We start from the raw sequence: 41518 nt of genomic DNA on the forward strand, positions 1-41518 counted from the left end.
GGGACGGAACGCCCGGATCGCCCACATATGGCGGGTCCGGCACCGGGGTATTTGTTCCGGCGGATGCGGATTTTGCCGGTTGTCTTGAGATCCTGAAGGTCAACACAACGCAGCAATTGCGTTACATGGGGCAGACGCCGATCCTGCCCGGTTGCTATTTGCAGATCAAAGCCCGGGTCAAGGCGATCAGTGGACCGTTGCCGTCGGTGCGCATCGCAGCTTGGGCCGGTGGCGCGGGCGATGCGCATGTGGCCGGTGTTGTGGAGCAGGGTCCGGCCACCCAGCTGTCGGGCTATGGCACGGTTCACGAGATCACCGCGATTGTCGGAACCGGCCAGCGCCCGGGCGTGGACATGCCCTGGGGGCTGGCTGCCCTTTACGGGCATTTCGGCCTGGATATCGAAGGGGCCAACGGCGCGCTGGTGCGTGTCGATGATCTTGAGATCACCGATGTCACCGGGGTTTTTCTGCGCGAGATGATCAGCCTGGTCGATGTGCGCGACTTTGGTGCCGTTGGTGACGGTGTGACGGATGACTCGGTTGCGTTTGAGGCGGCGGATCAGGCTGCCGGTGGCCGCCGGGTCTTTGTTCCGCAAGGCAGCTATCACCTTGCGGAAAACACCAGCATCGATGCGGAGATTGAATTCGAAGGCACCGTCACAATGCCGGATGACAAAATGCTTTTGCTGACCAAGGATTTCCATCTGCCCGCATATATCGAGGCGTTCGGAGATGAGGAGCTGGCCTTCAAGAAGGCGTTTCAGGCTCTGCTGAACAATTCGGATCATGACTCGCTGGATCTGGGCGGGCGCAAGATTTCCGTTTCCACGCCGATCGACATGGCCGCTGCGGTTCCCAACAAGCAAAGCGGCTTTTCCACGCGCCGCGTGATCCGTAACGGGCAGTTCGATGTCAAAAGCGGTACCGCCTGGGACACCGAAACCTTCACCTCTGTCGCCACCTATGACCCGTCGGACAAGACACGCCTGACCAATGTCGCCAATGTGGCCAATATTCCGGTAGGATCGCTGGTTGAGGGCAGTGGTGTCGGGCGTGAGGTTTATGTGCGCTCGAAGAACATAGGTGCCGGTGAGATAACCCTGAGTGCGCCCATCTATGACGCCGCCGGTACCCAGACCTTTACCTTTCAGTCGTTCAAATACCTGCTGGATTTCAGCGGTTTCGATACGTTGCGGAAATTCGGCATGGAACAGATCGAGTTTCAGTGCAACAGCCGGTGCAGCGGCATTCGTCTGGCGGCCTCGGGCAGCACATTTTCGTTGAAGGACTGTTTTATCAGTCGCCCGAAGGATCGGGGACTGACCTCGACCGCGACGGGGTGCAAGGGGCTGCTGATCGACAATTGCCAGTTCTTGTCCTCAGAAGAAGCGCTTGACGTGACGGACCGGAATTCCATCGGGCTGAACACCAACTCGAACGACGTGAAGCTGCGTCACAATCGGGCGGTGCGGTTCAAGCATTTTGCCGTTCTGGGCGGCGGTACCAACTTGGTTCTGGGCAACCATTTCTTTCAGGGCGACGGCATCCCGCAAGGGGTCCGTACCGCGGGGCTGATCATGATCGGCACCTACAACACCTCGACCATTGCCGAGAACTATGTCGACAACTGCTTTATCGAATGGACCAATGAACGCGATGCGGCACCCACCTATACCAGCGGGTTCTCGTTCAGTTCGATGAGCATCACGGACAATATCTTTTTCTCGAGCGATGCACCGGCCTGGTTCAGCTATATCATCATCCGCCCCTATGGCGCTGGCCATTACCTGAATGGTGTGACGGTGACCGGGAACAAGTTCCGCGCCACCAGCGGTTCGATCGACCGGGCGGAACGGGTCGATACGTCTTTTGCCGATCTGGACAATAACAGGCATTCGAACGTGACCTACGAGAACAATACCTATCACGGGATTGGCAAGAGATCCTCGAACCCGCTGCGCATCCGCAGCCAGCAGAACTCGGTCGCGAATGTCTGGACTGTTTCGGCAAACGGCGAATTGCCGTTTGGCGGCAAGGCGCGCGGTTGCGACGGGGTCACTGCCATCGGGTCGCTGACCGGGGTGTTCAACAACCTTGTCTATTCGGCCCCTCATGTTCTGACGGAACAGGGGGTCAGTGGCGACAGTCTTATTCTGCGCTGGCCGGATCACCTGAAAGGCGAGGTCTCGGTCACGATGCGCATGGAGCGTTGAAACAGCGGCTGGCCGCCCATACCGGGTTGCCAGCCGCCTGATAAACGGGCGCAGAAAAGCGCGGATTGGCGCAGCGGTAAGGAAATAGGCGACGTTTCAATCTGATGTGCTAGGCTTGGGGAAAGAAATGGAGAATCCCGATGCCGAAAATCGCCAAAAACGCCAGTGTTCAGACAGTTATCACCACGTTTGAAATGACGCCCGGCACCTGTCAGGACCTTTTGGAAGCGCTGACCGACGCCTATTCCGAGTTCATTTCGAAGCAGCCCGGCTTTGTTTCTGCGGGGCTTCATGTGAATGATGCGCAAACCCGGATTGCCAACTATTCGCAATGGCAACGTCGCGAGGATTTCCTGGCCATGCTGCGGACCCCCGAGATGCGCGACCGCAACCGCAAGATCAACGAGCTGTGCAAGAGCTTTGAGCCGGTCATGTATGACGTTGCAGAGACATTTGGCTCTACCTGACCTGAATCAAAGCCTGCGGTGCATGTCTGTTTCAAAGTAAGTCTGCAAAACGGAGGCGCATGCTATGTATCACAACATTCTCGTTCCGATTTCTTTCGATGCTGAAAGAGACACGTCCGGGCCGTTGAAACTGGCCCGGGTTCTGGCCACACCGGACGCGCAGGTCACATTGCTGCATGTGGTTGAGCATATTCCGAATTATGCAATCTCGTACATGCCGGCGGAATATCTGTCCGAGGCCCGAAAGGCGATTCAGTCAGAGCTTGATACGCTGGCGTCGCAATTGCCGAATGCCACGGGCGTGGTGGTCGAAGGGCATTCCGGCCGGACCATTCTGGATTGGGCCGAGGCGCATCACCCGGACCTGATCATCGTGGCCTCGCACCGGCCGGGGATGCAGGATCTGCTGCTGGGGTCAACCGCGTCCCATATCGTACGCCACGCCCCTTGCGCGGTGCATGTGGTCCGGTAACGGTCGGACATCACTGGCAGTAAGCAAAATTGTGCCTGTGCGGGCGGTGGTTTCGGGCCGGGCCAGATTTTTTGAACCCGGTGGAACTGTGTTGCCTCGGCTTTGCCACATATTGCCCTTATGGGTCGGGGCATGTTGTTCAAGAAACCCTCGCAGGAAGCACCTGATCTGAACCCGCGCTCGGCCAGACGACACCAGCGCGCCGAGGCGGCGCGGCGGCAGGCGCTGTCCCCGCTGCGGATCCTGATCATGGTTCTGCTGCTGCCGCTGACGACCGTGCTGATTGCCACGGGCGTCTTTCTGCGCACCTCGGGCTATGAGCGGGACGAGGCGGTGATCCACCTGATCGCGCTGGCGGGGTGTGATGCGACACAGGCCATGGGGATCGGTCCATTCCGCGCAGGGCAGCCGGGATATCATGAGCGCAACGACCCGGATGGTGACGGGGTGGCCTGCGGGTATGCCGAGCTGGAGCTGCCACGCGCGACCACCGTGCAGGCGCAGGACCAGCCAAAGCCGCGCGAACGGTCGGTGGGAAGCGCCAAGTTCGTGCGCCCCTGATTTTCGGGGGGCGGGAAGGGGCTAGCCTTTCATCGCCTGTAGCAATTCCAACAACCCTTTGCGATCGTCGTCACTGGCATAATCGCCGGTGGCCAGCCGTTCGGCGATACGCAGGCGCAGGCGTTCCTGTTGAGTGCGGACCTCTTCCCCGGCGGTTTCGGCCAGCGTCTTCATGATCACCGCCACGGCCTGTTGGCGCTTGGTGGTGGGGTTGGCGATATAATCGACAAGGCTCTGCTGGCCGGAATCGAGGATGTTTTCGGCCAGTTCGCGCAGTTGGTCGCCATTGGGCAGCAGCGGGGTGGGTGCATCCTCGGGCGGCAGGATTTCCGGCAGGTTGCGTGGAACCTCGGCCAGAGCGTTCGCGCCATCGACAAAGGCTTCGGTGATCATCCGCGTGATCTTGATCGCGCGCGGGTCCTTGAACAGGGCCGAGGCGATGGCCACGCCGTAATCGGTATAGACCCACGGATTGACCCGCCGCCCGCCGCGGCCTTTGGGTTTTGAAATCACATTCTGTGATTGCAAATCGGCAACCTCGGCATCGGTCAGCTGAAAGCGGTAGCCTTCGAACAGGTCGGTGTTGCGCGACACCGCCTGATTAAACGCACTGACGGATTTTCCGTAGAACTGCGCCAGATCCTCGGCCAGCACCACGCGGGTGCCGCGCACCCTGTGAATTGCGCTTTGCACCTCATGCGCGCTGGGCAGGTTTTTCGGGTTCGTCATGGCAGCCGTTTGGAATCACAATTTGTGATTTCAAACGTGGAGGAGGGTGGGGCGGGGTGCAAGTTTGAAATGCCGGGGTTTGCCGCGTCCCCGACCGGAGGTTCGGCGTGTTCATTGGGGTATCTTGCGCAGATAAGCAAAGCGATAGGCAAGCGCGACGCCGCCTGCGCCGCCGACAATATTGCCGATCGTGACCCAGAACAGGTTGCCCATGGCCGCGCCCAAACCGAAATCGGCACCGGCAAGCGCGCCCTGCGGCAGCAGGTACATGTTGGCGACCGAATGTTCGAGCCCCAAGAGGACAAACGCCGCTATGGGCCAGAGTACCGCCATGATCTTGCCCGCCGCTGTTCTGGCCGCGAAGCTCAGCCAGACGGCAAGGCAGACCAACGCGTTGCACAGAATGCCGCGCGCAAACGCCTGGGTGGCAGAGAGGTCGGCCTTGCCATTTGCGATTGCTGATGCGGTGGCCCCCATGGGCCCGTCCAGCAAACCGGTTGCAGCGAAGGCCAGAGCCAGCGCGATAGACCCGACCAAGTTCCCAAGGTACACGAGGCCCCAGTTGCGCAGCAGGGCGCGCGGCGAGATTTTCCTGTCCACCGCCGCGATGGTCATCAGGGCGTTACCGGTGAACAGCTCGGCTCCGCCGACGATCACAAGGATCAGGCCCAGCGAGAACACGACGCCACCCAGAAACCGGGCCGGTCCGAATCCGGGGTCAACGCCGGTCATGACCATGGTGAAGGCGGCCCCGCCGAAGCCGATGAACACGCCCGCGTGTATCGCCAGAGTCAGCGTCTGACCGACCGTGAGATGTGCCTTGGCAACGCCAGCGGTTTCAACCACTTCGGCGATCTGGGCGGGTTTGTAGGCGTCAATTCCGGTTGGGTTCTGTGTTTGCATGGGACCCACTTTGCCGACGCATTCGTGGTGCGGCATTGATAGGGATCAAGCATCCATCGGTGCAAAAACAACCGCACTGGGGGCGAGGCTGCAACCCTGAAGGGACAGCCACCCGGATGCAGTGCGGTGTATGGTTGAAAATCGGCGCAAATCGCCGGTATCAATGCGAGATTTCGGACTGCCGTGCTAGAGTACGCGCGGCGGGGCCGTTCCGGCCGTGTTACATGGCAATTTCGCCAGACGACGGAGGATAGTGATGTTTGCACGAATTACCCAATACAAAATGAAGCCCGGTACGCGCGAGGCGGCGACGGCGAAGATGAATGAATTGAAATCCGACATCATGGGTATGCCCGGCATGCACAGCTTTACCAACGTGATGAACGAGGATGGTTCGGGCTATGTGATCTCGGTGGTCGAAAGCGAGGCGACCTCGAACGCAAACGCACCCAAAGTGGCCGAGCTGTGGGGCCATTTCGCCGAATTCATGGAAGGCCCACCGACGCCGGTTGGGTACGACGTGATTGCCCATTGGGATAAGGGGTAGCGGTTAGGGCGGGGATAGACCCGCCCTTTCTTTTATTTGGAGAGAACAGCGATTTGGACCTCATGTGGTCTGGCCAGGGTGTTCGGGTTCGTCATGGCAACCGCTTGGAAACACAATTTGTGAATTCAAACGTGGAGGAGTGCGCGCTGGGCTGCAAGGGTGGAGTGTGGGATGTGACTTACCTACTCAGGCAAACGCTCATAACTCTTTCCTTAGTATCACCGCCGTAACGGGTGTTGGACGGCAGTGCGATCCAGTCTCTGTGCCGATAACTCCAAAGAAACGGCCAATTCTCGCTGTTACACGCGACGCCATGTGGGGACTGGTAACCGTCGGAGCGATCTCGAATGGACTTGAACAAAGACGAACGTTCTATGATGCGTAACTCGGATGCTTTCGCGTATCTTTTCATTTGCCATTGCACTTGCAGGTTTTGCAACGCGACCGGACCTATCACTGTAAGCATTGCGCCAACAATAATAGTCGGTATTTTTGCCTTGCCCGGCATGATCGCAGCGGCTGCGGCCACCAAAAACAGTAAAATCAACGCCGCAAAGAAAAAAACAAAAAGTCTCGCGGTTAAAGCATCTCCCAGTAAAAATAGGATTGAGGCGGGCCATACAGCTAGCGCCAGCATTCGTAAGCCGCTAAAGCTCGAATCTACTCCAAGTCCCCAGATGATCATCAAAAGGAGCACGAACCATAGCATTGATATACTTCTGCCGGGCGACGCTTCGCGCCATCCTGCGAGCACACTTACCCATACCCAAACCATTGCTAGGAGTGAAATTGTTCCGAGCAGTCCAACTGCAATAAGAAGCGTGATCAAAAAACTTTCCTAAACCGATTGTCTAAGAAGATAGATTTCCTGCTTTGAGGCAAATTGCAACCGTCAGTTGCGTTTTAACCTACCGCTTCCTTCTCTTCACATTCCCACCCCGTTGCCCGGGTCGTCCAGCCGTTGACCGTCCGCGCGATTTCACTGCCTCCTCCGAGGCTTTCTCGACCGCCCATTGGCGGGCCATGGGGTCGTCGGCGATGGCCAGATCGACCGCTTCCAGGCGTTTGATCTCATCCCGGATGTTGGCGGCCTCTTCGAATTCCAGGTTCTCGGCGGCTTTGCGCATCTGGTCGCGCAGCCCGTTCAGGTGCGCCTCGAGGTTGGCGCCGTGCATCGGTTTGTCGATGGTCGCGGTGACGCGGTTCATGTCGACGTCGCCCTCGTACAGCCCGGCCAGAACATCCTCGACATTCTTTTTCACGGTCGCGGGCGTGATACCGTGTTCTTCGTTATAGGCCATCTGCTTGGCGCGGCGGCGGTCGGTTTCGGCCAGCGCACGTTCCATCGAACCGGTGATCTTGTCGGCATACATGATCACCCGGCCCTCGGCGTTGCGCGCGGCGCGGCCGATGGTCTGAACCAGCGAGGTCTCGGACCGCAAAAAGCCCTCCTTGTCGGCATCCAGAATGGCGACCAGCCCGCATTCGGGAATGTCGAGCCCTTCACGCAACAGGTTGATGCCGACCAGCACGTCGAAGGCGCCCAGACGCAGGTCGCGCAGAATCTCGATCCGTTCCAGCGTGTCGATATCGGAATGCATGTAGCGCACCTTGATACCCTGTTCGTGCAGGTATTCGGTCAGATCCTCGGCCATGCGTTTGGTCAGCGTCGTGACCAATGTGCGGTAGCCATCGGCGGCGACCTTGCGCACCTCGTCCAGCAGGTCGTCGACCTGCATCGACACGGGGCGGATTTCGACCTGCGGGTCCAGCAGGCCGGTGGGGCGGATCACCTGTTCGGTGAAGACGCCGCCGGTCTGGTCCAGCTCCCACGCGGCGGGGGTGGCCGAGACGAAGACGGATTGCGGGCGCATGGCATCCCATTCCTCGAACTTCAAAGGCCGGTTGTCCATGCAGGACGGCAGGCGGAACCCGTGTTCGGCCAGCGTGAACTTGCGCCGGTAGTCGCCCCGGTACATGCCGCCGATCTGCGGCACGCTGACATGGGATTCGTCGGCAAAGACGATGGCGTTGTCGGGGATGAATTCGAACAGGGTTGGTGGCGGTTCGCCCGGAGCGCGGCCGGTCAGATAGCGCGAATAGTTCTCGATCCCGTTGCAGACGCCGGTGGCCTCGAGCATTTCCAGATCGAAATTGGTGCGCTGTTCCAGCCGCTGCGCCTCGAGCAGTTTGCCTTCGCCGACCAGCTGGTCGAGGCGCATCCGCAGTTCTTTTTTGATCCCGATGATGGCCTGCTGCATCGTCGGTTTCGGCGTCACGTAGTGGGAGTTCGCATAGACCCGGATATGGTCCATCGTGTCGGTTTTTTCGCCGGTCAGCGGGTCGAATTCGGTGACCTGTTCCAGTTCCTCGCCGAAGAAGGACAGTTTCCAGGCGCGGTCTTCAAGGTGGGCGGGCCAGATTTCCAGACTGTCGCCCCGCACCCGGAACGAGCCGCGCTGAAACCCCTGATCGTTGCGGCGGTATTGCTGGGCCACCAGATCGGCCATCACCTGCCGCTGGTCGTATTCGTGACCGACCTTCAGATCCTGCGTCATCGCCCCGTAGGTTTCGACCGAACCGATACCGTAGATGCACGACACCGAGGCGACGATGATCACGTCATCGCGTTCCAGCAGCGCCCGCGTGGCCGAGTGGCGCATCCGGTCGATCTGTTCGTTGATCTGGGATTCTTTTTCTATGTAGGTGTCAGAGCGCGGCACATAGGCTTCGGGTTGGTAATAGTCGTAATAGGACACGAAATATTCCACCGAGTTTTCGGGGAAGAAGCCCTTGAATTCACCGTATAACTGCGCCGCCAGCGTCTTGTTGGGGGCCAGGATGATGGCGGGGCGCTGGGTTTCCTCGATCACCTTGGCCATGGTGAAGGTCTTGCCCGTTCCGGTCGCGCCCAGCAGCACCTGATCGCGTTCCCCGTCCAGCACGCCGCCCGCCAGTTCCTTGATCGCCGTGGGCTGATCGCCCGCCGGATTGAATTCGGTATGCATCACGAATTGCTTGCCGCCTTCCAGTTTCAGGCGCGCGCGCACGTCTTCGGCGGTCAGTTGGGTCTTGTCGGAATGGGCGTAAGGCATTGGCAGGCTCCGGGCGTCAGGCCCTTACATTTGTTCTTATTTTGTCCAACTGCAAGGGCCGATCCGGATTCATTGCCCGCTATGCGGTCTGAGGCCGTGCGACGGGTGAGACGGTGTGATGTTCTTGCGTTTGTTTGGCGAGACCCTATTCCGACCTGATGACAGTTTCTGGCATGAGTTCGCAGGCGGAGCCGCGACAATTGCAATCTTGCCCCCGGGCGCGCTCTGAAGCATAAACGGGCTCAGCCAAGTGAGTACGGAGAGGCGACATGCGCGCACGGATCTACCAGCCCGCAAGAAATGCGATGACCTCGGGGATGGCCAAGACCCGCAAATGGGTTCTGGAATACGCCCCGGCCTCGGCGCGCGAGGTTGATCCGCTGATGGGCTGGACGTCGTCCAGCGACACGCAGGCTCAGGTGCGCCTGAAGTTCGACACGCGGGAAGAGGCGCTGGATTATGCCAAGGCCCACGGTATCGATGCCGAGGTCAGCGAGCCGCACAAGCGCAAACCCAATCTGCGCGCGCGGGGCTATGGCGAGAATTTCGCAACCGACCGGCGCGGCCCCTGGACGCACTGAATGATCGAAATCCGAAAGGCTGACCCGACATCGGACGTATTGCGCCCGATTGTCGATGCGCATTTTGCCCATGGTGAAACTGCGGGACCTGCGGAAAGCAACCACACGATGGACGCTGAAGCCTTGGCTGGGCCGGGGGTGCGGTTCTGGGCCATTTTTGACGGACAGGAGCCATTGGGATGCGGTGCGCTGAAAGCGCTGCCCGATGGAACCGCCGAAGTAAAATCAGTGCATATTCTGGCGCAGGCAAGAGGGCGCGGGCTGGCGCGCGTGCTGATGGTGCATCTGGCTGAACAGGCTGGCGCAGAGGGGTGCGAGGCTTTGGTTCTTGAGACCGGGGCGAGCCATCTTCGCGAATATGATGCCGCCCGTAAGCTGTATGAGTCGCTGGGATATTCCTATTGCGGGCCTATCTTTGGGTATGTTGACGATCCCAACAGCGCATTCATGCGCTTGCCTCTTGAACCCCGCGGGTAAAAACCGCAAGAAGGGCGCAGCGGTCCCTTAGCTCAACTGGATAGAGCAGCTGACTTCTAATCAGCAGGTTGAGGGTTCGAGTCCTTCAGGGATCGCCATTTGCAAACCAGATCAATACCGGACATGCGCCTGCTTTGGTCGGCGCGTCGTGATCTTGTGGCTTTTTGGTGTGGTATGAGGGGCTGGACGAGGGGGTCATGCCAGCCCCTCTAAGGGGGTCACAGAGTGGTAGTACGTGTTCCTTAAGTACAATCTAACGTGATTCACCGTGCGGCGATATTGGGGGATTCCCGTAGGCTGGTATTTGCGCGGAAATATGCATGTCAGGCAGTGCAATCCTGTTGAGATCAGACCGGTTTTTTGCGCGGTATTCGTGTTGAGGCTGCGGGAACCGCTGGCAAAACCGGGGGCGATGCAAAAAATATATTGCAACCGGTTGCAAAGAAAATCATTGTTACGCACAACAACAAGATTCGGGAGAGCTGCATGTTGAGGGTCGGATTGCTGGGTGCCGGACGTATCGGGCGCGTTCATGCGCAGGCCATATCTTCCCATCCGGGAAGCAGGCTGTGTGCGGTATCCGATGCGCTGCCCGAGGCGGCGAACAACCTCGCGGATGAATATGGGGCCGAGGCGCGCAGGTCAGAAGAAATTATCGCTGATCCCGAGATTGACGCGGTTCTGATTGCAACGCCGACGGATACGCATTCCGACCTGATCGAGGCGGCCACGGGCGCTGGCAAAGCCGTTCTGTGCGAAAAGCCCGTCGATCTGAGCCTTCAGAGGGCACAGGATTGTCTGAAAGCGGTCGCGGGGCGCGGCAAACCTGTCATGATCGGGTTTAACCGGCGGTTCGATCCCAATTTTGCAGCTTTGAAGGCCGGGCTGGACGCGGGTGAAATCGGCAAGGCCGAACTGTTGTCGATCACGTCATTTGACCCGGCCCCGCCACCGGTCAGCTACGTAAAAGTGTCCGGAGGACTGTTTCGGGACATGATGATCCACGATTTCGACATGGCGAACTTTCTGATGGGGGATGTGCCCCAGACCGTCACAGCGGTGGGATCGTCGCTTGTGGATGCAGAGATCGGCGCAGCAGGCGATGTGGACACGGCCGTGGTCACAATGACTTACGCAGACGGCCGGATTGCGGTCATCAAGAACTCGCGCCGGGCGGCCTATGGCTATGATCAGCGGGTCGAGGTGCTGGGTTCGGAAGGGTTGTTGCAGGCGCATAACATGCTGGAAAACACCGTCGTGAAATCGACGGCAGATGGCGTTGTGGGCGCAAAGCCGACTTATTTCTTTCTGGAACGCTACATGCCGGCCTATCGCGTGGAATGGGCCGCATTTGTTGATGCCGTCAGCGGCGGTTCCAACGTTCCCGTCACGTTGCAGGATGGTGTGGCGGCGCTGGCGATGGCCGAGGCCGCGACCCTGTCAGCGCAGACGGGAATGCCCGTCCGGATGGAGGAAATTTTGAAACCGGTTGCAAAATGACCAAAATTCTTCAAACTAACGACAGCTCGGCCCTGAGCCGCAGCCACTGAGATTCGGCACAGCCGGATGATTGGGGCCGGTACCCCAACAGAAGATCAGACTGAACCAATGGGAGGAAACTGAAATGAAGAAATTCGTTAAAGGTGCACTTGCCGCAGGGGCACTGGCCCTGGCGACGCCCGCTCTTGCGCAGGACATCGTGGTCGTATCGCATGGCCAGGCCAATGACGCATTCTGGAACGTCGTGAAGAACGGTGTTGAACAGGCTGGCAAGGATGTCGGAGTGAATGTGGAATACCGCGCTCCGGAAACTTTCGACATGGTGGCCATGTCGCAGCTGATCGACGCTGCCGTGAACCAGGAGCCCGATGGCCTGATCGTTTCGATCCCGGATGCGGATGCGCTTGGCCCGTCGATCGAACGCGCCGTTGCCGCAGGCATCCCGGTGATCTCGATCAACTCGGGGTCGGATGTGTCGAAACAGCTGGGTGCGTTGCTGCACGTGGGTCAGGACGAGTTTGACGCCGGGAAAGCTGCGGGCGAACAACTGGCTTCGATGGGGGGCAAAACCGCGATCTGTGTGAACCACGAAGTGGGCAACGTTGCGCTGGACCTGCGTTGTGCAGGTTTCGCGGAAGGCTTTGGCGGTAATGTCGAAGTTCTGCCGACCTCGAACGATCCGTCGGAAATCGAGTCGAAAGTCTCGGCTGCTCTGGCTGCTAACGAAGCCGTCGATACGGTTATGGCGCTGGGTGCAAGCTCGGCCGGAGAGCCGACTGTTGCCGCTGTCAAAGCATCGGGCCGTGACGTGAATGTTGCGTCCTTCGACCTGTCGGCCAACTTCCTGCAATCGATTGCGGATGGCGACGCGGCCTTTGCCATTGATCAGCAGCAGTATCTGCAAGGGTATCTGTCGGTGAACTTCATGGGCCTGCACGCCAAATACGGCCTGATGCCCGGTGGTAATGTTCCTTCGGGTCCGAACCTGATCACTCAGGACAAGGCCGCGCAGGTGATCGAGCTGTCCGCGCAGGGCATCCGCTGATCCATACCGCAACCTGAACAAAACGGGGCGGCGCGGTGGCGCCGTTCCCACCCAAGTGGGAGGAAACGATGAGTGACTCAGCACAAATCGCCGGGGACGAAAGGGTCAAGAAAGAACCTTTCATGACCAAGCTCATGAAACGGCCCGAACTCGGTGCGATGGCGGGCGTCGTTCTGGTGGTCATCTTCTTTGCCATCACAGCAGACGATTCGATGTTTACCCTGGCCGGGGTCATGAACTTCATGACACCTGCGGCACAGCTGGGCATTCTGGCAATCGGTGCGGCCCTTTTGATGATCGGTGGCGAGTTTGATTTGTCCATCGGTTCAATGGTGGCGTTCGCGGGCTTGTTTTTCGGCGTCTGTGTGGTGACATGGCAGTTGCCACTGATCGTTGCGATCCCCATGACATTTGTATTCGCGGCATTCGTCGGGGCGGTGAACGGCAATATCGTCATAAGATCCGGTCTGCCGTCCTTTATCGTGACGCTGGCTTTCCTGTTCATTCTGCGTGGCTTGTCCCTTGTTGGCCTCAAAGCGGCGACCGGAGGGTCGACCCAGTTGCGCGGTGTGCGTGACGTGGTTGAAAACGACTGGCTGGCGCCGTTCTTTTCGGGCGAAGCCTTTGGCAGCCTGTTTGCCTGGCTGGCGGCCAATGGCATGATCGACACCTTCAAAAGCGGAGCACCCAAGGTGCCCGGCGTTCCGGTCGAAATCCTGTGGTTCATCGTGCTGGCATTGGCCGCCACCTATGTGTTGCTGCGAACCCCGGCGGGGAACTGGATTTTCGCGGCGGGCGGTGACAGCACTGCGGCATCGAATTCCGGTGTTCCCGTGAGCAAGATCAAGGTGTCTCTGTTCATGCTGACCGCCTGTTGCGCTGCATTGGTGGCCATCATTACGGTGATCGACGCGGGCTCGACCGACGCACGGCGTGGTTTCCAGAAAGAATTCGAGGCGATCATCGCTGCCGTGATCGGGGGCTGTCTGCTGACGGGCGGATATGGCTCGGCCATCGGGGCGTTCTTTGGTTCGATCATCTTTGGCATGGTTGTCATCGGACTGACCTATACGGATTTCGATCAGGACTGGTTCCAGGTGTTCCTGGGCGCGATGCTGCTGATTGCCGTTCTGTTCAACAACGCGATCCGCAAACGCGTAACCGGGGAGCGCTGATATGACCGAAGATACCAAGTTCCACCATGGCGATGCGGCAGGCGATCAGGCCCCCATCGTGGAAATGAAGGATATCGAGAAGCACTTTGGCAACATCATCGCATTGGCGGGCGTCAGTTTCGACGTCAAACCGGGTGAATGCCACTGCCTGCTGGGCGATAACGGCGCGGGCAAGTCGACCTTCATCAAGACCATGTCCGGGGTACATAAACCCACCAAGGGCGAGATCTTTTTCGAGGGCAAACCGCTGCATTTTGACACTCCGCGGGATGCGATGGAGGCAGGCATTGCGACCGTGTTTCAGGATCTGGCGATGATCCCGCTGATGAGCGTCACGCGCAACTTTTTCATGGGGCGCGAGCCGACCAAGGGTAAGGGTCTGCTGAAACGGTTCGATGTTGAACACGCGAATGAGGTCTGCATGGAAGAGATGCGCAAGATGGGCATCAACCTGCGCGGGCCGGATCAGGCTGTTGGCACCTTGTCTGGGGGGGAACGGCAGACCGTTGCCATTGCCCGCGCCGTGTATTTTGGTGCCAAGATCCTGATCTTGGACGAGCCGACCTCGGCCCTTGGTGTGCGCCAGACTTCGAACGTTCTGGCCACCATCGACAAGGTGCGCAGTCAGGACGTCGGCGTGGTTTTCATCAGCCACAACGTGCGTCACGCGCTGGCGGTGGGTGACAGGTTCACCGTTTTGAACCGGGGCAAGACGCTGGGCACAGCAACGCGTGGCGAGATCACGCCAGAGCAGTTGCAGGACCTGATGGCAGGCGGTCAGGAAATGGCCGAGCTAGAAGGATCGCTGGGCGGTACGGTTTAAAGTACAGAACTTGGATGCCCCAATGGGGCATCCATCGGGCCGTGGCACGTGACGCCCCACTTTTTTCAGGCTTTGATACAAAAGCTGGCACCTTCGCAAATGAGAAAACCCGCAGGCCGCCAAAGGCGGAGCTGAGTTGAAAGGGATCATGATGAGCAAGAAAGTCCGACTGACCGCGGCGCAGGCTCTGGTGCGCTATCTGGGCGCGCAGATGAACGAGGGCGGAGAGCCCTTTATCGCAGGTGTCTGGGCGATTTTCGGCCATGGCAACGTGGCCGGTCTGGGCGAGGCGTTGCACGGTGTGAAAGACAGCCTGCCCACCTATCGCGGTCATAATGAGCAGACCATGGCGCATTGCGCGATTGCCTATGCCAAGCAGTTGGGGCGCAGGCGGGCGATGGCGGTCACTTCGTCCATCGGGCCGGGGGCCACCAACATGGTTACCGCTGCGGCGCTGGCCCATGTGAACCGCCTGCCGGTTTTGTTGCTGCCCGGTGACGTGTTCGCCACGCGTGGCCCTGACCCGGTTTTGCAGCAACCCGAAGTGTTCTCGGACGGAACTATTAGTGCAAATGACTGTTTCAGACCGGTCAGCCGCTATTTCGACCGCATCACCCGGCCGGAGCACCTGTTGACGGCGCTGCCGCGTGCCTTCCGCACCATGACGGACCCGGCGGATTGCGGACCCGTGACGCTGGCCTTTTGTCAGGACGTGCAGGCCGAGGCTTATGACTATCCCGTTAGCTTTTTTGAGCCGCGCGTCTGGTATCAGCGCCGCATTCGCCCGGATGAGGGTGAGCTGACGCGTGCTGTGGCCGCAATCAAGGCAGCCAAGCGCCCTGTGATCGTGGCCGGGGGTGGTGTGCATTATTCGGATGCGACCGCCGCGTTGCAGCGCTTTGCCGAAGCGCACAACGTGCCGGTGGCCGAGACGCAGGCCGGTAAATCCGCGCTGGCCTGGGATCACCCCCTGAACCTTGGTCCGATTGGCGTCACAGGCGGTGAGCCTGCCAATGATATCTGCGCCGAGGCTGATCTGGTGCTGGGCGTCGGCACCCGCTTTCAGGATTTCACCACCGGGTCCTGGGGATTGTTCGCAAACCCCGAGCGGGAGTTGATCAGCCTGAACACAGCCGCCTATGACGCGGCAAAGCACGGCGCGATGCCGCTGCAGGCTGACGCCCGCGTTGGGCTGGGTGACCTGAGCGACGCGTTGGGCGGTTACCGCGCGCCTGATATGCCCGCGACGCTGAAGTCGGAGTGGTTTGCCAAGGTCGACGCGTTGACCGACGCGCCAGCGGACAGCAATGCGCTGCCCACGGATATGCAGGTGATTGGCGCCGTGCAGCGGGCGGCCAATGAAAACACCGTTGCCATGTGTGCCGCGGGCACAATGCCGGGTGAGCTGCACAAGCTGTGGAAGGCACCGCGCCCCGGTGCTTATCATATGGAATATGGCTTCAGCTGCATGGGGTATGAGATCGCCGGTGCCATGGGCATCAAGATGGCCCAGCCCGACCGCGACGTGATCTGCTTTACCGGCGACGGTACTTACATGATGGCGAATTCCGAAATGGCGACGGCGGCGATGATGGGGATTTCGTTCACCGTTGTGGTCACCGACAATCGCGGCTTTGGCTGCATCAACCGTTTGCAGATGGGAACCGGCGGGGCCGAGTTTAACAACCTGCTGGATCACGCAATTGGCGGCGAAAATTCGGTGATCGACTTTGCCAAACATGCCGAAGCAATGGGGGCGACCGCGGTCAAGGTCAGCTCGATCGCCGAGCTTGAGGAGGCACTGGCCAAACGCGCCGAGGTCAGAGGCCCTTATGTGGTGGTGATCGACACCGATCCTTATCCTTCGACCGAATATGGCGGAACGTGGTGGGAAGTGGCGGTGCCCGAGGTCAGCATCCGCCCGGAAGTTAATGAAAAACGTGCGGCCTATGAGGTCGCCATCAAGGAAAGAAACACCAAATGAGCGTGAAGATCGGTATTTCTCCGATTGCCTGGCAGAATGATGATCTGCCGGACCTGACCGCAGCCTACACGATGGAGCAGGCGCTGAAAGAAGCGCGCGAGATCGGCTATACCGGTGTTGAACGGGGTCAGCGGATGCCGGGCGACACCGAAGGGTTGCGCGCCTATCTGGAGGCCAATGACATCGCGTTGTGTGGCGGCTGGTGCTCGGGTAGTACTCTGGTCAATGACCTGGACGCCGAAATCGCTGTCGTGCGTGAACAGGTCGAACAATTTGTTGCGCTGAACAGCCCCTGCATCGTTTACGCCGAGTGTTCCAATACTGTTCAGGGGCAGATCGGAACGCCGGTCAATGACCGCCCGAAGCTGTCCAAAGACGAGGTTCTGGCCTATGCGGCCAAGCTGACCGAGCTTGCCAAATGGATGGCAGATCAGGGTATGCCGATGGCCTATCACCATCACATGGGCACGATCATCGAAAGCGAAGATGAGGTGAACTGGCTGATGCAGGGTTCCGGCCCCGAGCTGAAGCTGTGTTTCGATACGGGCCATCTGCTGTTTGGTGGCGGCGATGTGATGGCCACGCTGAACCGTTGGGGCGACCGGGTGCACCATGTCCACTTCAAGGATATCCGCCCTGACATCGTGCAGGACACGCGCGAGAACAATCGCAGCTTTCTGGATGCCGTAATTGCCGGCGCATTCACCGTGCCGGGTGATGGGTGCATCGACTTTCAGGCCGTAGCCAACGCGTTGAAAGCAATGGATTACGCGGGCTGGATCGTGGTCGAGGCAGAGCAGGACCCCGCCAAGGCGCCGCCCTATGAGTACTCCAAATTGGGCTATGACCACATCGTCGAGGTTTGCGGCAAGGCAGGGTTGGAGATCACCGTTTAATCACCGCCCCACGGGGCAACACCGAAGCCATGAAAGAGGAGTTTGTCATGGTATATCAAGACCTTGGATATGTCGGCTATTTTGACCGGGAATCCTGCGATCTGGATGAATTCAAGGTGTTGACCTCGCAAAACCTGACAGCCGGTGCGGTGCCTCATGCCGCATCGGTGCAAAAGAACGTTCCGATCTATGATATGCGTGCGCTGCGCCCAGCGCTGGAGAAGGCAGATCAAAGAAAAGCGCTGCTGGCGGAATGGGCGTATGTGCTGGACAAATCTGCGGGTGTGATCGTTCTAAGAGGCGCATTTGCGGATACGTCTGTGATCGACCGGGCGACCGCTGTGTTCCATCAGATTATCGAGGAAGAACGTCAGGGCGGGGCGGGGGAAGGTGACCACTTCGCGGCCTCGGGTGCGAATGACCGGATATGGAACGCGTTACAGAAACTGTGCTTGCGCGATCCCGAGGGCTTTGCGCTCTATTTCGGGAATGTGGCCATTGCAGCGGCTTGCGAGGCGTGGCTGGGGCCGAACTATCAAATGACCGCGCAAATCAATCAGGTGCGCCCCGGCGGCAAGGCACAGCAGGCGCATCGGGATTATCATCTGGGCTTTCAAACCGCCGACAGCGCCGCCCGGTATCCGGCCCATGCCCATCTGGTGACGGCTTCGCTGACCTTGCAGGGGGCGGTTGCGCATTGTGACATGCCCGTGGAAAGCGGCCCAACCAAACTGCTGCCGTTTTCGCAGCTTTATGCGCCGGGATATCTGGCCTTTCACGATGCGGCACACCGGGCGTTTTTCGAAGAGAACTACATTCAGTTGCCCCTTGAAAAGGGGGATGCCGTTTTCTTCAACCCGGCGCTGTTCCACGCTGCCGGGGAAAACAGCAGTGCGGATATTCAGCGGATGGCGAACCTGTTGCAGGTCTCGTCTGCCTTCGGTCGTGCGATGGAGATGGTTGACCGGCAGTCCATGTCGCAGGCGGTGTTTCCGTCGCTGGTCGCCCTGAAACAACGGGGGGCGCTGAGTGCGGCAGAGCTGAATGCCGCTATTGCCGCAACGGCTGAGGGCTATCCGTTCCCGACCAATCTGGACACCGACCCGCCGATTGGTGGTAACGCGCCTGAAAGCCAGGCCGACATATTGCACCGGGCCGTATCGGAAGGGTGGGCCGAGGCCCGACTGTCCGAGGCGCTTTCGGCCCTGCAAACACGGCAAGCGGCCTGAGGGCGATACAGGCGGGCCGTTTAGGCCCGCCCAATAAGGAGAACAAGAATGGCAGACCTGCTGAAGAAGCCTATTGGAACCCGTGGCAAGGTACATGACATCACCCCGGACAGTGCCGGATGGCGATATGTGGGTTTTGGGCTGTATCATCTGCAAGCGGGCGACAGGGCGGCCGAGGCGACAGGAGACCGCGAGATCATTCTGGTGATGGTCGAAGGCAAGGCACGGATCACCGGGGCCGGTCAGGACTGGGGTGTATTGGGCGACCGGATGAACGTGTTCGAAAAGACACCGCCGCATAGCCTGTATCTGCCCAACGGAACCGAGTGGGAGGCTGTGGCGGAAACCGACTGCGTTGTGGCGGTGTGCTCGGCCCCGGGTAAGGGCGGCCACAAAGCGCGCCGGATCGGGCCGGATGGCATCACGCTGACCGAACGCGGCAAGGGTGTGAATACGCGGTATATCAACAATATCGCGATGGAGAACGAGGATTATGCCGACAGTCTGCTGGTGACTGAGGTCTTTACGCCCAATGGGCACTGGTCCTCTTACCCCAGTCATCGACATGATGAGGACGATTTTCCCCGCATCACCTATCTGGAAGAGACGTATTACCACCGCCTCAACCCGGCCAACGGGTTCGGAATTCAGCGGGTTTATACCGATGATGGCCAGTTGGATGAGACGATGGCTGTCTCCGATGGCGATGTTGTGATCGTTCCGCGTGGCCATCACCCTTGCGGCGCGCCCTATGGGTTTGAGATGTATTACCTGAACGTCATGGCGGGCCCCCTGCGCAAATGGCGGTTTGCCCTGGCCCCCGAGGTCGAATGGATCATGGAGCGTGACGGATGAGCCAAGACTTCGCCAATTACCCTAGCCTTGCGGGCAAAACGGTTATCATCACCGGCGGGGCCGGGGGAATTGGTGCGGAAACCGTTCGCGCCTTTGCCGCGCAAGGGGCGAAGGTCGGGTTTCTGGATATCAATGCGGATGCGGGCCATGCTCTGCTGGCGGACTTGGACGGTGAACACGCCTTTGCGCAATGTGACCTGCGCGATATCGAAGGGACGCGGGCTGCGCTGGAGCAACTGGTCGAGGAGCTGGGCGAGGCGGATGTGCTGGTCAACAACGCCGCCCAGGATGACCGCCACGACTGGCGCGAGGTGACGCCGGACTATTGGGATGAGCGGATGGCGACCAATATCCGCCATATGTTCTTTGCCATTCAGGCTGTGGCCCCGGGTATGATCGCCAAGGGCGCAGGTTCGATCGTCAACATAGGATCGAATTCCTGGTGGGAGGCCGGGGCAGGTTTTCCGGCCTATGCCACCGCCAAATCGGCGGTGCATGGCCTGACCCGCACCATGGCGCGCGAATTGGGCGATCACCGCATTCGTGTGAACACGGTGGTGCCGGGCTGGATCATGACCGAGCGCCAGAAAGACCTGTGGGTCACGCCCGAGGCGCTGGCCAAACAGGTGGACCGTCAATGCCTGCCCGATCCGATAGAGCCTGTCTATGTCGCGCGCATGGTTCTGTTTCTGGCCTCGGACGACGCCGCCATGTGCAGCGCGGGCAACTTCATGGTCGAGGGCGGCTCGATCTGAAGGCGAAAGCGCGCGTTAACGTTGCGGTGGTGCGCCAAAGGCACGGATGACCATGCGCGCGGCGGCTTCGACCGGATCGTGGGTTTCTTTCAGGATCGTGACGCGATCAAACCGATCCGGGTCACGATTGACGGCCTCACGCATGGCATTTCCGAACGCCACACGCAGCTCGGTCCCGATGTTGAACTTGCAGATCGAGGTTTCGCGGGACAGCTTCACGCGCTGATCTATCGGCACGCCCGACCCGCCATGAATGACCAGAGGTACTGTGGTCATGGCGTCGATCTCGGCAATACGGGCTTCGTCCAGACCGCCTTCCTTGTTTTGTTGCAGATGGACGTTGCCGACCGATATCGCCATCGCATCCACACCGCTTTCACGTGCGAACTGGGCCGCTTCTGCCGGGTCGGTGCCGTTCGATCCTTCACCGCCCGAGTACCCGACAAAACCAATCTCGCCCTCGCAGGAAATCCCTGCCGCATGGGCCATCTCGGCAATTGCGGCGGTTTCATCGATGTTTTGCCGCAGGGGTTTGCGCGATCCGTCGAACATCAGCGAGGTGAACCCGCTGTCCAGCGCGATCTTGCAGTCCTCGAAGGTATAGCCGTGGTCCAGATGCGCCACGACGGGCACCGAGGCGTTTTCGGCCAGATACCGGAACATCTTGCCCAGGATCGGCAGTGGCGTGTGCTCGCGGCAGCTGGGTCCGGCTTGCAGGATCACGGGCGCATTCTCGGCCTCGGCCGCGGCTACATAGGCGCGCATGTCTTCCCAGCCGAGTGTGACCAGCCCGCCTACGGCATAGCCCTGTTCATAAGCGGGTTGCAGGACGTCTTTCAGTGTGACGAGGGTCATTTGAATTTCGCAATCATGTCTTTGATGCCAGGAATGGTCTCGATCTGATAGGCATGTGTGGGCTGGAAATACTGCACCAGAGAACGCTGGGTCAGGCCGCCGAGGATGGTGAAATAATACATCTCGTACCCCGGCAAAACGCAGCAGGGGTGATAGCCCTTGTCGATGCAAACGGTCGATCCATCCACGATGTGATAGGCGTCGCCCGGCTGGTTATCTTCGCGCTGCAACATCTGAAGGCCCGAGCCCCAGTTGGGCTTGAACCGGAAATTATAGGTCTCATCGTGGCGGGTCTCGTCCGGCAGGCGGTTGGTGTCATGCTTGTGGCTGGGGAAGCCCGACCAGCCGCCCTGACCGACGGTGAACAGCTCACTCACCAGCAGGCGGCCGACCTTGTCGTGTTGCTTTTGGCCAAGGATGTGTTTGATCTTGCGGTGGGTTTTGGTGTCGTCGCTGCCATATTGCACAAGGTCGTGTTCGCGCACATCGAACGGGTCCAGCACCTTGTCGTATTTCGCACCGGCAATGAACACCTCGGTCGCGTCAGAAACGCAGACCACCTGTACCTTTGCGCCGACGGGCACATAGATGCCCTCGGGCTCGCCATCCCAGACATCTTCGCCCCGGTTGCCCAGACTGGGGAAGGAAACGCCTTCGACATCCACATCGACGCTGCCGGTTGCAGGGACGATGCAGGTCTCGTAGCCCGGCACCTGGTATTCGAACGCCTCGCCTTTTTTCAGTTTGACGATGTTGAAATAGTTCAGCGGAACGGACGGATCACCGGCGTCAACGATGGGCTTGTTCTGATTGTCATAGGGCGCGATATGCATGGGATACTCCTATGTGGTCGGGCCGGGGTGAGAGGCGAGGAACGCGTTCAGTTCGGGGGTCGTCGGCATGGCGGGGGCGCAGCCGGGTTTGGAAACGACAATGGATGCGCAGGCGGAACCGCGCATCACCGAGTCTTTCAGCGAGTGCCCCGCCGCGATCGAAGCCAGAAGCCCTGCCATGAAACTGTCACCAGCCCCGACTGGCTTGATGGCGTCCACTGGGTAGATCCCGGTTCTGATTTCCTGCCCATCCGCCAGCGTCACGGCGCCTTTTTCGCCCATCTTGTAAATGACAACCCGGCCCGGTTTCCTGGCGAGGTCCTGTGCCTTGGCAAAGCCCTTTTCCATGCCGCCGGCCATGAAGCCGAACTCTTCATCATTGCCGACAATCAGGTCACAGGCTTCGCCCGCACGGGACAGAACGTCAGCGGCAATTTCTGGCGATGGCCAGCTGTAGGGGCGGTAATCAACATCGAAAATGATCGGAAGGCCAGCTTTGCGCGCGTTTTCAAACCCTTGGAACGTGGCGCTGCGCGAGGGTTCCGACGCAAAGACGGTACCAGCCGAGATCAGGGCCGAGAAGGATGAATAATCAACCTTGTCGACATCCGCGTCAGTAACCTGAAAATCGACCGCACCGTTGCGGTAGATGACATTCTGAAAGTTATCGGTCCGGCTTTCATACAGGGCCAGAGAGGTGCGATACTCACCCCCCAACACGCGGATATAAGAGGTATCCACCCCGTAATGTTGCAACCGGTTGAGGCAGAACCGACCAATTGCATCGTCCGAGACGGAGGTGATCAAGGATGCCTGACTGCCCAGCTTGACCAGACCAGCGCAGATATTCGCGGACGAGCCGCCAAGATCGGCATGGAACGTATCGGCCTCTTCGCTTTTGACACCGACCGGGTCTGCGTAAAGGTCCATACCCGCACGCCCCAGAACGGCAAAGCGGTTTCCTTTGATACCCTCCATCAAAGCGCTCACGTCATATCCTCCGGCAAAGTGGGGTGGGCAAAGTTTGGACCTTGCGTTGAATCGATTCACACGATACTGATTTTGCAACCGGTTGCAAACACAATGTGCGAGGCCATGGCAGATGCCTGAAATCGGAGTGGGAATCGTGGGTGGCGGTTATATGGGCAAGGCCCATTCCGTTGCCATGTCGGCCGTCGGTGCGGTGTTCAACACGGCGTTGCGCCCCCGGCTTGAGGTCATCTGCGCGTCGAGCCCGGACAGTGCCGAACGCTACCGGGCGGCCTATGGATTTCAGAGAGCGACCGATGACTGGCGCATCTTGGTTGAAGACCCCAGGGTCGAGTCAATCGTGATCGCCTCGCCTCAGTCAACACATCGTCAGATCGCCGAAGCGGCTTTTGCCTTGGGCAAACCGGTTTTGTGTGAGAAACCACTGGGCGCATCGCTTGAAGACAGTCGGGCGATGGTTGCCGCGGCAGAGGCTTCGGGGGCGGTGAACATGGTGGGGTTCAACTATATCCGCACACCCGCCAGCCAATATGCCCGCCAGTTGATTGCCGATGGCGCGATTGGTGACATCACGTGGTTCCGGGGCGAACATACCGAAGATTTCTATGCCGATCCGCAGGCCCCGGCCACCTGGCGCACAACCGGTAGGGCCAATGGCACAATCGGCGATCTTGCCCCGCATATGGTCAACGGCGCATTGGCCCTGATCGGGCCCATTGCGCAGGTGATGGCCGATGTTGAGACCGTTCACAAAACCCGCCCAGGTGGTGAAGTAACAAATGACGACCATGCCCAGATGATGTGTCGGTTTGAAAACGGGGTGATGGGAAACCTGTATTTCAGCCGTGTCGCGACGGGCCGGAAAATGGGCTATGCCTATGAAATATCGGGAACAAAAGGCGCGATCCGGTTCGATCAGGAGGACCAGAACGCGCTGTGGCTGTACAAGCGCGAAGGGCCCGAAGCCGCGCGCGGCTTCACCAAGATCCTGACCGGCCCCGCGCACCCGGATTATGAGCCCTTCTGTCAGGGTCCGGGTCATGGAACCGGCTATCAGGACCAGATCATCATCGAGGCCAAGGACTTTCTACAGGCCATCCACACCGGCGAGGCGATCTGGCCCACGTTCCGCGACGGGCATGAGGTCAACCGCGTGCTGGCCGCTGCGCTGGCCTCGTCCGATCAGCGGCAGTGGCAGGACATCAGCGATTTCTGATCGCTCTACGAGACAATTCCAATGAGAGACAATGACCATGGCTAAGTTGAGATGGGGCATGATCGGGGGTGGTGAAGGCAGCCAGATTGGCCCTGCACACCGCCTTGGGGCGCAGGCGGACGGGTTGTTCGAATTTGCAGCTGGCGCGCTGGATCACCGGCCCGACGTGGGCCGCGAATACGCGCAGCGATTGGGTGTTGCTGCCGATCGTGCCTATGGTGACTGGCAAGAGATGCTGGCGGGTGAAAAAGACCGCGAGGATCGGGTTGATCTGGTAACCATCGCGACGCCCAATTCGACCCATTTCGAGATTACCAAGGCGTATCTTGAGGCAGGCTTTAACGTTTTGTGCGAAAAGCCGATGACCATGACCGTTGAAGAGGGAGAAGAGATTGTTCGCGTGGCCGAAGCCTCGGGCAGGATCTGCGCGGTGAACTACTGTTACTCTGCCTATCCGATGGTGCGTCAGGCCCGCGCGATGGTGCGCGCAGGCGAAATCGGCAAGGTGCGTCTGGTGGTGACCAATTTTAGCCACGGTCATCATGGCGACGCCACAGATGCGGATAACCCGCGCGTACGCTGGCGCTATGACCCTGCGATGGCCGGGGTGTCGGGGCAGTTTGCCGATTGCGGTATCCATGCGTTGCACATGGCCAGTTTCATCTGTGACGATCAGGTGAAAACCCTGTCTGCCGACATGGCCTCGACCATCGCCAGCCGTGAGTTGGAAGATGATGCAATGATCAACTTCCGGATGGAGGGCGGCACGGTTGGACGCCTGTGGACATCTTCGGTGGCGATCGGGCGGCAGCATGGTTTTGACATTCAGGTCTTTGGCGAAACCGGTGGGCTGCGCTGGGCATCCGAACAGCCCAACCAGTTGATCTATACTCCGGTCGGCGGGCGTACTCAGATCATCGAAAAGGGTGAGGGGGGGTTGCATGATGAAGTGCAGCGCCTGTCTCGGGTCGCTATCGCGCACCCCGAAGGGTTCCCGCTGGCGGTCGCCAATATCTATTGCGATCTGGCGGATGCAATCCGCGGAGAAAGGCGCGACGGTCTGCCCGGTGCGGCAGATGGGCTGCGGTCCATTGCGGCCGTTCACGCGGCTGTTGCGTCGGGCAAGGCCGATGGCGCGTGGCGGGATGCGCGGCCGCCGATGTTTCGCTGATCAGGGGCGGGGCCGCAATGTGCCCCGTTCGATCACGCGGCAGGGGAAAATGCGGGCCTCGGGATAGCGCTGAGGCTCTTTCAGCATCTCGACAACCAGATCGACGGATGAGGTGATGATCTGCTTGATCGGCTGGTGGATCGTTGTCAGGTTAACGCTTTCCCAGCGCGACATTTCCATGTCGTTCAGTCCGATAATTCCAATGTCCTGACCGGGTTTCAGCCCGTGATCAGCCAGTGCGGACAATGCGCCTACAGACAGGATGTCATCGCCGCAGAAATACGCTTCGGACGGGGTGTTGGCCAACAGGCGCAACATTTCGGCGCGGCCGGCCTCGAAGGAATAAGCCCCTGCGAAACAATGACTTAATTCGATATCGGGATGATCTGCCAATTCTTCCATGAACCCGCGATACCGGTCGAGTGCCGAGGTTGCATCTTTGGGCCCGCCCAGATAGCCGACACGCCTGTATCCGCGCGCCAAAAGCTCGCGCGCGGCCATGCGCCCGCATTCGACGTTGTCGATTCCCACCACATGCACTTCGGGCGAGGTGGCCGAGCGACCGAACGTGTGCACCACCGGTACGCCCGCATCGTGGAACGCCTTGGCAAAGCTGGGCGGCAGCGTCGAAGAGGCAACGATGGCCGCGTCAACCGAATACTGGCGCAGCATGCGGACCGAGTTTGCGGGCTCGGTCTCGTCCGTCAGGTTCACGATCAAAGGGCGTAGCCCGCGTTCCTGCAAGGCGCGGGTAAACTGATCGAACACCTCAAGAAAAATCGGGTTGTGAAAGTTGTTCGAAATCAACCCGATCAGTTTGGTGCGCCCGGTGGTCAGGGACGAGGCGAGGGCGTTGGGACTGTAGCCAAGCTCTCGCGCGGCCTTTTCGACCTTGCTGCGTGTTTTTGCAGAGACCGAGGCACCTTCGGTAAAGGTGCGCGACACGGCAGATCGCGATACACCAGCCAAAGCGGCGACGTCTTTCAGGGTCACGCTCACGCAGTGCGGCTCCGGTCGTTGATGGTCAGAGATATCAAGGTGTTTTGCATCAGAGATTTATTATGCACCATCGCTACAAACTTGCAACCGGTTGCAATCGGTAACTGGCGGCGGATGCCACGTGTGGTCGTTCGGTATTGTGAAAGGATGGTGGGTGATGAGAGACTCGAACTCCCGACATCTTCGGTGTAAACGAAGCGCTCTACCAACTGAGCTAATCACCCGTGACGCTGCATGTAGCCAAGCCAGCGGGCGGGCGCAAGAGGGTCTGTGAGATTTTTATTCCGCGATGGGTTGCGGATAGAAATGCCGCCCCCAACAACGCCAGCTTCGGTGAGCATGGGCTTATGAGGCAGGTCTGCGTGGGCTTCAGGCGTGTGGTCTGGAAAAGATCAAAGGCGCTTGCAAGCGCCCTATGGCCTCCGATATGCCCGAAGAGACTGCAACTTTCCGGTCGGGAGCACACATGATCCTACCTTTCGCCTGCCGTATCTGGATGGTGGCACTGGTCCTTGGCGCATTTGTGCTGGCTCCGGTCCGGGCCGGGGCAGAAGGGGTTTTGGTTTTCGCCGCGGCCAGCCTCAAGACCGCTTTGGACGAACTCGCAACGGAATACACAGAGCGGACGGGGCAGGATGTCACCGTGTCTTACGCGGCGTCTTCGGTTCTGGCGCGGCAGATTCAGCAGGGTGCGCCTGCGGACATTTTCATCTCGGCCAATGCCGAATGGATGGATTATCTGGAACAGCAGGGCTTGTTGCAGCCAGGGACACGGTCGGATTTGCTGAGCAACAGTCTGGTTCTGATCGGCGCTGCGGGGCGTCCTGATCTGGGTGACATTCGGGTGGTTCATGACCTCAGGGCCGAACTGGGCGAAGGCTTTCTGGCCATGGCGCTGGTCGATGCGGTGCCCGCCGGTATCTACGGCAAAGCGGCTTTGCAGGGGTTGAACCAGTGGGAGGCGGTGCAGGACCGTGTGGCACAAACCGACAATGTGCGCGCTGCGCTGGCCCTTGTGGCAACGGGTGCTGCGCCTCTGGGGATCGTCTATCGATCGGATGCGCAGGCGGAACAGCGGGTCAGTGTTGTGGCCAGTTTTCCGACCGACCTGCACCCTCCGATCATCTATCCGGCGGCGATGACAGGTAATGCCACGGGTGCGGCGCGGGCTTTTCTGGATCATCTGCACAGCGATGCGGCTTTGGCTATTTTTCAGGAGCAGGGATTTTCCTTGCCGGGCGGGTGATCGCGTTGGAGTGGTTGGGCCCCGCTGAAGTCGAAGCGCTGAAGCTGTCGCTGCGCGTGTCATTCTGGGCGACGCTGGCGACCTTGCCGGTCGGGATTTTCGTGGCCTACATTCTGGCCCGCTGGCGGTTCCCCGGGCGGCAGGTTCTGAATGGTCTGGTGCATTTGCCTTTGATCCTGCCGCCGGTTGTGACGGGGTATCTGCTGTTGCTGACCTTCGGCGTTCAGGGACCGTTGGGGCGGTTTTTGGCCGAGTTCGGCATTGTGGTTGCCTTTCGCTGGACTGGAGCCGCGCTGGCCGCTGGTATCATGGCCTTTCCGCTGATGGTCCGGGCGATACGTCTGTCGATCGAGGCGGTGGACCCGAAGCTGGAACAGGCGGGGGCGACGCTGGGGGCGTCGCGGCTTATGGTGTTTCTGACCGTGACCTTGCCGATGATCCTGCCGGGTGTCATCGCCGGGGCCATTCTGGCCTTTGCAAAGGCCATGGGTGAGTTTGGGGCGACGATTACATTCGTGTCGAATATTCCGGGACAGACGCAGACATTGCCATCGGCTGTTTACGCCTTTTTGCAGGTGCCGGGGGGCGAGGCTGCTGCAACGCGGCTGGTCCTGATCTCGATCGTCATCGCCATGGGCGCGTTACTGCTGTCGGAATATGTGGGACGGCGCGCCGCAGCGCGGGTGGCCGGATCATGAGCCTGTCCGTTCGCTTGCATCATCAGCTACCGGGGATCGATCTGGAGGTCAGTTTTGACGCGCCACCCGGTGTGACTGTGCTGTTCGGGCGTTCCGGGTCGGGCAAGACCACGATTGTCAACGCGGTGGCCGGATTGCTGCGACCGCGCGCGGGCAGGGTGGCCGTGGATGACTGGGTGTTGATTGACACCGAACGCGGGCACTGGCTGCCGCCGCACCGGCGGCGGCTGGGCTATATCTTTCAGGAAGGGCGGTTGTTCCCGCATCTGACCGTTCGCCAGAACCTTGCCTATGGCCGCTGGTTCGCCCCCAAAAGCGCGCGGCGTGAAGACCCGGAAAAAGTCATCGAGATGCTGGGGATCGGCCACCTTCTGAACCGCCGTCCAGCCGGGTTGTCAGGGGGCGAGAAACAGCGCGTGTCGATAGGCAGGGCGTTGCTGGCCAGCCCGCGACTGATCCTTGCAGATGAACCGCTTGCGGCGCTGGACGAGGCCCGCAAGGCGGAGATCCTGCCCTATTTCGAGCGTCTCAGGGATGAGGTGTCTGTCCCGATCCTGTATGTGACCCACTCAGCCGACGAGGTGGCCCGTCTGGCCACATCGGTTGTCGCTTTGCAGGATGGCAGGGTCGTCCGCCATGGCCCCGCGTCCGAGGTTCTGTCCGATCCGTCCGTGGCGCCCGCAGGTGTGCGCGCGGTCGGGGCCGTGTTGGAAGTGCAGGTGCACCAGCACCACGCTGACGGGTTGACCGAGCTGAACGCAAATGGCGCGCGTCTGTTTCTGCCACGTATCGGGCAGGAGGTTGGCGCGCATCTGCGAATTCGCATTCCGGCGCAAGAGGTGATCCTGTCCGTCCAAAAGCCCGAGGGTCTGTCGGCATTGAACGTGCTCAGCGGGACGGTCGACTCGATCCGGTCGGGTGAAGGTCCCGGAGCGATCGTGTCAGTCAGGACACTGGCTGGGACTGTTCTGGCGCGGGTCACGCGACGGTCAGTTGCGGCGTTGAATTTGCAGCCCGGCAGCACATGCCATGCCGTGATCAAGACGGTTGCGCTGGCCCCGCAGAATGTCGGTGGCCGTATCGGGACTGGCACCTGACCTCAGGCAAGTGCACGGGCTTCGTGTTCCAGCAGGATAAGGCGCGCGGCGCGCCCAAACCCCTGATGGCCGGAGGAGGGACGGTCGGGAAATATTGCGGCCAGTTCCTGAAGCGCGTCGGATGAAAGGGTATGTAGCGCCTCTTCCCCCAGAAACAGGCTTTCTGCCTGTGCCCCATCCGCCGAGAGGATTTCGTGCCGATCCAGCAGGATGTGCAGATACTCGACCGTTTCAACCGAGGTATCGAGCCCTATTCCGGGCCATCTGCACAGGTGCTTGGCGGCAACCAGCGCTTCGGTGGTTCCGAAAAGCAGTTCGACGCGGGGGCCTTTCACCAGAATACGGTGCTGCTGAGACACCAGAAGATCCCGCGAGGGTGTGTTGGGTCCCAGACTGCCTGCCGAGATGCGAACGGGCCACATTGCGGGTTCGTCGCGTAATCGGTCGGGTGGGATCGTGCTGCTTTCGATCCAGCGAATGGGTTGCAACCCGTGATCGGCTGTCGCCACCTTGTCCCCGACCTTCAGGGTCTCGATGGCGCGGGGGCCGTTTTCGGCCTCGATCAGGGTTCCGGCTACGAAACACACGCCTTCGATCCGGATGACCACCTCTACCGGGTCCGGAGAGCCGGTAAACGGAAGTGTAATCGGACCGGCTTGCGTTGTTCCCGAGACACTGATGAAGAAGGAATCAAAGACAACTTCACCATTGTCGAGGCTGTCGAAATACGTCGGATCGACCGTATAGGTCCACTCACCGGTATTTGGGTCGATCGTGGCTGTACCGTTGGCAGGGGGTGTCGCAATTGTCCAGGTTTGGGTGAGCGGTGTAAAGTTTCCGTTGTTCAGCGTGGGTTGCCCCATCGCCACATTGGGTGGGGACCCGGTCACGTTGCCGGTCAATTCACCTGTGATCGGAACTGAAACCAACTAGACCTCGCCTTGTTGCAGCATCCGCTCAAATTCCTTCTTTCGGTACAGGCGCATATGAACCTCGCCTGCATCGTCCCGCGTCCATTCGACAATCCGGTTGCGTGTCATGTCGCTGTCCATTCGGTTGGTGCGCACGCGCGGATGCGGGATCTCTTGCTTGAGGATATCAACAATCTGGCTGGTCTGTCCAAACGGCGCGACAAGGTCGATGATCCAGAAGGAGGACCCGCTGGTAAAATCCTTGTCCATCAGCGGATTTTCTTTCACCGCATAGCGATACTCGGCCTCGGGGCTGAGACCGGCAAAAGTGACAAATCCGCGGGGAAAGCCATTCTGCCTGAAGATCTGGTATTGGCCCAGACGGAACGGGGTTTCGAACGCATAAAGAACTTGCGCAAGGTTACGTTTCTGGTGCGTTTTTGTCAGACCCGCGAGATAGAACATCGCCCCCAGATCCGCATATTTCTCGGGTGGGAAATCGAACCAGTCTTTTGGAAAACTCTTGTTCAACGGAACTGCCGACAGTTTGATGCGTTATTAATTCTTTCGGGTAGTGTACTTGTTTCCGGCGATATGAATAGTGGAATTTCCCCGGATAACTGTGCCGGCGCAGCTGGTGTGCCCCACTTTACTCGCAGGGTGTCGTGGTTATGCTATCGGTATTGGTGCCATTGTTTCGGGATATCTGGATCATGCGTTTTCTCAAGCCATTCATCACTGCCACACTTGTTTTAGCGCCAGCGGTGGCTGGGGCGGTGGGGTTCGGCCTGTCAGTCCGGCCGCAGTTCCGTACCGAGATCACGCCCTTGCCGAACGGCGTTTACGAGGTGAAGGCTGTCGGTTCATCCGCGCCGGTCAATTATTGGTGCGGGATCGGAGATTATGCCATTCGCACACTGGGTGTTCCGAACTCGCAGAAGATCTATATCTGGCGGGCGTATGAGCCCGGCGTGCGAACGGTGCAGTTTTCCATGACCCCGCCGCCGGGGGCCGATACGAAACCCGGCTATTCGATCACGGTCAAGAAAGTCGGAGCAAACATGTCGGCGGTGTCGGCGCAGAACTATTGCTACGACAATTTCATCACGGACCCGTTCTGATCGTCAGACCCATTTTGCCATCGGAGGCAGGCTCATCAGAACGGCATCCGGGTCATGCCCGGTTTCCAGACCGAATTTTGTGCCCCGGTCATAGACTAGGTTGTATTCCGCATAAAGGCCGCGATGCACCAGTTGGGTGGTCTTGTCCGCTTCTGAGAAGTTCTGAACGCGGCGCTTTTCAACCAAGGGAAGGAAGGCGGGCAGAAAGGCCCTGCCAATATCCTGTGTCAGGGCAAAATCCGCCTGCCAGTCACCGGTGCAATAGTCGTCCATGAAGATCCCGCCGACGCCACGCGCGCGTTTGCGGTGAGGGATATAGAAATACTCGTCAGCCCATTCCTTGAGGCGCGGGTAATGGGCGGGTCCGTGCGGGTCCAGATGCGCCTTTTGCGTGGCATGGAAATGCGCGGTGTCCTCGTCATACTCGATGCAGGGGTTGAGGTCCGAGCCGCCACCGAACCACCAGGCATGGGGTGTCCAGAACATGCGTGTATTCATGTGGACCGCCGGGGCATGGGGGTTCTGCATATGGGCCACAAGGCTGATACCCGACGCCCAGAAGCGCGGGTCTTCGGTCATTCCGGGGATGCCTTTGCGCGCCGCCATCGCTTGTTGCGCACGTTCGCCCAGCGTGCCGTAGACAGTCGAGACATTGACACCGACCTTTTCAAACACACGCCCGCCGCGCATGACCGACATCAGCCCGCCGCCCGCGTCTGACCCATCGTTCGACTGGCGTTTGGTTTCCTTGACCTCGAACCGACCGGGTGCGGCATCGGCAAACGGCCCGTCGGTGTGGCTGTCTTCAAGGGCTTCGAACGCTGCAACGATGTCATCGCGCAATTGGCGAAACCAGGCGGAGGCGGTAGATTTTTCTGTTTCGAACATGGGTCTTAATGTGCAGGGGCTGCGACCGGGTCAAGCAGGGTACGGCCACCATCGATTGTCAGGATCTGCCCGGTGACGAAACCAGCTGCATCAGACGCAAGATATTGCGCGGTTTCCGTCAGTTCCGTGGCCGAGGCGATGCGGGCCAGGGGCGTGTGCTTTTCGATATCGACGCGGTAGTCGCGATTGTCCTTGAGGGTCGATTGTAGCGATGCGCTCATGACCGAACCCAGCGCGATCGAGTTGACGCGGATCCGTTTCGGAGCCAGCGCAACCGCAAGGGACCGGGTCAGCTGATCCAGTGCAGCGGTCGAAACGGAATAGGCCATCAGATCGGGGTGGGTCCGCCGGGCCGCGATCGAGGACAGGTTGATGATCGTCCCCGCCGGGTTTTCGACATCGCCGTCGGCCTGTTTGATCATGCGATTTGCGACCAACTGGCTGAGCCGCAAGGCGGGCATCAGGTTCTGGTTCAGTAGGGTGCGCATCGAATCGTCATCCGGATCCAGCGGATCAGACGGGATCACCTGCCGTGCGCCGTTGACCAGAATATCCACCTGATCGAACGCATCCAGCGTCGCAGATAACAGGTTGGCTATGGTCAGCTTTTCCCGCAGATCGCCCGCAAAGTACCGGATATTGCTGCCTTCGGCCTGTTCTCCAAGCTCGTCGATCAGGCGTTTTTCATCTATGTCGGCAAACATGACATTTGCGCCCGCATCCGCGAAATGCCGCCCGATGGCCAGGCCGATGCCACTGGCCCCGCCCGTAACGATTGCTGTCTTGCCAGCGATGGAAAAGGACATCCGAATCCTCCTGAATTGGGGCGCAGGTTAACGGGCCTTAACGCCGAGGGCGAGAGGCCTGGAATACCTTGAACCGGTTGTCGCCGGCAATTTCACCGACCTGAGCGAAATGTTCGTTCAGTGTAGCTTCGTAGGGAAGGTGCCGGTTGGCGACCATCCAAAGGGTTCCGTTGCGTGTCAGATTGCGGGCAGCAGAGGCTATGAACCCTTGCCCCAAGGCGGGATCCGCGCTGCGTGACGTGTGAAATGGCGGGTTCATCACAACGGTATCGATAGGTTCCGGAGCGGCCCAGGATACGGCATCGCTCCAGTGGAAATGCGCCTGGGATTGGGTGACGTTAAGCCGCGCGCAGGTCAGGGCTGCATGGTCTGCTTCGACCAGATGCAGCGAGGTTATCCCGCAGCGCTTCAGGATTTCCGCAGACAGATACCCCCATCCCGCACCCAGATCGGCCACGCAGGGACCAAGCCGGTCAGGCAGAGTCTTCAGCAGCAGGGCCGAGGCAGGATCAATGCCGTCGGCTGAAAACACACCCGGTGCTGTGTGGTATCCGTCAACCATCTGATGTTTCGGCGTGGCCCAGTCTGCAAAAGCCTGATCATCGGCCTGAAACCAGAAAATCTTGCCATGTGCTTTGGAAAGCGGTCCCTCGACCGGAACCCGCTTGCGCACATCCTTCAATATGCTGTCCACACCATCGGTCTTGGCACCGTCGATGACAATCAGGCCGCTCGCCCGCGCACAGGCCTGATGAATGAGCGACCGGGCCAGTGCCTTGGCGCGGGGCAGAAAGACAATGGCGTCCTGACAGGGGCCATCTGCGTCGGGCACCGTTTCAAAACCCTGCGCGGCGAAATGGTCGTGAAAGGGTTTGAAGGGCTGCACAACTTGTGCGCCGCCCGCCAGCGCAGACAGATCATGGTCGGGCGTGGGGCAGATCACGCTAAGAGGGGGGGACAGCGTCAGGCCGTTTTGCAGGGCAAGTTCCAGACGAGGGGACATGGGCAATTCCGGCTGAGAGAGGCGCGCGCGTCAGGCCAAAGGCCTTACTCTTCGCGTTCCATTGTGCATTGCAAAGGGTGCTGGTGCCTGCGGGCAAAGTCCATCACCTGTCCAACTTTGGTCTCGGCGATCTCGTGGCTGAAAACCCCGACAACGGCCACGCCTTTCTTGTGAACGGTCAGCATGATCTCGAACGCCTGCGCATGGGTCATGCCGAAGAAACGTTCAAGCACATGCACCACAAACTCCATCGGTGTATAGTCGTCGTTCAGCAACAGGACCTTGTACAATGGTGGACGCTTGGTTTTTGGGCGTGTCTGTACAAGGACGGACGCGTCACTGTCGTCGTCCGGCTTGTCAGACATCATCCAGGTCAATTCAAGCATCGTGTGCAACTGTCCGATTCAGGTTTGGGGTTTATCTTGGCGCTTATATAACGTGTGCATGGCTGGTGAAAAGAGCAAGCGGACGTAAACAGGATGACGACCAAGCTGACGACAATCGGGTTCGATGCAGACGACACCCTTTGGCATAACGAACGGTTTTTTCAGCTGACGCAGGCTCGTTTTGCTGAACTCTTGGCCGATCATGCCAATCGTGATCACCTGATGGAGCGACTTCTTGCGGCTGAAAAGCGCAACATTCAGCACTATGGGTATGGCATCAAGGGATTTGTCCTGTCGATGATTGAGACGGCGATCGAAGTTACCGAAAGCCGCGTTCCGGCCTGGGTCATCCGGCAGCTGATCGAAGCGGGGCAAGAGATGCTGGCCCATCCGATAGAGCTGTTACCCCATGCCCGCGAGGCCGTCGAAGGCGTTGCCGATGCGTATCGGGTCATTCTGATCACCAAGGGTGATCTGATCGACCAGGAGCGCAAACTGGCCCAGTCCGGGCTGGGTGATCTGTTCGATGGTGTGGAAATCGTTTCCGAAAAGACCCCCGAAACCTATCGGTTCGTATTCGACCGTCATGGTGATGGCCCGACTGCCGCAATGATGGTCGGCAATTCCATGCGGTCAGATGTCGTTGCCCCGATTCAGGCCGGGTGCTGGGGTGTCTACGTGCCCCACGGTCTGGTCTGGGAGGTGGAACATGCCGAAGCCCCTGTCGACAGCCCCCGATTCCGCGAGTTGAGAGATTTGGGCGATCTGACCGATCTGCTGGGCAACCTGAAGTGATGTTGCCTTTTCGCCTCAGTTTCACATTAACCCTGCCGCATCCTGACGCAGTTTCGCCTTTTTCGCGCATTTGGTGGTTCTGAGGGGGAATTTCGCAAGATATAGCCTCAGTCCAGAAGCAAATCGAAACTGCGAAAACCTCAGCTTTCGGTTTATTTCATTGGGTCGCTGTGATAGCCTTGGGCACAATAAAATAAATTTTGCTGACCGGGAAAACCCGGCGGCGCGAGGCAGACAGAGGCAAAGATCGTGCAGATTCGGCGGACAGTTCCGGCCCGAATGGGCTTTTTCCTTATAGCGTTGCTATGTGTGCTGGCGTTTGCGCCGCTCAGGTCAATGGCGGCGCCTTATGCAGCTATGGTGATTGACGCCCGAACTGGCGAGGTGCTGCATTCCCGAAATGCGGATGCGCGGCTGCACCCGGCCTCGCTGACCAAGATGATGACGCTCTATATCGCGTTTGAGGCGGTGCGAAACGGCGAGATCACACTGGATACACCCGTTCGGATTACCCAGAAGGCAGCAGCCGAGCCCCCGTCGAAGCTGGGCCTGCGCGCGGGCCAGACGATTGCGTTCCGCTATCTGATCCGCGCCGCTGCGGTAAAATCGGCTAACGACGCCGCCACGGCGATCGGCATTGCCATCAGTGGCTCGGAAGCGGCCTTTGCCCGCCGTATGACCCGAACCGCCAAAGCGATGGGGATGAGCCGCACGACCTTCAAGAATGCGCATGGTCTGACCGAGTCAGGGCACCTGTCCAGCGCGCGCGACATGACCACGCTGGGACGGCATCTGCTGTATGACTACCCGCAGTATTATAACCTGTTCTCGCGCCAATCGACGGATGCCGGTATCAAGACGGTTCCCAACACCAACCGCCGCCTGCTAGCGGCCTATAAGGGTGCCGACGGAATCAAGACCGGATACACACGTGCGGCGGGGTTCAATCTGGTGGCGTCGGCCAAACGCAAGGATGAGCGTATCATCGCGACTGTCTTTGGCGGTAAATCCGGGGCGTCGCGGAATGCCAAAGTTGCGGAACTGCTGGATCTGGGGTTTCGCCGTGCCCCGTCTCGTGCACCTATCCGCAAACCTGAGCGCCCGGTCTATGCGGGCAATGTCGGGTTGGGGGGCGATACCCAGGTCGCAGCGTTGAGCGGAGCACCGAAATCCAGCCTGCGCCCGCTTGGGCGCCCGAGTGCCACAACACAGGTTGCCAGTGCGGTCACGGTCGTGGCGGACCAGAACAGCGACCGTATCAGCAGCGGCATTGCCGCAGCGATTGCCGAAGCGGATATTGCTCCAACCGCCCCGCCGGTTGAAACGTCCGACACCCGCCCGGCATTGCGCCCGGACAATCTGGTGCTGGCCTCGACCGAGCCCGCCAGCCCTCCAGAGCCCGAGCAGGAAGTGATTACCCGCCTGTCCTCGTCCGGTGGGCATCTGTGGGGGGTCAATGTGGGCCGCTACACCACACGATATGAGGCCGAGAAGATCCTGCTGAAAACGGCGCTGTCGGAAATGACCACGCTGGATGGCAGTCTGCGCAAGGTCAGTCAGAGCTCGCGCGGATTTGATGCGACATTCCAGGGCATGACGCGGGAACAGGCCGATCTGGCGTGTCGTCGTCTGCAAGCCCGCAATGTCACCTGTTTCATGATCGGGCCATCATAAGGTCCGGCATAATCTCTCCTGTTGGGTCTGGGCTGCGGTCATCCGCGGCCCTTTTTTAATCGAAGACGTGACCGTGCTGATATTGCTCGTCCTGTCCCGCGGCGGCGGTCAGGGCGGCGACATTGTCCTTGGTGAAGAACCCGTCATACTTGTGACACCGCTCGATATATTCGGTGATCAGAAGCGTATTCTGCGAGTGTTTCGAGAAGATCTGTTTCAGGTTCGGGTCGTCTTTGCATTCGCCCACCACATGGGCCAGGAACGGCACGCCCTTGTCCTTCAGCGTGTTCACGACAAAGTCGACGTTCTTTTCCCCGGCGCCATGGTCGCCATCCTTGATCTCGACGGCCATGTGATGCAGGCGGCGGCCAAAATTGCGCACAAAATCCTCGGTCGGCATCGGCAGCTTGGCGAATGAGTTGACGAAGGACGGCGTGTTGTTGGCGGTGAAAACCTTGGCCGGAGATTTCTTGTCATCGTCCACATTGGCGTTGCGGTTCACATTGGTGGACGAGTTCATGTCGAAGATATTGTAGGCCCCCCAGAAATAGTAGGGCACCATGGTCAGGAATTCGAGGATCGCATCCTCGCGCTCACCCGCCAGCACGCGGGTCGCCAGATGATCGATGCCCAGCATCAAAGGCGCGATTTTGCTGTCCGATCCGAACGCGGCTGCCTGATCCAGCCGCGCTTGTTCCGCGTCGCTCAATAACACGCGATCACCAAGGCCGAGGCCGTCTGTGTCGTTAAAGTCGTGGGTCGAATACCCGACCCGGTTGCAGGTGAAATCCGACGGGGTCGTAAAGCGGAAGCCGTCCAATGTGTAGAACGGGTTTTCTGTGTCTCCGGCATATTCGAAGCGGATATTCTGATCCTCAAGCGTCCCGGTCAGCGCCTTCAGATCGCTGGCGCCGAAAACCTCGCCAACATACCGCGTTTGCGGCGTATTGCGGGCCAGCGGGTACATGCGATTGATGCGGGGGATGAAGTCTTCGAAACCGGGGCTGAGCGGGGCCATCACGATCAGCGCGGGATAATCGGGATGCGAATGCAGGACCGAAAATTTGTGGGTCTGCCCCAGATAGCTGGCAGTGTGGCGATAGGGTGTCATCACGTAAAGTTCGACCAGCGTATCGAACAGCGCGCCGGTTTCGACCTGCATACAGATCGCGCGCATTGGCCCGACCTGATCGGCAATTCCCGAGCTTGTCCGGCGCTCGTAGATTTTCGGCAGGTATTCCGCAAAGAAGTCCGAGTTCTTCTTGTCGCCTCGGGGTTGATAGGACATCAGATCAAAGGACATTCGACTACCTCCTTGCGCGACACCCCAACCGAGGCGAGCTATCGCTTGAAATTGTAGGTTTCAGAACATGTGCTTGCCCGTCATGCTAGGCGCTGAGACCTGTACGGGCAACAGTCGTGAAATTGGGTTGCCGACGTTAACGCATGATGTTCAGCGGGTGAATTTCGTCACCTCGACACCGTCCCCGATCAGGTTGTCGCGAACTGAGCGGGCGATTTGAACCGCGGTCGGGCCGTCTCCATGCAGGCAGATCGTGTCGATGGATGTTTCCAGTCGCTTGCCGCTTTCGGTGGTGATCGCACCTTCGCGGACCATGTTCAGGATGCGCGGGCCTGCGATCTCGGCATCGTGGATGACGGCGCCGGGCAGGCTGCGGTCGACCAATGTTCCGTCGTCGTTATAGGCACGGTCGGCAAAAATCTCGCCCACCCAATTGCACCCGAGTTCACGCACGGCCTCTTCCTGTTTTGTCGCGGCCAGCACCATGACGATGATATCGGGATCAACATCCAATGCACCCTGATAACAGGCGCGCGCCATATTGATATCGGCTGAACACATATTGGCCAGCGCCCCGTGCAGTTTCAGGTGCCGTACCTTGGTACCAACTGCGGTGGCCATGCCGATTGCGGCCCCCAGCTGATACCGGACCAGATTGCGCAGGTTGTCATGGGGCAACTTCATGTTCCGCCGACCAAACCCCTGTAAATCGGGAAAGCCGGGATGCGCGCCGATGCCTACGTCATTTTCGGCCGCCAATTTCATCGTCGATGCCATTACATCCGGATCACCGGCATGAAACCCACAAGCGATGTTGGCCGAGGTGATGATTTTCAGCAGGCTTTCGTCATCGCCCATTTTCCAGGGGCCAAAACTTTCCCCCAAATCGGCATTCAGATCGACGCTTGGCATTGGCACATCTCCTTAGTCGGTGGCAGAGATCACTCCGCCGATCAATTGGTAGGACAACAGGTCCGGTATGTCATGGGGATCACGCACCAGTGCCTCGACTTTTGAGGGCAGGCGCGCAAGGTCTGACAGGAACGTTTTATGCATTTCTTCAGCCTGTTCCATGCTGACAAATTCGAACCGGATGTCGCCGCCTGCGGGTGTCTGTGCCGCGCGGGACATATCGCATGGCAGAACGGTCGCGATACGAGGGTACCCGCCCGTGGTCTGACATTCCGGCAACAGGATGAACGGATCGCCAGTGCCGGTCATCTGGATATCGCCGGGGGTGATCACCTCGGACAGGATATTCAGCTGGCCCGAGGCGGCAAAGCCGTCACCGTCGCTGTCCACCTGCATGCCCATCCGGTTGGCGCGTGCGCCGCGCCGGAAATTGGTTTGGGCAAACCGTTCAAGCGTCGCGCCGTCAAACAAAGATGTCTGAAAACTGGCAACCACATGCAGCACCCCGCCCGAAAACCGCTCGGCAGCAGCCAGTTTCATCCCGCTGTTGCCTGCATCCGGTCCACAGGTCAGCCTGTCACCCTGCTGTAACGCCCGGCCAATCCGCGCTGTCAGATGGGTAGAGCGGGACCCCAGAAAAATCTTGGCATCGATGCCGCCGCCCAGATGCAGATAGCCGTAGTTTCCAGCCAGCGTCGCCCCGATGACCAGCCTTTGCCCGGCGCTCAGTTGGTGCGAGGCGTTCCAGGCCACAGGGCTGCCATCAATGCTGGCCTGCATTCGTGCGCCAGTCAGGGCGATGCGCGTGTTATGCGTCGCCTCGAACTCGCCCCCCATCCCGGCCATCTCCAGCGCCGCAAGGTTAGGGCTTTGATCCAGCAACGCCGCCCCTTCGTGCAAGGCCAGAATATCCGCGGCCCCTGATCGGGACAGCCCCTGATCCAGAAAACCTGTGCGCCCCTGATCCTGAATGGTGCAGGCCGGGCCAATCCGGTGGACGATCAGGCTCATGGCGCAATCTCCTCACAGGTTGCGCCGCCGGTGCCGTCCTCGTTGTTGGCTCTGATGTGTTCCAGAACGTCGCGGGAAACGGGCTCGAACAACAGTTCATCGCCAGGTCTAAGGGTAAAGGCCTCGACCCTTTCGGGACGGAAACACCGAAAGGCGGTCTGCCCGATATGCCGCCACCCGGTTGGCGTCGGCCCGGAAAACAGAACAAATTGCGAGATCGCCAGAACCAAAGCCCCTTCCGGCACCATGGGGGTCAGGCTTTGCAGCCGGGGAATGTTGAATTCGGGTCCCAGAGGCCCAAGATAAGGCTGCCCCGGAGCGAAGCCGATGGTCAGAACCCGCACGCGGGACTGTCCAAGCCGACGTATTGCTTCTTCCGGCGACAGGCCGGCAGCAGCGGCGGCATCGTCAAGCTGGGGGGCAAGGTCGGTCCCGTAAACTGTCGGAACGCGCCACAACCTGCGACCTGCGGGCAGGGGTGTAGTGTACCAGTCTTTCTGGTCAACCAGATCCCGAAGCTTTTGCAGCATTTTCTGATGAGAGATGCGCTGCGTGTCGAACCGAACAAAGGCCGAGCCCAGGGAGGCTGACGACTCGGTCACCTCATCCCAGTGCAGACGATCGACTTCAGACCGAAACGCCAGCGCTGCCCGGTTCGCGGTGTCGGTCATCCTATCTGCAAAGGTCACCAGCGCGCCGTCAAATCCGACGGTTCTGACCAAAGGAAACTGAACATTGCGCGCCATTGCTGATCTGCTTTCGGATCGAAGAGTGAATTGGTGGAACCTGACCGCATCTTTAGGGGATGCGCAAGACAGGGTGTTCAATAGCAGACATCGTGCCTGTTCCGTCCACATCACGGCAGGGAGCGACCCGCAGTATAAGGCGTCTGGCGGTGGTGAGAGGATTTTGACCGGATTCTGGCCGCAGTTCCGACTCGTTTTCCCGTTTCGAGTCGCCCTGACTTGTATCTTGAAATCGCGAAGTCTCTATATCTTGTGGCGGCCCATTTTGTTTTACGGGGCTTGCCAGTCAGATCATGCCCAACAGCATCCGAACAGAAGGGTGGTGGTCAATTTCTATAACGTGTAAGTCATTGAAATATCGTATTTATAAAAGAAAATTCAAAAAAAAGATCAATAACGTCATTTTCCGCTTGCGGGTTTTGAGAGTAATACTTAGAACCCCCTTCACCGGCGCAACTGAGGTTGGCCTGACGGACTGGAAAGACGGTTGAGACGCGCCGGAGAGACGGTGGGCATCTGAGGTTGAGGTTTAGGCGGTTTCGCTAAGGGA

42 protein-coding genes and 2 tRNA genes (1 of these 44 cut by a window edge) are annotated in these 41518 nt (G+C 59.4%); 25 read left to right on the forward strand and 19 right to left on the reverse strand.

Features of this window, described 5'->3' with window-relative positions:
• The 4 genes from ACR0AP_RS11055 to ACR0AP_RS11070 form a co-directional block, all read left to right on the forward strand.
• Positions 1-2213, forward strand: partial view of a glycosyl hydrolase family 28-related protein gene (locus ACR0AP_RS11055; protein WP_480506787.1) — the 3' portion only. It extends 76 nt beyond the left edge of the window; the window shows 2213 of its 2289 coding nt (coding positions 77-2289); its start codon lies off the left edge, out of view; it ends in the stop codon at positions 2211-2213.
• Positions 2214-2353: 140 nt separating this feature from the next.
• A complete protein-coding gene (locus tag ACR0AP_RS11060; RefSeq protein ID WP_209507893.1) occupies positions 2354-2680 on the forward strand; it encodes an antibiotic biosynthesis monooxygenase family protein in 327 nt (108 codons plus the stop codon).
• A 64-nt stretch (positions 2681-2744) separates the two neighbouring features.
• Complete coding sequence (locus ACR0AP_RS11065; RefSeq protein ID WP_209507891.1) at positions 2745-3152, forward strand: universal stress protein; 408 nt, start codon at positions 2745-2747, stop codon at positions 3150-3152.
• A 132-nt stretch (positions 3153-3284) separates the two neighbouring features.
• The gene (locus ACR0AP_RS11070) at positions 3285-3713 is read left to right on the forward strand and encodes an excalibur calcium-binding domain-containing protein (protein WP_209507889.1); all 429 of its coding nucleotides are present in this window, start codon (positions 3285-3287) and stop codon (positions 3711-3713) included.
• A gap of 21 nt (positions 3714-3734) precedes the next feature.
• Here the strand turns inward: ACR0AP_RS11070 and ACR0AP_RS11075 are convergent, their stop codons facing one another.
• Entirely contained in the window at positions 3735-4442 is a 708-nt protein-coding gene (locus ACR0AP_RS11075; RefSeq protein WP_209507887.1) for an ORF6N domain-containing protein, read from the reverse strand.
• Positions 4443-4553: 111 nt separating this feature from the next.
• Entirely contained in the window at positions 4554-5345 is a 792-nt protein-coding gene (locus tag ACR0AP_RS11080; protein ID WP_480506788.1) for a formate/nitrite transporter family protein, read from the reverse strand.
• Between the two features lie 256 nt (positions 5346-5601).
• Here ACR0AP_RS11080 and ACR0AP_RS11085 point away from each other — a divergent pair, with 256 nt between their 5' ends.
• A complete protein-coding gene (locus ACR0AP_RS11085; RefSeq protein ID WP_209507883.1) occupies positions 5602-5892 on the forward strand; it encodes an antibiotic biosynthesis monooxygenase family protein in 291 nt (96 codons plus the stop codon).
• A 178-nt stretch (positions 5893-6070) separates the two neighbouring features.
• Here ACR0AP_RS11085 and ACR0AP_RS11090 read toward each other — a convergent pair whose 3' ends face one another.
• Both ACR0AP_RS11090 and uvrB read right to left on the reverse strand, forming a co-directional pair.
• On the reverse strand, positions 6071-6721 hold the full coding sequence (locus ACR0AP_RS11090) for a hypothetical protein (protein ID WP_480506789.1): 651 nt from the start codon (positions 6719-6721) through the stop codon (positions 6071-6073).
• Between the two features lie 79 nt (positions 6722-6800).
• Entirely contained in the window at positions 6801-8987 is a 2187-nt protein-coding gene (gene uvrB, locus ACR0AP_RS11095; RefSeq protein ID WP_480506790.1) for an excinuclease ABC subunit UvrB, read from the reverse strand.
• Between the two features lie 269 nt (positions 8988-9256).
• Between uvrB and ACR0AP_RS11100 the strand changes: the two genes are divergently transcribed.
• The 12 genes from ACR0AP_RS11100 to ACR0AP_RS11155 all read left to right on the forward strand — a co-directional run bounded on the left by ACR0AP_RS11100 (position 9257) and on the right by ACR0AP_RS11155 (position 20307).
• A complete protein-coding gene (locus tag ACR0AP_RS11100) occupies positions 9257-9568 on the forward strand; it encodes an ETC complex I subunit (protein WP_267366439.1) in 312 nt (103 codons plus the stop codon).
• Positions 9569-10045: a GNAT family N-acetyltransferase gene (locus ACR0AP_RS11105; RefSeq protein ID WP_480506791.1), complete on the forward strand. Its 477-nt coding sequence runs from the start codon at positions 9569-9571 to the stop codon at positions 10043-10045.
• Between the two features lie 21 nt (positions 10046-10066).
• Positions 10067-10143: transfer RNA gene (locus ACR0AP_RS11110), tRNA-Arg, on the forward strand.
• A gap of 388 nt (positions 10144-10531) precedes the next feature.
• Positions 10532-11545 carry an inositol 2-dehydrogenase gene (gene iolG / locus ACR0AP_RS11115; RefSeq protein ID WP_480506792.1) on the forward strand — a complete coding sequence of 338 codons (1014 nt, stop codon included), beginning with the start codon at positions 10532-10534 and terminating at the stop codon, positions 11543-11545.
• A 124-nt stretch (positions 11546-11669) separates the two neighbouring features.
• On the forward strand, positions 11670-12590 hold the full coding sequence (locus ACR0AP_RS11120; protein ID WP_267364100.1) for a sugar ABC transporter substrate-binding protein: 921 nt from the start codon (positions 11670-11672) through the stop codon (positions 12588-12590).
• A 68-nt stretch (positions 12591-12658) separates the two neighbouring features.
• Complete coding sequence (locus ACR0AP_RS11125; RefSeq protein WP_480506793.1) at positions 12659-13765, forward strand: ABC transporter permease; 1107 nt, start codon at positions 12659-12661, stop codon at positions 13763-13765.
• A gap of 1 nt (position 13766) precedes the next feature.
• The gene (locus ACR0AP_RS11130) at positions 13767-14588 is read left to right on the forward strand and encodes an ATP-binding cassette domain-containing protein (RefSeq protein WP_480506794.1); all 822 of its coding nucleotides are present in this window, start codon (positions 13767-13769) and stop codon (positions 14586-14588) included.
• Between the two features lie 151 nt (positions 14589-14739).
• The gene (iolD, locus tag ACR0AP_RS11135) at positions 14740-16572 is read left to right on the forward strand and encodes a 3D-(3,5/4)-trihydroxycyclohexane-1,2-dione acylhydrolase (decyclizing) (RefSeq protein ID WP_480506795.1); all 1833 of its coding nucleotides are present in this window, start codon (positions 14740-14742) and stop codon (positions 16570-16572) included.
• Positions 16569-17468: a myo-inosose-2 dehydratase gene (gene iolE, locus ACR0AP_RS11140; RefSeq protein WP_480506796.1), complete on the forward strand. Its 900-nt coding sequence runs from the start codon at positions 16569-16571 to the stop codon at positions 17466-17468. Before iolD ends, iolE begins: the two co-directional genes overlap by 4 nt.
• Positions 17469-17515: 47 nt before the next feature.
• Entirely contained in the window at positions 17516-18697 is a 1182-nt protein-coding gene (locus ACR0AP_RS11145) for a phytanoyl-CoA dioxygenase family protein (RefSeq protein WP_480506797.1), read from the forward strand.
• A gap of 48 nt (positions 18698-18745) precedes the next feature.
• Positions 18746-19552 carry a 5-deoxy-glucuronate isomerase gene (iolB, locus tag ACR0AP_RS11150; RefSeq protein WP_480506798.1) on the forward strand — a complete coding sequence of 269 codons (807 nt, stop codon included), beginning with the start codon at positions 18746-18748 and terminating at the stop codon, positions 19550-19552.
• Positions 19549-20307: an SDR family NAD(P)-dependent oxidoreductase gene (locus ACR0AP_RS11155; RefSeq protein ID WP_480483303.1), complete on the forward strand. Its 759-nt coding sequence runs from the start codon at positions 19549-19551 to the stop codon at positions 20305-20307. The genes iolB and ACR0AP_RS11155 overlap by 4 nt, the downstream gene beginning before the upstream one ends.
• Positions 20308-20322: 15 nt before the next feature.
• On the opposite strand, the gene ACR0AP_RS11160 is transcribed toward ACR0AP_RS11155, so the two are convergent.
• Genes ACR0AP_RS11160 through iolC form a run of 3 tightly spaced genes read right to left on the reverse strand, consistent with a single transcriptional unit; the run spans position 20323 to position 22973 of the window.
• Complete coding sequence (locus tag ACR0AP_RS11160; RefSeq protein ID WP_480506799.1) at positions 20323-21162, reverse strand: class II fructose-bisphosphate aldolase; 840 nt, start codon at positions 21160-21162, stop codon at positions 20323-20325.
• Positions 21159-21995 carry a 5-deoxy-glucuronate isomerase gene (locus ACR0AP_RS11165; RefSeq protein ID WP_480483307.1) on the reverse strand — a complete coding sequence of 279 codons (837 nt, stop codon included), beginning with the start codon at positions 21993-21995 and terminating at the stop codon, positions 21159-21161. Before ACR0AP_RS11165 ends, ACR0AP_RS11160 begins: the two co-directional genes overlap by 4 nt.
• Before the next feature lie 9 nt (positions 21996-22004).
• On the reverse strand, positions 22005-22973 hold the full coding sequence (iolC, locus tag ACR0AP_RS11170; protein ID WP_480506823.1) for a 5-dehydro-2-deoxygluconokinase: 969 nt from the start codon (positions 22971-22973) through the stop codon (positions 22005-22007).
• A gap of 124 nt (positions 22974-23097) precedes the next feature.
• Between iolC and ACR0AP_RS11175 the strand changes: the two genes are divergently transcribed.
• Positions 23098-24201: a Gfo/Idh/MocA family protein gene (locus ACR0AP_RS11175; RefSeq protein ID WP_480506800.1), complete on the forward strand. Its 1104-nt coding sequence runs from the start codon at positions 23098-23100 to the stop codon at positions 24199-24201.
• 37 nt (positions 24202-24238) lie between these two features.
• Positions 24239-25372: a Gfo/Idh/MocA family protein gene (locus ACR0AP_RS11180; RefSeq protein ID WP_480506801.1), complete on the forward strand. Its 1134-nt coding sequence runs from the start codon at positions 24239-24241 to the stop codon at positions 25370-25372.
• Here ACR0AP_RS11180 and ACR0AP_RS11185 read toward each other — a convergent pair whose 3' ends face one another.
• Both ACR0AP_RS11185 and ACR0AP_RS11190 read right to left on the reverse strand, forming a co-directional pair.
• Positions 25373-26371, reverse strand: a complete 999-nt coding sequence (locus ACR0AP_RS11185; RefSeq protein ID WP_480506802.1) for a LacI family DNA-binding transcriptional regulator — start codon at positions 26369-26371, stop codon at positions 25373-25375.
• A gap of 148 nt (positions 26372-26519) precedes the next feature.
• Positions 26520-26595, reverse strand: a tRNA-Val gene (locus ACR0AP_RS11190).
• 242 nt (positions 26596-26837) lie between these two features.
• Between ACR0AP_RS11190 and modA the strand changes: the two genes are divergently transcribed.
• Genes modA through modC form a run of 3 tightly spaced genes read left to right on the forward strand, consistent with a single transcriptional unit; the run spans position 26838 to position 29412 of the window.
• On the forward strand, positions 26838-27617 hold the full coding sequence (gene modA / locus ACR0AP_RS11195) for a molybdate ABC transporter substrate-binding protein (RefSeq protein ID WP_480506803.1): 780 nt from the start codon (positions 26838-26840) through the stop codon (positions 27615-27617).
• Positions 27618-27622: 5 nt separating this feature from the next.
• Positions 27623-28315, forward strand: a complete 693-nt coding sequence (modB, locus tag ACR0AP_RS11200) for a molybdate ABC transporter permease subunit (RefSeq protein ID WP_480506804.1) — start codon at positions 27623-27625, stop codon at positions 28313-28315.
• Positions 28312-29412, forward strand: a complete 1101-nt coding sequence (gene modC, locus ACR0AP_RS11205) for a molybdenum ABC transporter ATP-binding protein (protein ID WP_480506805.1) — start codon at positions 28312-28314, stop codon at positions 29410-29412. Before modB ends, modC begins: the two co-directional genes overlap by 4 nt.
• Before the next feature lie 2 nt (positions 29413-29414).
• On the opposite strand, the gene ACR0AP_RS11210 is transcribed toward modC, so the two are convergent.
• Both ACR0AP_RS11210 and ACR0AP_RS11215 read right to left on the reverse strand, forming a co-directional pair.
• Entirely contained in the window at positions 29415-30302 is an 888-nt protein-coding gene (locus tag ACR0AP_RS11210) for a Hint domain-containing protein (protein WP_480506806.1), read from the reverse strand.
• A 39-nt stretch (positions 30303-30341) separates the two neighbouring features.
• Positions 30342-30854 carry a toxin-activating lysine-acyltransferase gene (locus ACR0AP_RS11215; protein ID WP_480506807.1) on the reverse strand — a complete coding sequence of 171 codons (513 nt, stop codon included), beginning with the start codon at positions 30852-30854 and terminating at the stop codon, positions 30342-30344.
• Between the two features lie 140 nt (positions 30855-30994).
• Here ACR0AP_RS11215 and ACR0AP_RS11220 point away from each other — a divergent pair, with 140 nt between their 5' ends.
• Positions 30995-31444: a hypothetical protein gene (locus ACR0AP_RS11220; RefSeq protein WP_480506808.1), complete on the forward strand. Its 450-nt coding sequence runs from the start codon at positions 30995-30997 to the stop codon at positions 31442-31444.
• 3 nt (positions 31445-31447) lie between these two features.
• On the opposite strand, the gene hemF is transcribed toward ACR0AP_RS11220, so the two are convergent.
• From hemF to clpS, 4 genes are read right to left on the reverse strand one after another with little or no spacing between them, the layout of a single operon-like run.
• Positions 31448-32332, reverse strand: coding sequence for an oxygen-dependent coproporphyrinogen oxidase (hemF, locus tag ACR0AP_RS11225; RefSeq protein WP_480483339.1), 885 nt, complete (start codon positions 32330-32332; stop codon positions 31448-31450).
• Positions 32333-32337: 5 nt separating this feature from the next.
• Entirely contained in the window at positions 32338-33138 is an 801-nt protein-coding gene (locus tag ACR0AP_RS11230; protein WP_480483341.1) for an SDR family NAD(P)-dependent oxidoreductase, read from the reverse strand.
• 37 nt (positions 33139-33175) lie between these two features.
• On the reverse strand, positions 33176-34141 hold the full coding sequence (locus ACR0AP_RS11235; protein WP_480506809.1) for a class I SAM-dependent methyltransferase: 966 nt from the start codon (positions 34139-34141) through the stop codon (positions 33176-33178).
• A gap of 44 nt (positions 34142-34185) precedes the next feature.
• The gene (clpS, locus tag ACR0AP_RS11240) at positions 34186-34527 is read right to left on the reverse strand and encodes an ATP-dependent Clp protease adapter ClpS (RefSeq protein WP_209507827.1); all 342 of its coding nucleotides are present in this window, start codon (positions 34525-34527) and stop codon (positions 34186-34188) included.
• Positions 34528-34620: 93 nt separating this feature from the next.
• Here clpS and ACR0AP_RS11245 point away from each other — a divergent pair, with 93 nt between their 5' ends.
• On the forward strand, positions 34621-35322 hold the full coding sequence (locus ACR0AP_RS11245; RefSeq protein ID WP_209507825.1) for an HAD family hydrolase: 702 nt from the start codon (positions 34621-34623) through the stop codon (positions 35320-35322).
• A gap of 279 nt (positions 35323-35601) precedes the next feature.
• The gene (locus ACR0AP_RS11250) at positions 35602-36996 is read left to right on the forward strand and encodes a D-alanyl-D-alanine carboxypeptidase family protein (protein ID WP_480506810.1); all 1395 of its coding nucleotides are present in this window, start codon (positions 35602-35604) and stop codon (positions 36994-36996) included.
• A 55-nt stretch (positions 36997-37051) separates the two neighbouring features.
• Here ACR0AP_RS11250 and ACR0AP_RS11255 read toward each other — a convergent pair whose 3' ends face one another.
• The 4 genes from ACR0AP_RS11255 to ACR0AP_RS11270 all read right to left on the reverse strand — a co-directional run bounded on the left by ACR0AP_RS11255 (position 37052) and on the right by ACR0AP_RS11270 (position 40968).
• The gene (locus tag ACR0AP_RS11255) at positions 37052-38299 is read right to left on the reverse strand and encodes a hypothetical protein (RefSeq protein ID WP_480506811.1); all 1248 of its coding nucleotides are present in this window, start codon (positions 38297-38299) and stop codon (positions 37052-37054) included.
• Positions 38300-38449: 150 nt separating this feature from the next.
• Entirely contained in the window at positions 38450-39211 is a 762-nt protein-coding gene (locus ACR0AP_RS11260) for a LamB/YcsF family protein (protein WP_480506812.1), read from the reverse strand.
• 12 nt (positions 39212-39223) lie between these two features.
• On the reverse strand, positions 39224-40222 hold the full coding sequence (locus tag ACR0AP_RS11265) for a 5-oxoprolinase subunit C family protein (RefSeq protein ID WP_480506813.1): 999 nt from the start codon (positions 40220-40222) through the stop codon (positions 39224-39226).
• Positions 40219-40968 carry a 5-oxoprolinase subunit B family protein gene (locus ACR0AP_RS11270; RefSeq protein ID WP_480506814.1) on the reverse strand — a complete coding sequence of 250 codons (750 nt, stop codon included), beginning with the start codon at positions 40966-40968 and terminating at the stop codon, positions 40219-40221. The genes ACR0AP_RS11265 and ACR0AP_RS11270 overlap by 4 nt, the downstream gene beginning before the upstream one ends.
• Between the last annotated feature and the right edge of the window lie 550 nt (positions 40969-41518).

It is taken from the genome of Ruegeria sp. AF7 (assembly GCF_056541885.1).

What these genes read in the sequence shown, in the direction of transcription:
- ACR0AP_RS11085 (WP_209507883.1), top strand. Translation starts at nt 5,602, where the DNA reads ATGTTTGCACGAATTACCCAATACAAAATGAAGCCCGGTACGCGCGAG.
- ACR0AP_RS11220 (WP_480506808.1), top strand. Translation starts at nt 30,995, where the DNA reads ATGCTATCGGTATTGGTGCCATTGTTTCGGGATATCTGGATCATGCGT.
- ACR0AP_RS11175 (WP_480506800.1), top strand. Translation starts at nt 23,098, where the DNA reads ATGCCTGAAATCGGAGTGGGAATCGTGGGTGGCGGTTATATGGGCAAG.
- ACR0AP_RS11245 (WP_209507825.1), top strand. Translation starts at nt 34,621, where the DNA reads ATGACGACCAAGCTGACGACAATCGGGTTCGATGCAGACGACACCCTT.
- modA (WP_480506803.1), top strand. Translation starts at nt 26,838, where the DNA reads ATGATCCTACCTTTCGCCTGCCGTATCTGGATGGTGGCACTGGTCCTT.
- ACR0AP_RS11120 (WP_267364100.1), top strand. Translation starts at nt 11,670, where the DNA reads ATGAAGAAATTCGTTAAAGGTGCACTTGCCGCAGGGGCACTGGCCCTG.
- iolG (WP_480506792.1), top strand. Translation starts at nt 10,532, where the DNA reads ATGTTGAGGGTCGGATTGCTGGGTGCCGGACGTATCGGGCGCGTTCAT.
- ACR0AP_RS11070 (WP_209507889.1), top strand. Translation starts at nt 3,285, where the DNA reads ATGTTGTTCAAGAAACCCTCGCAGGAAGCACCTGATCTGAACCCGCGC.
- clpS (WP_209507827.1), bottom strand. Translation starts at nt 34,527, where the DNA reads ATGCTTGAATTGACCTGGATGATGTCTGACAAGCCGGACGACGACAGT.
- ACR0AP_RS11105 (WP_480506791.1), top strand. Translation starts at nt 9,569, where the DNA reads ATGATCGAAATCCGAAAGGCTGACCCGACATCGGACGTATTGCGCCCG.
- ACR0AP_RS11165 (WP_480483307.1), bottom strand. Translation starts at nt 21,995, where the DNA reads ATGCATATCGCGCCCTATGACAATCAGAACAAGCCCATCGTTGACGCC.
- ACR0AP_RS11265 (WP_480506813.1), bottom strand. Translation starts at nt 40,222, where the DNA reads ATGAGCCTGATCGTCCACCGGATTGGCCCGGCCTGCACCATTCAGGAT.
- ACR0AP_RS11250 (WP_480506810.1), top strand. Translation starts at nt 35,602, where the DNA reads ATGGGCTTTTTCCTTATAGCGTTGCTATGTGTGCTGGCGTTTGCGCCG.
- ACR0AP_RS11160 (WP_480506799.1), bottom strand. Translation starts at nt 21,162, where the DNA reads ATGACCCTCGTCACACTGAAAGACGTCCTGCAACCCGCTTATGAACAG.
- iolB (WP_480506798.1), top strand. Translation starts at nt 18,746, where the DNA reads ATGGCAGACCTGCTGAAGAAGCCTATTGGAACCCGTGGCAAGGTACAT.
- iolC (WP_480506823.1), bottom strand. Translation starts at nt 22,973, where the DNA reads ATGGAGGGTATCAAAGGAAACCGCTTTGCCGTTCTGGGGCGTGCGGGT.
- ACR0AP_RS11100 (WP_267366439.1), top strand. Translation starts at nt 9,257, where the DNA reads ATGCGCGCACGGATCTACCAGCCCGCAAGAAATGCGATGACCTCGGGG.
- ACR0AP_RS11080 (WP_480506788.1), bottom strand. Translation starts at nt 5,345, where the DNA reads ATGCAAACACAGAACCCAACCGGAATTGACGCCTACAAACCCGCCCAG.
- ACR0AP_RS11255 (WP_480506811.1), bottom strand. Translation starts at nt 38,299, where the DNA reads ATGTCCTTTGATCTGATGTCCTATCAACCCCGAGGCGACAAGAAGAAC.
- ACR0AP_RS11075 (WP_209507887.1), bottom strand. Translation starts at nt 4,442, where the DNA reads ATGACGAACCCGAAAAACCTGCCCAGCGCGCATGAGGTGCAAAGCGCA.
- ACR0AP_RS11060 (WP_209507893.1), top strand. Translation starts at nt 2,354, where the DNA reads ATGCCGAAAATCGCCAAAAACGCCAGTGTTCAGACAGTTATCACCACG.
- uvrB (WP_480506790.1), bottom strand. Translation starts at nt 8,987, where the DNA reads ATGCCTTACGCCCATTCCGACAAGACCCAACTGACCGCCGAAGACGTG.
- ACR0AP_RS11260 (WP_480506812.1), bottom strand. Translation starts at nt 39,211, where the DNA reads ATGCCAAGCGTCGATCTGAATGCCGATTTGGGGGAAAGTTTTGGCCCC.
- ACR0AP_RS11230 (WP_480483341.1), bottom strand. Translation starts at nt 33,138, where the DNA reads ATGTCCTTTTCCATCGCTGGCAAGACAGCAATCGTTACGGGCGGGGCC.
- ACR0AP_RS11155 (WP_480483303.1), top strand. Translation starts at nt 19,549, where the DNA reads ATGAGCCAAGACTTCGCCAATTACCCTAGCCTTGCGGGCAAAACGGTT.
- hemF (WP_480483339.1), bottom strand. Translation starts at nt 32,332, where the DNA reads ATGTTCGAAACAGAAAAATCTACCGCCTCCGCCTGGTTTCGCCAATTG.
- ACR0AP_RS11270 (WP_480506814.1), bottom strand. Translation starts at nt 40,968, where the DNA reads ATGGCGCGCAATGTTCAGTTTCCTTTGGTCAGAACCGTCGGATTTGAC.
- ACR0AP_RS11130 (WP_480506794.1), top strand. Translation starts at nt 13,767, where the DNA reads ATGACCGAAGATACCAAGTTCCACCATGGCGATGCGGCAGGCGATCAG.
- ACR0AP_RS11065 (WP_209507891.1), top strand. Translation starts at nt 2,745, where the DNA reads ATGTATCACAACATTCTCGTTCCGATTTCTTTCGATGCTGAAAGAGAC.
- ACR0AP_RS11235 (WP_480506809.1), bottom strand. Translation starts at nt 34,141, where the DNA reads ATGTCCCCTCGTCTGGAACTTGCCCTGCAAAACGGCCTGACGCTGTCC.
- iolE (WP_480506796.1), top strand. Translation starts at nt 16,569, where the DNA reads ATGAGCGTGAAGATCGGTATTTCTCCGATTGCCTGGCAGAATGATGAT.
- ACR0AP_RS11145 (WP_480506797.1), top strand. Translation starts at nt 17,516, where the DNA reads ATGGTATATCAAGACCTTGGATATGTCGGCTATTTTGACCGGGAATCC.
- iolD (WP_480506795.1), top strand. Translation starts at nt 14,740, where the DNA reads ATGAGCAAGAAAGTCCGACTGACCGCGGCGCAGGCTCTGGTGCGCTAT.
- ACR0AP_RS11125 (WP_480506793.1), top strand. Translation starts at nt 12,659, where the DNA reads ATGAGTGACTCAGCACAAATCGCCGGGGACGAAAGGGTCAAGAAAGAA.
- ACR0AP_RS11180 (WP_480506801.1), top strand. Translation starts at nt 24,239, where the DNA reads ATGGCTAAGTTGAGATGGGGCATGATCGGGGGTGGTGAAGGCAGCCAG.
- modC (WP_480506805.1), top strand. Translation starts at nt 28,312, where the DNA reads ATGAGCCTGTCCGTTCGCTTGCATCATCAGCTACCGGGGATCGATCTG.